A 49,748-nucleotide genomic window follows, 5' to 3' on the forward strand; every position below is an offset into this window, starting at 1 on the left:
TGTGGAATCGTTCTGGCGGGGACTTGAAGTTATCTGAGTTCAAGTCTAGTCAAGAGGTTGAGAAGCAGGAAATCCTTGGTGTGAACCAAGGAATCTCCCAGCATACCCATTAGGGTTGCTGGGAGAGGATGTCAAAGCCGCCAAGGAAGCTAAAATATCCCAAGTGCGAGCGCTGGATTCGGTCTTATTGCTGCAAGAGACCTTGCGAGCGATGAGGGCGGGACGTAACTGTCGTTCGGCGGGATTATTGGTGGCCTCGACTTGAGGTAAATCCAGAACATTTTGCCTTCAGGCAAGGGGCTGTGGATGGATAAGCGGCGCGGGGCAGGAATACCCAATCGCGAGGCTTCGCCGTGAGCGTCAGCCGAACGGTTGGGAAGCCCGCACTGTACCTGTAGGGTCAGCGTCGGGAGGATGTCAATATCCGAAGCTAATGTCGTCTACAGCTAGTTCTCCATCGAACGCGTAAAACGTGACGCGATGAATGTTGGGGGCTTTAACGATGAGTTGATAGTTAGGGGGGGTCGTCTTTTTGCTGTCGGCGAGGTTCGACGAGGGGAGTTCGGCGCGGGCGATCGTTTCTCCAAGATGGTTGTACGCCGACATCGCGGTAATTCTGGAACTGGTGATGAATCCCGATACGAACTGAACGGGATGGCTGAATTTCAACTCGAGAAATCCATTTTGAGGCGCACCCATCAGTAGGATTTCGCCTGAGTGGGTGGGATAGGCGGGATTCGACGGACAAACGGCGATCGCGTTGTCGAATTGGACGCCCCACCGTGCGAATTGATCTCGCACGACTTCAAAACGTTCTAAGCCTTCAAAGTCTAGGCGTACGCAGGCTGGAAGCTGGGAGCTGTAAGTTCGGTCTGTAGAACCTTGTCGTTCGACTCGAGCGATCGTGCTGTTCGTGGCAGCAGTGCGATCGCCCTCTAGCCATCTCGACGCGGTGTCGAAACTATCCCAGGGATAAATGATTGACTCTAGCATAGTCTTGTCCGATGCTGTAAACCCACGCAAATGCTGGCGCGAGACCCGTGACGATCTTTGGCGATCGAAGTTTTCTTTAGGCTTCGATCGTTTGTTTGGTGAGGGGTAAAACCCCTCATTCAGATTTTATCAGACTGTCAAGGACGAGGTTATGTACAATCGATACCGTTACGTTCGTTTTTAAGCCTTATTTATTTATTGTATGCCTCCCAAATGGCCTGAAAAACCCGACCCGAAAGACCCGGCGTACCGACGCTTGGGCGATCGCATCAATTTCGCCTTGCACGTAGCAATTTTCGCCGCTTGTAATTCCGGCGCTTGGTTTTTCTACACCCTTTATCGTATCGACGAACCTTGGACGCTTTGGGCGAGTGCGATTTGGGGTGCAGTCTTGTTCGCTCACGGCGTTTACATCTTTGGACTGGCAAACTACTCCCAATCTTAAGTCGGTCGGGGAAGAAACCCTGATACACTATGGGGTGGTTTTATCGAAAACACAGGTTAATCGAGCTGTGATGGAAGTAGGTCAAAAGGTTAAAGTGCGTCGGATTCGCGATCGCGTCCCGAGCGACATCGTTAGTCAAATCAAACAAAATCCCGTCGGAACGGTTTCTGAGTACAAAATGGTCGATGGCAGTGGTATCGGCGTCGTCGTGACGTTCGATCGCGGCTTTTCGACCTGGTTCTTTGAAGACGAACTCGAACCCGCGTAAACGATTGCAACGATCGATATAGGGGGGGGACGGTAACATCAATTCCGAGCCCCCCTTTTTCAGTCAGCAGTCAGCAGTCAGCAGTCAGCAGTGGAGACAGTTTTCAGTTTTCAGTAGGTGCGTGACGATCGATCGTGAGATCGATCTCCACGTACCGCCAACTGCCTTCGGGCGAGGGGGGGAGAGTTCGCCCGATCGCTTTTATTTAAAATTAGCTCTAAGGCTTGCTGAATGAGGAATTTGGGGAATTTGGGGAGGGAGAGGCGATCGCGCTGAAGGGGGGCGATCGCGCTATCTTCAGAAATTGTAACGATATGTATTTCTTTTTATGGCACAGATTCTGACATTTCTAGGAAAAGGCGGTACCGGACGCACCACCATGGCCATCGCCACGGCGAAATACCACGCCAGCTTCGGACGGCGCGTGTTACTCGCCAGTCAAGGATCGGGTCCGGAATTTAGCTTGCTGCTGGGGGCGTCGGTGGCCTCGGAACCGACAGAAATCGAGCCGAACTTGCAGGCGATTCAGTTTTATACGCCCTATATGCTCGAGCAAGGGTGGGAACAGGTGAAGAGTTTAGAGGCGAAATATCTGCGAACGCCGTTTTTTAAGGAAGTCTACGGGCAAGAACTGGCGGTTTTACCGGGAATGGATAGCGCCTTCGCCATCAACGCCGTGCGAGAGTACGATGCGAGCGGGAAATACGATGTCATCGTCTACGATGGAACCGGCGATCGCGATACGCTGCGAATGTTGGGAATCGCAGAAATTGCAGGCTGGTATCTGCGCCGTTTTCGCCAGGTTCTCGAGGGTTCGGATATCGTGCGGGCTTTGTCGCCGTTCGTGCAACCGGTGAGCAGTGCCGTGTTAAACGTCGATTGGTCACAAACGGAGTTTACCCCCGATCAGCTCGACGATTTACTCGGTGAGGGCAAACAGACGCTCTCCAATGCCAAACGGATCGCAGCCTATTTGGTAACGACGGAGGATCCGGCGGCGATCGCCGTGGCAAAATACCGTTGGGGGGAAGCCCAACAAATCGGCTTGACGGTCGGGGGCATCGTTCTCAATCGCAGGAGCTTCAGCGAGACGATCGCGGCGGAATTCGCCCCGCTGACGCTGAGTGCAGTTCCCACCAAAGTCGGCGACGACTGGCAGCCGATTATTGAAAATTTACCGGATTTCGAGAGTGTCGCCAACGCCCCGAAACCGATGGAAATCGACCTCGCCGCGCAAACGGTACGGTTGTTCTTGCCGGGATTCGATAAAAAACAAGTCAAACTGATTCAGTCGGGGCCCGAGGTGACCGTCGAAGCTGGGGAACAACGGCACAATATCTTTTTACCCCCGGCGTTGCAGGGTAAGTCCGTGAAAGGGGCGAAGTTTCAGAATCAGTATCTGACGATTTCGTTCTAGTCGGTGCGTGACGCGGAAAGGCGATTTTAAGGTCTACATCCCCAGCATTTGCAGCCGCGTCACACACCCTACCACGAGGTTTCGAGGCGTCGCTGGTGATTGTGGCGGGTTCGTTCATCAAGCACAAGCCGAAATTGAACGCGGCTAAGCTTCCGGTACCGATGGCGAACCAGCGATCGCAGGCACGATTTGCGAATCACCGCTTCGCCGAACAAACTTAACCCAAAGCCGACAAACAGCAATCCGGCGATACCTTTTACAAGCCACAGTTGGCGTTCTCGTTTCATGGGGCGCGATCGCAGAATAGACAACCAGAGCGATCGTACGGCCAGTTTGAGGGACGGCGCGATCTCGAACTGGGGAAACTCCCGCGATCGCAGTAGTTGTTTCGGGCAAAAACTCTCTATCAAGATCCGTCGCAGTACTCCGCCTATACCGCGAAGCGGTTAGGGGGTGGTGAAGCGGCGGTGAGTTGAGGTGCGTCCCCTGAACAATGCGATAGCGAGAGAAGGGGATAGCGCCGAAACGAGCCATCAAATATAATTGATAAGGTGGTAACACGCTGAAAACATACGGATAGCTCATCCAGTAGGCAGCCCAGAAGTAACGGTTAAGACACTGGCAACCTGTATAGAGCATAAAGCCCAAAACCAAAAATCAGATCCGTCCGGCTTGGGGGCACCAAGTGGACGTAAAACAAAAAGCCTGTGGAATCGTTCTGGCGGGGACTTGAAGTTATTTGAGTTCAAGTCTAGTCAAGAGGTTGAGAAGCAGGAAATTCTTGGTGTGAACCAGGGAATCTCCCTGCATACCCGATAGGGTTGCTGGGAGAGGATGTCAAGCTGGGAATATCGCGGATCGTCTTGCCCGAACCGACACCGGGCCCCCAACGATCCGTCACCGATGCCGCGATCGCCTTCGCATTATGGCCTTTTCTCCGCCTTCTCCAAACCCGACGGGCTACGACCCCTCGCGAGCGTGGCACGCCCTCAGCCCCCACGACGCCCTCACTTTCCTCGACAGCGACGCCGAACGAGGATTGACGGACGCGCAAGTCCGCCAACGCCTGCAAGTTTTCGGTTGGAACGAAATCCGAGAAACAGCCGGTCGCAGCAACCTCGTCATTTTGTGGGAACAGTTTACCAACGTCATGTTGCTGATGCTGACGGGCGTCGCCATCGTCTCAGCACTGTTAGATTTGCGTCAGGGAATTTTTCCCCGAGATGCCGTCGCAATTTTCACCATCGTCATTCTCAACGCAATTTTAGGCTTTTTCCAAGAAAGTCGAGCTGAAAAAGCCCTAGCCGCCCTCAAACGGCTGTCTGCGCCCCAAGTGCGCGTCGTCCGCAGCGGCATTCCCAGCGAAATTGCGGCCAAAGAACTGGTTCCCGGCGATATCGTTCTCCTCGAAACAGGGGGGTCTGTGGCGGCGGACGCGCGCTTGCTGGAAGCTCGAAATTTATCCATCCGAGAAGCTGCCCTAACCGGGGAATCGGAAGCCGTCAGCAAACAGGCCGATCTCCGCTGTCACGAAGAGGCGGCGTTGGGCGAGCGATCGAACTTGGTGTTTCAAGGGACTGAAATCGCCAGCGGCCGCGGCCGGGCTGTGGTGACGAAAACCGGCATGAATACTGAAATCGGACAGATTGCGACGCTATTGCAATCTGTCGAAAGCGAAGCGACTCCCCTGCAACAGCGCATGGCGGAACTGGCCAACGTTCTGGTTCTCGGTTCCCTGCTGTTGGTGGCGTTCGTCGTCAGCGTCGGCGTGTTGCAAACTGGATGGAGTCAGTTTCGGGCGTTGTTGGAAGTGTCGCTGAGTATGGCGGTGGCGGTGGTTCCCGAAGGACTTCCCGCCGTGGTCACGGTGACGTTAGCCATCGGAACCCAGCGCATGGTGCGTCACAACGCTCTGATTCGCAAACTGGCGGCGGTGGAAACCTTGGGATCGGTGACGACGATTTGCTCGGATAAAACCGGAACGCTGACCCAAAATAAAATGGTGGTGCAGTGGGTGCAGACGGGGACGCAGAACCTGAGCGTGACGGGAGAGGGCTACCAGCCCAGCGGTCAGTGGCGCGAACGAACGCCGTTACACGATCGCGATCGCCCTTCGGACCCGATCGTCGATCGCACTCACCCCGACCTACAACGGTTGTTGTACGCCTGCATTCTCTGTAACGACGCACTGTTGAAACAAAGCGGCAATACTTGGGACGTTATTGGAGATGCCACCGAAGGCGCGTTGCTGTCTCTGGCGGGAAAGGCCGGGTTGTTCCGCGAAGCGATCGCCCCGAAAATGCCTCGCATTGCCGAAATTCCCTTTTCCTCCGAACGCAAGCGGATGTCCGTGACGGTCAAACGACCGGATATCGAATCGAACGAAGACGCCCCCTATCTCCTCATGATGAAAGGCTCTCCCGAGGTGGTGTTAGAGCGGTGTACTCAGGTGCGACGGGGCGATCGCACCCATCCCCTCAGCAAGCGCGGCCGCCAAATTTTGCTCGATCGCAGCAATCGCATGGCGGCCCGAGGGTTTCGCGTTTTGGGCTTGGCCGAACGCCCCCTCGACACCCTCCCTGACAGCGACGCTGACGCCCTCGAACAACAGCTCGTTTGGCTGGGTTGGGTGGGAATGCTCGACGCCCCGCGCCCGGAAGCCCAAGACGCCGTAGCACGCTGTCGAGAAGCGGGAATTCGTCCGGTGATGATTACCGGCGACCACCGCCTCACCGCCCAAGCGATCGCCTACGATTTGGGCATCGCGCGACCGGGCGATCGCGTCCTCACCGGGCAAGAGTTAGATCGCTTGTCTCCAGACGCCCTCGAGGAACAGGTCGATCTCGTCAGCGTGTACGCCCGAGTTTCCCCCAAACACAAACTCGACATCGTCCGCGCCCTGCAAAAGCGGGGTCGGATCGTCGCCATGACGGGAGACGGCGTGAACGATGCCCCCGCCCTCAAACAAGCCGACATCGGCATTGCTATGGGGTTAACCGGAACTGACGTGAGTAAGGAAGCTAGCAATACCATCTTGCTCGACGACAACTTCGCCACCATCGTCAGAGCCACCGAAGAAGGGCGCGTCGTCTACGACAACATTCGCCGTTTCATCCGCTACGTTTTAGGTAGCAACGTCGGGGAAGTGTTAACCATCGGTTCGGCGCCTCTCCTCGGCTTGGGGGGCGCTCCCCTCTCGCCGCTACAGATTCTCTGGATGAACCTCGTCACCGACGGACTTCCTGCCTTAGCCTTAGCCATGGAACCGGCCGAACCCAAGGTGATGCAGCGTCCCCCGTACAGTCCCCACGAAAGTATTTTTGCTCGGGGGCTGGGGGTGTATATTCTCCGCATCGGCGTTGTGTTTTCGGTATTGACGATCGCCTTGATGACTTGGGGATACCGCTACGCTCACAGTTTCGGCGACCCCGATCGCTGGAAAACTATGGTGTTTACGACGTTGTGTTTGGCGCAAATGGGTCACGCGTTAGCGGCGCGATCGACGACGCAACTGACGGTCGAACTGAACCCGCGATCGAATCTCTACGTTTGGGGCGCGGTTATCCTGACGACAGTGTTACAACTGATGTTGATTTACGTGACGCCGTTGCGGAACTTTTTCGGAACCTATCTGTTAAGTCCACTGGAACTTGCGGTATGTTTCGGATTTAGTCTGTTGGTGTTCGTGTGGCTCGAGGGAGAAAAACTCCTTTATCGGTGGCTTTCTCGGCGTAAAAAAACACGAGCGTTATAACTCGACTTCAACAGTGTATTGTCGGATCTCGTCTGGTTGTCAAATTTGTTAGAACAGCTATCTCTGACGGTTTCAAGAGTGTCGCGACCTCTGACACTTTCCTCACTTTACTCTCTTTTTAGTTCGTCTGTATGAAAATTATCTTGATGCTTGCCATTTTGGGACTGGCGTTAATTTCGTTTGCAGCGGAATGGTTGCCCGTCGATATCACTGCGCTCGTCGTGGCGATCGTGTTGATGTTATGTGGTTTGGTGTCGCCAGAAGAAGGGATTTCGGGGTTTGGTAACTCCGCGACGATTACTGTCATGGCCATGTTCGTTCTCAGTGCGGGCGTGACGCGCACGGGAGTCGTTCAGATCGTGCGAGACGGACTGTTGAAGTGGGGCGGAAAACAGATTTCTCGACAAATCTTAGTAATGGGAGGAATTGTCGGCCCCATCACTGCGTTTATCAACAATACGGCGGTGGTCGCGATTTTTCTTCCTATTGTTGAAAGTTGGTGTAAGCAGCGTCAAATTTCCGTGTCGAAGCTGTTAATTCCCCTATCTTACAGTACGGTACTCGGAGGAATGTTAACGCTGATCGGTACTTCGACGAATATTTTGGCGAGTGGGTTGTCGAAGCAATTGGGATATGGGGAATTCAGCTTGTTTGAATTTACGCCCGTCGGGATCGCAACGTTCGCGATCGGGTTGATGTATTTATCTTTCGTCGCGCCTTACCTACTTCCCGATCGCAAACCCCTCGATGGCGATTCGATCGAAGACGATTACGGCTTAGAAGATTACATCAGTGAAATGGTCATTCCACCGGGGTCGATCGCCATTGGAAAAACATTAAGAGAAAGTGAAATTCAACGAAAATTCGACTTGTCTGTCCTCGAAATTATTCACGATGGCATTCATTTTTCGCAACCCCTCGCTGACAAAACTTTATCTGCTGGGGATGTGTTAATCGTTCGCGGTAGCCGAGATAATTTGTTAAACGTTCGCGACGAACGAGGGATTGAAATTTTAGCAGATATGAAATTCAACAAGAAAACTGTTGAAGATGAAATTAGTTCTGGAGAAGAGAAAGTCGCTGAAGTCTTGATTTTGTCGAACTCGCGGTTAATCGGAACGACACTGAAAGATTTACGTTTTCGACAACGTTATAACGCTACCGTTCTCGCCATTCGTCGCGGACAGGAACTCATTCGCGATCGCCTGGGGAAAATTCCTCTTCGTTTTGGAGATTTGCTGTTAGTTCAAGGCCCAAAAGATAGCTTTATTGGCTTGCAAACAACGCGAGAACTGCTGGTATTAGAAGAGCGAGAAGTTGAAACCCTGCGACAAGATAAAGCCAAAATTGCGCTCGCGATCGTATTGGGAGTCGTGGTTCTGGCTGCGTTTAACATTCAACCCATTCTAGTCAGCAGTTTATTAGGGGTTGTTTTGATGGTAATTACCGGTTGTCTCAAGCCGGGAGAAATTTACGGTGCAGTGCGTTGGGATATTATTTTTCTGTTAGCGGGTTTGATTCCCCTCGGCATTGCGATGGACAATTCTGGGGCAACCGAATGGCTGGCAGAGAAGTTAGTGTCTGTTGGCGGTCATCTGTCGGGATATTGGATTTTAACGTTTTTCTATTTGGCGACGAACTTACTGACGGAGGTGTTATCGAACAACGCTTCAGTGGTGTTGATGATTCCGGTGGCAGTAGAAGTTGCAGAATCTTTAGGTCTCAATCCTCTGGCGTTTATGTTCGCCGTGACGTTTGCCGCCTCCAACAGTTATTTAACGCCCATTGGCTATCAAACGAACACGATGGTTTACGGACCGGGGGGATATAAGTTTTTGGATTTTACCCGAGTTGGTGCGATTTTAAACTTAGTTTTAACCTTCTTTACGCCTTGGGTTATCGTGCAACTTTACGGGTTATAAGATGCCAAGTTACCGGTTTACAGCATCTACTAGATCGAGTATGGCTCTGTAAAATTCCTCGCGATCGAAGCGATCGCCATTGTTGTGACCTGCATCGGGAACTAGCAACAGTTGTTTGGGTTCGGAGGCGGCGGCGTACAGTTTTTCGCTCATGGACGCCGGAATCAGGGGATCGTCGAGTCCGTGAACGAACAAGACGGGAATTTCGATCGCTTTTACCTTGTCGATGGAGTTAAACTTCTCCGTTAGCAACACTCCCACGGGAACGAAACGCGATCGAGGATGTAACCGAACGATATCCGTCATGGAGGTAAAGGAGCCTTGAACGATCGCACCGCCTGCGTTGGGGTGGCGAACCGCTAAATCGACGGCGACAGCGCCGCCGAGAGAATGGCCGTAGATGATAATATCGCGAGGGGCGATCGCCCGCTCTGCAATCAAATAATTCCAAGCTGCCTCAGCATCCCGATACACCGACGACTCGCTGGGATAGCCACCTTCACTTCGACCGTAGCCACGATAGTCCACCAACAACACGGAAAATCCAATCTGGTTCAACCGATAGGATTGAGTCACGTTTGTACTGACGTTGAAGCCGTTTCCATGGAAGTATACTAGCGTTCCCAAAGTGGCGTCGGGGTTGGGCATCCACCAACCGTGTAGACGTTCGGGTTCTCGAAACGGTCGTTTGATGGGAATCCAAACATCCTCGTAATAAAGTCCGTGGACGGCGGGGGTTCGAACTAGGTCGGGAGTGGGTCGAAAAATGAGATAGCGTTGTCCGAGGAGCAGAACCAGACACAGTAGAAGGTAAAGACTCAGGATAACTTTGAATAGAGTCTGAAACAGGAATTTCAAACGGGGAAGCGATCGCCAGCGGCGAACCACTAAGAGCAAGACCCCGAGAACAACGAGAGAAATTAGGATTTTGCCGATTATTATCCAGAGTCCGAGATTCATAAAATTCGATGTCAAACGCTTCGTTTTATACGGCTTCACCAGGACAGTTCGGAACTCCAGATTGACGATTTCATCAAAAAACCCCGGTTTGAATGACAAGCCGGGGTTTTGAACTGATTCGACGAAAAGGCGATCGCCCGTTTTTAAGAAGTCGCCGAAAGCGTCAGTAAAAACGACAAATTCGACGAGGCTTGCAAAGCGTGGGGGGCGTTGGCTGCCATGAAGACGAACGTTCCAGGGTCGAGAGAAATCACGTCGCCGTTGAGGATAAGCGTTCCCGTTCCCTCCAAAACGTGAACCGTGGCGTTCCGGGTGGCCGTATGTTCGCTAATTTCAGTGCCTTCCGCCAAACAAAACAGGGTGTACTGACAAGCCGAATCTTGAAACACGACTTTACTCAACACCCCTGCTTCGGGATATTCGAGGCGATCGCGTAAATTCAGGACGGGACTGTGAGCTGAAACTAAATGGGTTGTCATAGGGTTCTCTTACGATCGTCTGAGCAGCGAGACGCAATCTATACGTCCTCTTCGTCTTCGACTCCTTCAGCCGCCGGAGGCACCAACGCCACCGCAGCGATCGCGCGCCCCTCACCTCCTCGTGAAACTCAACCCTCACAAGAGATCGTAGAGGAGTCGTGTAGTACGTGATGTTATTGGCTGGGTTGAAAAAACTCGAATATCGCGGTTCCGACTCTGCACTACTAGACTGAACGTCAGTCCGGATCTATAAGAACGTTGCAGCATAAAGTTTTTTGACTGAGTTGTGGCTTCATCCACGATAGGATTCAAGTTTAAACTTATATCAAACGGCTTTCCTAAACTTAGATTTCTTAGTTCCAGCAAACCTCGCGTCGCTCGATAGGGCAATCGGAATCGTCCAGAAAATTTCCTCAATAATTTAATATTCTGAGTCGATTCAAATTAGATAGAGTACTAATATCCTCGATCTGATTGTCGAACAACGATAGCTCGGTCAACCCAACCAAGTTAGACAGTGGAGTGACATCTTGAATCTGGTTGTTGTTGAGATATAACTTATACAGATTCATCAAATTCGCCAAAGGGGACAGATCTCTGATACGATTTTCCCCTAAATCCAGTTCGGTTAAATTGATTAAATTGGTTAAGGGAGATATATCTTCAATCCGGTTATTAGATGCATAGAGTTTTTCTAAAGTTATTCGTCCTTCTAAAGCTGATAAGTCGTAGATTCGATTTTTGGAAATAGTCAAACTTCGCAAGCGAGGTAACTTGGGTAGAGAATTCAAGTTTTGAAGTTGATTGTATTCAATACTCAATTTTTGCAAATTGGTCAAGTTTGGGAATCCATTCAAATTCTGAATAGAATTACCATTGAGAAAAAGACGCTCTAGATTGGGAAGTTCGGGAAGAGTTAGTAGACTACGAGTGTCTATAGGATTTTCACTGAGAGTTAAAGAAGTTAAAGAAGTAAGAGTCACGAGTGGGCTCAAGTCTTCTATTTGATTACTTTCCAAGCTTAACCTTTTTAAAGTAGTCAAGCGACTGAGAGGACGAATGTCTTCAATCTGATTTTCAAATAAGATTAAGCCTTCAATTCCAAGCAAACTTCCAATCGGTCGCAAATCTTTAATGTTTTTATCGATTAAAGTTAACGACTTTTCGTCGAGAATCTCCGCCTCGATTAAATGACATTCTACATTCCCGTACCGATCGCGGATTGTTTCCACGGTATGACGAGCTTCTTCATCGAGTCGTTGGCGATTCTCACACCAGTCTGTAAAGGTTTCGTATTCGGGTTCTTCCGCTTCACGAGTAAGGAGGGGGTGGCTAAGATTTGAAGGGATGAAAGATTCCGAAACGGCGATCGCTTGACTTAAAGCACTTGGGGAAGATAAGGCGAGATAGGATACGCTTGGGTTGTAACCGATGCAGAGAACCGCTAAGACTTGTCTGAAAAGCTTGAAGGGAATCATTTTCTAGGTTGAGGACAAAGTTTATTGGAATCTTAGCATGGGGGCGATCGCGCGACTCTCACCTCCTCGTGAAACTCAACCCCCACAAGAGATCGTAGAGGAGTCGTGTAGTACGTGATGTTATTGGCTGGGTTGGAAAAACTCGAATATCGCGGTTCCGGCTCTGCACTACTAGACTGAACGTCAGTCCGGATTCAGAAGAGCTTTGTAGCATAAAGTTTTTTGACTGAGCTGTGGCCTCATCCACGATAGGATTCAAGTTTCAACTTATATCAAACGGCTTTCCTAAACTCAGGTTTCTTAGTTCCAGCAAGCCTCGCGTCGCTCGATAGGGCAATCGGAATCGTCTAGGAAATTTCCTCCGTAACTTAACATTCTGAGTCGATTCAAATTAGATAGGGAACTAATATCCTCGATCTGGTTGTCGAACAACCATAGCTCACCCAACCCAACTAAGTTAGACAGTGGAGTCACATCTTGAATCTGATTGTTGTTGAGATATAACCAAGACAGATTTATCAAATTAGCTAACGGGGATAGATCTCTGATGCGATTTTCTCCTAAATCCAGTTCGGTTAAATTGATTAAATTGGTTAAGGGAGATATATCTTCAATCCGGTTATTAGATGCATAGAGTTTTTCTAAAGTTGTTCGTTCCCCTAAAGCGGATAAGTCATCAATTTGATTGTCACGAATGATTAAAGCTCTCAATAGAGGTAACTCAGGCAGGAAATTCAAATTTTTAAATTGGTTGTTGTAGAGATACAGAGCTTCCAAGCTAGGCAAGTTTGGAAAAGATTCTAAGTCTTGTAGTTGAGATTCTCCGAGACTCAACGATCGCAATTGGGTTAGCCTTGATAATCCATCCAAGCTCTGAATAGAATTGCCAGAGAGAATAAGTCGCTCCAGATTAGGTAAGCCAGGAAGAGTTAGTAAAATGAGTGCATCAATATTGTTTTCTCTTAAATTTAAATAAGTTAAAGAATTGAGAGCGGCGAGCGAAGCTAAATCTTCAACTTGATTCTTTCCTAGATCTAGTGAGTTTAAAGTAGTCAAGCGACTGAGAGGACGAATATCTTCAATTTTATTGTCTAATAAGGTTAATTCTTCAAGTCCGAACAAACTTCCAATCGGACGCAAGTCTTTGAGGTTTCTGTTTATCAAAGTCAACGACTTCTCTTCGAGAATCTCCGCCTCGATTAAATGACATTCTACATTCCCGTACCGATCGCGGATTGTTTCCACGGTATGACGAGCCTCTTCATCGAGTCGCTGGCGATTCTCACACCAGTCTGTAAAGGTTTCGTATTCGGGTTCTTCCGCTTCGCGAGTGAGGAGGGGGTGGGTCAGACTTGAAGGGATGAAAGATTCCGAAACGGCGATCGCTTGACTTAAAGCACTTGGGGAAGATAAGGCGAGATAGGATACGCTTGGGTTGTAACCGATGAAGAGAACCGCTAAAACTTGTCTGAAAAGCTTGAAGGGAATCATTTTCTAGGTTGAGGACAAGGTTTATTGGAATCTTAGCATGGGGGCGATCGCGCGACCCTCACCTCCTCGTGAAACTCAACCCCCACAAGAGATCGTAGAGGAGTCGTGTAGTACGTGATGTTATTGGCTGGGTTGGAAAAACTCGAATATCGCGGTTCCGGCTCTGCACTACTAGACTGAACGTCAGTCCGGATTCAGAAGAGCTTTGTAGCATAAAGTTTTTTGACTGAGCTGTGGCCTCATCCACGATAGGATTCAAGTTTCAACTTATATCAAACGGCTTTCCTAAACTCAGGTTTCTTAGTTCCAGCAAGCCTCGCGTCGCTCGATAGGGCAATCGGAATCGTCCAGGAAATTTCCTCCGTAACTTAACATTCTGAGTCGAGTCAAATTAGATAGGGAACTAATATCCTCGATCTGATTGTCGAACAACCATAGCTCGATCAACCCAACCAAGTTAGACAGTGGAGTCACATCTTGAATCTGGTTGTTGTTGATATATAACTTATACAGATTTATCAAATTAGCCAACGGGGACAAATCTCTGATGCGATTTTCCCCTAAGTCCAGCTCGGTTAAATTGATTAAATTGGCTAAGGGAGATATATCTTCGATCTGGTTATTAGATGCATAGACTAATTCTAAAGTTGTGAGTTCCTTTAAAGCGGATAAGTCATTAATTTGATTGTTGGCAATACGCAAAATTCGCAAGCGAGGTAACTCAGATAGGAAATCCAAGTTTTGAAATCGATTGTTATTCAGCCACAAAGCCTCTAAGCTAGGCAAATCGGGAAAAGAATCTAAGTTCTGAAGTTGAGAATCTTCAAGACCCAACCATCGCAATTGAGTTTGACCGGACAAGCCTTCTAAGTCATGAATAGGATTACCATTGAGAAACAGAATCTCTAGATTGGGCAGTTCGGGAAGAGTTAGTAGATTGAGAGCATCTATAGGATTTTCAATTAAACTTAAAGAAGTTAAAGAAGTGAGAGTCGCGAGTGGAGTCAAATCTTCGATCTGATTGCTTGATAAATCCAATCTTTCAAGTCCGAGTAAACTTCCAATCGGACGCAAGTCTTTGAGGTTTCTGTTTATCAAAGTCAACGACTTCTCTTCGAGGATTTCCGCCTCGATTAAATGGCATTCAGCATCCTCGTACCAATCGCGGATTGTCTCCACAGTATGGCGAGCCTCTTCATCGAGTCGTTGGCGATTCTCACACCAGTCTGTAAAGGTTTCGTATTCGGGTTCTTCCGCTTCGCGAGTGAGGAGGGGGTGGGTCAGACTTGAAGGGATGAAAGATTCCGAAACGGCGATCGCTTGACTTAAAGCACTTGGGGAAGATAAGGCGAGATAGGATACGCTTGGGTTGTAACCGATGAAGAGAACCGCTAAAACTTGTCTGAAAAGCTTGAAGGGAATCATTTTCTAGGTTGAGGACAAGGTTTATTGGAATCTTAGCATGGGGGCGATCGCGCGGGTGCATTTCACTTTTGCAAAAACATCAGTTTTGGGTGGAAAAATTCCCGATTAGCACTTCCGGTATAAGATCCCCGACATCTTGGAGATGCCGGGGATCTGGAAATTGAGTGCACCCAATTCGATAAATTTACATTTTATGAGATGTACCCTAAGTTGGTAAGGATATCGCCACAGCATTCCCAATATTTAACCAAAAAACCCCAGTTTTTTCTTGAAACTGGGGTCGCACATCGATCGAGCCAGAAATCGCCCGTTTTTAAAAAGTCGCCGAAAGCGTCAGTAAAAACGACAAATTCGACGAGGCTTGCAAAGCGTGGGGAGCGTTGGCTGCCATGAAGACGAACGTTCCAGGGTCGAGAGAAATCACGTCGCCGTTGAGGATAAGCGTTCCCGTTCCCTCCAAAACGTGAACCGTTGCGTTCCGGGTGGCCGTATGTTCGCTAATTTCGGTTCCCTCGGCCAAACAAAACAGGGTGTACTGACAAGCCGAATCTTGAAACACGATTTTACTCAACACCCCTGCTTCGGGATATTCGAGGCGATCGCGTAAATTCAGGACGGGACTGTGAGCTGAAACTAAATGGGTTGTCATAGGGTTCTCTTACGATCGTCTGAGCAGCGAGACGCAATCTATACGTCCTCTTCGTCTTCGACTCCTTCAGCCGCCGGAGGCACCAACGCCACCGCAGCGATCGCGTCTTCTTTATCGAGACGCTGCACCCGAATCCCCGTCGCCGTACGGGATTGCGGCGTAATCGCACTGGCAGCCTGACGGATGATAATACCCCGCGTTGTCACCATCATCAACTCGTCTTCCTCGGTCACCACCAGTAACGCCGCCACGGTATCGCTGTCTAAATGAGACTTGAACTTCGTGGCGATCGTGCCTTTTCCGGCGCGATTTTGCAAGCGGAACTGCGACACGGGAACCCGCTTTCCGTAACCCCCCGTCGTGACGACGAGCATCCAAGGTCCTTCGCTGGTGGTGGTTTCCTCGTTTTCTTCTCCCTCGATCGCCTCTTCGTCGAGATCGCTGTCGTCAGGTAAATTGTCCAGTTGAGAAATCACGCTACTGGGCAATATATCCATACCGATGAGTTCGTCGCCCTTACGTAAATTCATGGACTTGACGCCTCGCGTCGCCCGACCGAGGGGGCGCAGTTGGTCGCGATCGGTTTTAAAATGAATCGCCATCCCCATACGGGAGCCGATAATAATACTGTCGTCTTCTCGGGCCCGACGCACCCAACGCAGTTGGTCGCCTTCGCTGAGAGAAATCGCGATCAAGCCGTTGGCGCGAATGTTGCTAAACGCCGAAAGAGAGGTTTTCTTGATGTTGCCGCCTTTGGTCAGCATGATCAAGTATTCGTCGTCGGTAAACTCCGTGACCGGAACGATCGAGGTGATCTTCTCGTCGCGGGGAATCGGCAACAGTTGCACGATGGGAACCCCTCGCGAGGTGCGCGATCCGGTGGGAATTTGATAGGCTTTGAGACTGTAAACCACGCCGCGATCGCTGAAAAACAGGACGTTATCGTGATCGCAACAGGTCAGGAAATGTTCGATACCGTCGTCTTCCTTCATCTTCGTACCAGACTTGCCTCGCGTCGCCCGGTTTTGCGCCTCGAAGGTATTCACGGGCATCCGTTTGACGTAACCCTGTTCGGTCAACAAGATTAACGCCTGTTCGTTGGCGATGAGGTCGGTATCGTCGAGGTCGCCTTCGTCCCGCAGAATTTCCGTCCGTCGGGGGGTGGCGTAGCGTTCTTGGAGTTCGCCGAGTTCGGCTTCGATAATCTGTAAAATCCGCTCTCTTCGCGCCAAAATATCGTTGAGATCGGCTATTTTTTCTTGTAAGGCTTGGTGTTCCTGCTCGATTTTTTCGGCTTCTAAGGCAGTCAGACGCCGCAATTGCATTTGTAAGATGGCGTCGGCTTGTGGTTCGGAAAGGTTGTAACCCTCGATCAGTTCGGTTTTGGCCGTGGCACTATCGGGAGAATGACGAATCAGACGGATGATGGCGTCGAGGTTGGCCAGAGCAATGAGTAACCCTTGCAACAAGTGGTCTCGTTCTTCAGCTTTCCGCAGTTCGTACTGGGTTCGTCGGGTGATGGTTTCGATGCGGAAGTCGAGGAAGACTTGCAGGGAGTTCTTCAGAGACAGCAGTTGCGGTTCGCCATCCACCAACGCCAACATATTCGCCCCGAAGTTGTTTTGGATGGGGGTTTGTTTGTAGAGGTTGTTGAGAACGACGCGGGGGTAAGCATCGCGTTTGAGTTCGATGACGATTCGCATTCCGTCGCGATCGCTTTCGTCGCGGATGTCGGAGATTCCGTCGATTTTTTTATCGTTGACGAGATCGGCGATTTTTTCGATGAGAGCGGCTTTGTTGGTTTGGTACGGCAGTTCGGTGACGATAATGGCTTCGCGATCGGGGGCGCCCTGCCGTTCGAGGGTTTCGATATTGGCCACGCCGCGCATGGTAATCGACCCCCGGCCGCCGGTGTAGGCGTCGCGAATGCCGCTGCTACCGAGGATTTGCGCTCCGGTGGGGAAGTCCGGCCCGGGGATGTATTCCATCAGTTGGGTGTCGGTCAGTTCCGGGTTGTGGATGAGGGCAACTAAGCCGTCCACCAATTCGCCGAGGTTGTGGGGGGGAATGTTCGTCGCCATCCCCACGGCAATTCCCGAGGAACCGTTGAGGAGCAGTTGGGGAATTCGTGCCGGAAGAACGACGGGTTCTTGTTGGGAGCCGTCGAAGTTATCGGCGAAATCGACGGTTTCCGAGTCGATATCTTGAAGGAGGGCGGTGGTGCTGAGCGATTGCAACCGACATTCGGTGTACCGCATGGCGGCGGGGGGATCGTTATCGACAGAGCCGAAGTTTCCGTGACCTTCGATCAGCGGCGATCGCATGGAAAACCCTTGCGCCATCCGTACCAGTGCGTCGTACACTGCCGTATCGCCGTGGGGGTGATATTTACCGAGGACTTCCCCGACGACCCGAGCGCATTTACGGAACGGTCGATCGTGGGTTAAGCCCAATTCGTGCATGGCGTACAGAATTCGCCGATGGACGGGCTTGAGACCGTCGCGGGCATCGGGTAACGCTCGACCGACGATGACGCTCATAGCGTATTCGAGGTACGATCGAGACATTTCATTGCGAAGATCTGTCGGAACGATCCGCTCTTCGGCAGTGGTCATACGGTAAAAATCTCCCTTAAAACCGCGATTTGCATCTGTTGCGTTCGCACGACGCAAGTTTCGTATTCTCGTTTGACGACAGCTATTGAAGCGTCGATTATAATAATCATTTTAACATATTTTCGATCGCGTCTCGCTCGAGGAGCGCAGGTGTTGAGACGGGTTAAAATTGCACCTCGAATTAATGGAATTTCTCTTAGCTCGAACGGAATTAAAACGATGTTTCCAATCTTTTACTCGGATGCGTTTCTCGAACATAAAACTGGGGTGTTTCATCCCGAACGTCCCGAACGTTTGAAGGTCGTTGTGGAGCGCTTGAAATCGCAGCGATGGGCGCATCTATTACAGTGGGAAACACCGACACCGTTCGATCGCCCAGCAGTTTTCGACAGTCTCAGTCAGGTTCATCCTCTCTCCTACGTCGATCGCGTTCGTCGCATCGCCGAACGGGGGGGCGGCCACCTCGACCCCGATACGCCCGTTTCGCCCCGGACTTACGAGGTGGCGTTGTTAGCCGTCAGTGCCTGGATCGACGGGGTCGATCGCGTCGTGGAAACGGGAAAACCGGCCTTCGTTCTCGCCCGTCCTCCCGGCCATCACGCCACCCGCGATCGCGGTATGGGATTTTGTATTTTTGCCAACGAAGCGATCGCCGCCCTCTACGGTTTAAAACATTTCGGGATCGATCGCGTTGCCATTCTCGACTGGGACGTTCACCACGGAAACGGCACGCAATCGATTATCCAAACCCATCCTCAACTGGCCTATTGCTCGCTCCATCAATCTCATTGCTATCCCGGTACGGGATTTGAAGACGAACGCGGCTGTTACAATAACGTTTTAAATATTCCTATATCTGTTGGAACCGTTAGTTCGGTTTATCAAGAGCTTTTTCGAGAAAAAGCCCTGCCGTTTCTCCGCGACTTTCGACCGGATTTATTAATTATCAGCGCCGGATACGATGCCCTGAAAGACGACCCGCTAGCGGGGTTGTATTTAAACCCTGAAGACTACACCGAACTGACCGAGCAATGTTTGCAAATTACCGAACATATTCTCTTCGGTTTAGAAGGAGGCTACGACCTCGATGCTCTCGCCGAAGCTGTCGTGCGAACCATCGAACCCTGTTTGATAGTCGAGCGTTGATAATTAGGTAGGGTGGGCATCGCCCACCGCACTCAAATCTAAGCTTTTCCTACTTTTTCGCGAGAAGCGGCGGTCTAATTGGAATTGTTCGAGTGCTTGTAGGGTGGGCATCGCCCACCGCACTCAAGTCCAAACTTTTCCTACTTTTTCGCGAGAAGCGGCGGTCTAATTGGAATTGTTCGAGCGATCGCGATCGAGTCCCCTTATCGGTGGGTAATGCCCACCGCTTTTTATTACTGTTTTTACCTATGCCTAAACGTCCCCTAAATTTAGATAGCGAGCGACCGTTTGCACGTCCTTATCACCGCGCCCCGAGCAGTTAATCACCACCGTCGTACCGTCGTCTAATTGAGGACAAAGGGTTTCTAGATAGGCGATCGCATGGGAGGTTTCCAAAGCCGGAATAATGCCTTCCAACGCCGAAAGTCGCTGGAACGCTTCCACGGCTTCGGCATCCGTGACGCTGTAATATTCCGCCCGTTGCGTTTCCTTCAAATAACTGTGTTCGGGCCCCACACCGGGATAGTCTAACCCCGCACTAATCGAGTGGGCTTCAATAATCTGGCCGTCGTCGTCTTGCAACAAATAACTCATCGCCCCGTGCAACACGCCCACCTGACCCTTCGTCAGCGTAGCCGCGTGTTTCTTCGACGCAACGCCCTCTCCGGCAGCTTCGACGCCAATCAAGCGCACCGAAGACTCTTTCACGAACTCGTAAAACAGCCCCATCGCGTTCGATCCGCCGCCGACACAAGCCAGCAGAACATCCGGCAACCCGCCCCACATCTCCTGGCACTGCTGGCGTGTTTCCTGACCGATAATCGCGTGGAAGTCCCGCACCATCATCGGATAAGGATGAGGGCCGGCCACCGACCCGAGAATATAATGGGTTGTTTCCACGTTCGTTACCCAGTCGCGAATCGCCTCAGACGTGGCGTCCTTGAGAGTTCCCGTTCCGGCGGTGACGGGTTCGACTTTCGCCCCCAACAGGCGCATCCGCACCACGTTGAGCGCCTGACGTTCCATATCGCGAACGCCCATGTAGACAATGCACTGGAGTCCGAAGCGAGCGCAGGCCGTGGCGGTGGCCACCCCATGCTGTCCGGCACCCGTTTCGGCGATGACCCGCTGTTTGCCCATGCGTTTGGCCAGCAAAGCTTGAGCGATCGCGTTATTAATTTTGTGAGCGCCCGTGTGGTTGAGGTCTTCCCGTTTCAGGTAAATTTTCGGGCCGGTGCCGTCAGGACGGGTGTAGTGTTCCGTAAGGCGTTCGGCGAAATACAGCGGCGAGGGACGCCCCACGTAATCCCGTAACAAACCGTTTAGTTCTCGCTGAAACTCCGCATCATCTTTGTAGCGTTTGAAGGCGGCTTCGAGTTCGGTAAGGGCGGGCATGAGGGTCTCGGGGACGTATTTACCCCCAAACTGTCCGAAGCGCCCGAGTGTGTCGGGAACTGACGCAGCTTCGTTAGATTGAGAACCGGAAGGAGCGGGAGATACAGTCACGGTCGTGCGAGATAACTGAACAGACTCCCAATATTATAAGGGAACAGGGAATAGGGAACGGGGAACGGGGAAATAGAGATAAGGGAGTTTTGGGGGGGCGAAACGATAATAGGGAACGGGGAACGGGGAACGGGGAAATAGAGACAAGGGAGTTTTGGGGGAGCGATCGCACGGAAAAGACACTTTTGGAATCGAAACGATAATGGAGAGGAGTAAATTTGAGGAGATTGTGAAATGGGGAGGTTTGCAAGGTTCGAGGCTGGGGGGTGGCGTCGATCGCTCGGGTTGGCAACGATCGCCCTCGGGTTAGGCAGTGCGATCGCAACGCTGGCGGCGTCAACCTTCGGATTTGCAGGCAGCAACGGCTATAACGGTAGTAACGGACGCACTGGACGAACCGGCCCCTCAGAAACCCTCGTTTTCGGCGGTACAGCCACTTCGATTTCTCTGGTGGGAAGAGATGGCGCCAACGGAGGCGATGGGGGCGACGGTCGCGATGCAACGAGCTGCATTCAACCGCCAAACGTCCCTTACGATCTGCGGGGAGCGAAAGGCGGCGACGGGGGTGACGGGGGGAGCGGTGGAACGGGCGGACGCGGAGGATCGCTGACAGTTTACTACCGCGATCGTGCCGATTTACGACAGCTTGAAGTAGACGCTTCGGGCGGACGGGGCGGTTACGGCGGACGAGGCGGTTCTGGCGGACGGGGATGTCGCTGTCGCGATTGGAGTTGGGAAGTCAACGATCGCCGCTATTACTGCGACGATGGGAGACGGGGACAAAACGGCTACAGCGGACGAGATGGATTCGAGGGCGAACCCGGTCAGTTAAGCTTAGTCGAAGGTAGCGAACCGCTACCCCCCGAACAACCAGCGATCGAACTGAGTTTGTCGGAACTGGGAACTCGAACTGTTGAGTTAACGAAAGATGTTTGGGAAATCCGACGGGGTGCGAGAAGTCTCTTCGCCCCGAGTTCGGTAGTGGCTGACGAATATCGCGAATTTGTCGAACGCCTCGAGAAAGTTGTAGAAGTAGTTTGGAGTGCCGATCACCCCATTTCGGATTTCGATAACGTTCCCGTGACGCTCTCGCTAAACGAGGAAGGGTTCGTTAACGCCGACTTTTCTGAAGATCTCTGGATTGACGGAGACGCCACCCAAACGAGCGATCGCGTCACCTACACCGTCGATCGTGCCATTCTCGCCAGCGAAGCCACACAGTTAAACGTTGCCAACGTCGTCACGAACGCCAATAACCTAGAGTTAGCGTTGGTGGATGTGGCACAACAGTCCCATTTAATTACAACGCAATTTCAAATCCGGTATCGATCGACGCGATCGATCTCTCGATTTAACGATCGCCGTACCCGCACCCGCTACGAAGGCGAAGTTCCCCCGGAACTCGTCACCCAAAATTTCAACCGCTTCACCATTAATTTATCGGGTTTGCCCATCGAAGAACGTTACCTGCGATCGGGCGTCGGCGTCGAACTCAAAATCACCGCCATTCGCCAATTTGCCGGACACCAAGCCGAACAAACCATTCGCTGGAACGGACAGATTCAGTAACTCGTAGGGTGCTGTGACGCGGGCAGAAAACGATCGATGCGTAGGGTGCCGTGACGCGGGCAGAAAAAAGAAGCCGAAGTCAGAACAAGTGACCTTACCGCGTCACGCACCGCCCCCAACCGATCGATTCTTGACATCCTCTCCCAGCAACCCTATCGGGTATGCAGGGAGATTCCCGGGTTCACACCAAGGATTTCCTGCTTCTCAACCTCTTGACTAGACTTGAACTCAGATAACTTCAAGTCCCCGCCAGAACGATTCCACAGGCTTTTTGTTTTACGTCCACTTGGTGCCCCCAAGCCGGACGGATCTGATTTTTGGTTTTGGGCTTTATGCTCTATACAGGAGGACACGGGTGGCGAACCGAGTTCGCCACCGTGAGATGTCCGTGTTGCCAGTGTCTTAACCGTTACTTCTGGGCTGCCTACTGGATGAGCTATCCGTATGTTTTCAGCGTGTTACCACCTTATCAATTATATTTGATGGCTCGTTTCGGCGCTATCCCCTTCTCTCGCTATCGCATTGTTCAGGGGACGCACCTCAACTCACCGCCGCTTCACCACCAACCAAGCCTATTGGCTATGGTTGGAGCGCTGCGACGAATCTTGGTAGGGGGTTGCATCATCTCCTCATCCCCTCATCCCCTCGATCGCTCGTTCTCAACTACTCTAGATAGAGGACGTTTGAGAGACTGAATTTAATAAAATGACTGCGGTTAACCCCACCCAACATCGCAAAGCCAAGGCACTCAAACCGGGAAGCCGTCGCCCCGCCAAAGAACTCTGTAGCGAGTGCGGCCTCTGCGATACCTATTACATCCACTACGTTAAAGAAGCCTGCGCCTTTATCAACCAACAGTTCGACAACCTCGAAGTCCAAAGCCACGGACGAGTTCGCAATCTCGAGAACGAACTCGAACTGTATTTCGGCGTTCACCAGGATATGATGGCCGCCCGCAAAAAAGAACCCATCGAAGGAGCGCAGTGGACGGGGATCGTCAGTACCATCGCCTGTGAAATGCTGAATTCGGGGAAAGTCGAGGGTGTCGTCTGCGTGCAGAACTCACCGAGCGATCGCTTTCAACCGATGCCCGTCATCGCCCGGACGCCGGAAGAGGTGTTAGCCGCACGCGTCAACAAACCGACGCTCTCTCCCAATTTATCGATTTTGGAGCAAATCGAACAGTCGGGAATGAAGCGGTTGTTGGCGATTGGCGTCGGCTGTCAGATTCAGGCGTTGCGGGCAGTTGAAGACAAGCTGGGGTTGGAAAAACTCTACATTCTCGGAACCCCTTGCGTCGATAACGTGACCCGTGAAGGCTTGCAGAAGTTCCTCGAAACCACCAGTAAATCGCCGGATACGGTGGTGCATTACGAGTTCATGCAGGATTTCCGCATTCATTTCAAACACGAAGACGGCTCGATCGAAATGGTTCCCTTCTTCGGGTTGAACACGAAGGAACTCAAAGACGTATTCGCCCCTTCTTGCATGAGTTGTTTCGATTACGTCAACGGTTTAGCCGATCTCGTCGTGGGCTATATGGGTGCGCCATTCCGCTGGCAGTGGGTGGTAGTTCGCAACGACACGGGGCAAGAAATGCTCGATTTGGTGAAACCGCAACTGGACACGCAATCAGTGTCTTCAAGTGGCGATCGCCGTCAAGCAGTACAACAGAGCATCCCGGCTTACGATAAAGGCGTTACGCTTCCCATGTGGGCGGCCAAACTGATGGGCGTTGTCATCGAACGAGTCGGACCCAAAGGACTCGAATACGCCCGATTTTCCATCGACTCCCACTTTACCCGCAATTATCTATACGTCAAACGCAACCACCCCGAAAAACTCGACGCCCACGTTCCGACGTTTGCCAAACGCATCGTGAGTCAGTATCAACTGCCGAAGGAGTGACGAGCAGTGTTTCAGTTACCAGTCACCAGTCGCCAGTCGCCAGTGAGGTAATGAGATGATGAGGCTTAGTGGAGCAGAAAAGTCCTGAAACCCTTGTTAGAAAAGATATCGCCGTATTAAAGGATTGCCCGCAAAATCCCAGATCGGTAAATGGTTGCCGGAGATCCCCGTCATCTTGGAGATGCCGGGGATCTGGCTCAAATCCCACCAATACATATTTTATGTATTTTGTCAATTCCCGATCTCGAAAAGTTTTCTGCACCACTGAGGGTGATGAGGGGATGAGAATTTCCCCTTGTCCCCTTGTCTCCAAAAGCTTGTCATTCCAAGCTGGCTCTCCACCTTTCCAACCCATGTAAATCCTCTTGGTTCAACGGCGGATCGGGGGGGACGGAATCGTCGATCGCCAGATGATACCGTCCCCGACAGATTAACCCTTCAAGCACCTCCTGTAAGTCGAGTTCGACTTCTGCCTCACCGGGTTTCAAGGGAATTTTCACCACTGGCAACCGCTGACGTACGGTGAATCCGTATAACTGCGCCGTCGGACGCGCCCAACTGCGACTGACTAACACGCGATAATCGGAACGTGCTGCCCCGATCGCCGGTAACGGTTCTCCTCGCCTCAATAGATCGATTTCGACTAAATGGGTTTGGCTGGCTAATACCTGCAAACGCTTGCGCTCGTAGGCTTGACGGCCGACTCCCGGCTTTTTGTTCGTCGGCGACAAGACTTCGATCGAGGTGATGACGGCGCCCGTACTCACCTCGCGAATCTCCAAATACCGTTCCTGCACGGTTTCGGGCATCGGGATCGTCACCGTCACAGGTTCGGCTGTCGCCACAGCATCGGTTGGCTCTGTGGGTGCAGAGGGTTGGGACAACACTGAAACGTCTGGTATCCCGATGGCGACGCTTTCTTCCCCTTCACTGAGGTACACCCGTTTTTCGATCGCCACTCGATAGGCTTGACTCAAACACTCGGATAAAGCATCTGCGATCGCCACGATAAGGCGACTGTGAACCTCCGACCACAAATCGGGCGCTTCGAGATAGGGATTCATCCCTGGAAAGGGTTTCATCGTTAAGCCTCCAGAAACTCCTGCCACCCCGAGTCTGAAGACTGGAGCGAACGATCGCGTTTTAACGTTTCTCGCCCTTCAACCAGCCAAACATTTCCGCCGCCGTCAAGGTCAAATCGACACCTGCTAACATCGGCAAATTCGTTTCACCGACAAACTCTTCGGGCAAGCCGTCTGGCTGAAACACCAATACGACCTGTTCTCCTGGGTCGATTAACCAGCCTAACTGGGTTCCACAGCGTAACAAAAACAAAATTTTGCGCGTAACCTGAATCGAACTCTGTTCGGGTGAGAGAATTTCCACCACCCACGGCGGTACAAACTCGATCCCTTTGGCACTGACTCTTCCCGACTCGTCTACAGGGATGTCTGTATCTGGCAAAATCACCAAATCGGGGACGAGCGATCGCCCTCGTACCGTACATCGCAGCTCCGGCAACGCCTCAAATCCCTGACAGTGCAGGTTAATCCGTCCCGCCAAGCGTCCTTGAAGGCGACTGTGTTGAAGTCCCGGCATCGGCTTTTGACTGGCGTTGCCATTTTGAAATTCCCAAGCGGGGGATTCCTCAATATCGGTTCGCCTTGAAAATTCTGCCAACCCCGATACGTTTTGGGTCGAAATCGTCATGGCAGTTCGCGCCTCTCTGACGATATCAGTATATCTCTTCTGGGCTGAGAGAGAAGAGCGTTCAGCCTTCTCGTTGAGGCTTTGGCAACGGTTCGACGAGGATGTGGCACGCTTCTCCCCGAACTCCGCACGGCTGCAACTGGCACGCGATCGCGATCGCACGAATAATGGAAACAGGAAAGTTCAGTCCCCGAGGCAGGAACCTCCCGTCTCAATTCGGCAGTATTGCAAGCAAGGAGAGAAGAACAGATGAATACCACCTTCCATATTTTAGTTGAAGGCAACCCCGCTATCCTGTATGCCAGTCGCAACGGTAGCCCGGAAAAGGTTCTGCCAAAGCTCGATCGCTTTTTAGAAAAGTTTTGGGACGAACGAGAAACGGCTGGGGAACACCGACACACTCCCGAATGTCTCTTAGCGCAAATCGTGGTACGGTTCGGGTTTGAGATTTGCGAAGACGACTTTTCTAATCTCCGCGTCGGACTGAACTACGATCGCGATGTCGATTACCTCTATTGGGTTTCGACGAAAAGCGACGGCGACACGGAGTCGTTCGAGGTGAGCGTGTGGGTTCCCACAGAGGAATACCGCGAAAATCCCAATTTGGGCTTGAAAGAATGCCGCAAATTGGAAGGTTCGCCGTATCAAGCTGTGTAATCCGCCACTAACCCGAGTGTACGGAATTTAACGTTTGTAGCGGCGGGGGCGAGCACTGCGAGAATTGTATCGGCGTTTGCCTCCGCTGCTTTTGCGCCGTTTGGAACGGTGCATCATCCGTTCGACTTCCTTGGAACTAAATCCAATGCGACTCGGACCGCCGACGGGTTGGCGATCGAGCAACATCGACAGTGCTTTACAGGCGATTTGAGATAAATCGACTTCTTCCTCGAGGCGTTGCAACAACTCGACCGCTTCTTCATCGATATGCTGGTGTTGCAACTTGCCCAACAGTTCGTTTTGATACTGTTTTTTGGCCTCGTTGATGGTAGGAACCTCTTCGTATACCAAAGGCGCTCCCGAAGTGTGCATGATGCGGGTGAGTTTTTTAAACTCCAACGGCGTGACGAGAGTAATCGCCGTTCCCTTGCGTCCGGCGCGTCCCGTGCGTCCGACGCGGTGGACGTAACTTTCCGGGTCGAAGGGAATGTGATAGTTGAAAACGTGCGTGACGTCGTTGATGTCGAGACCCCGCGCCGCCACGTCAGTCGCGATGAGCAAATCGATCCGGCCTTTTTTAAAGCTTTCGATCGCCTCGTTGCGCTGTCGCTGCTGCATATCGCCGTGGAGGGAACTGGCGGCGTACCCGCGCGACACCAGCGTCGTGCAGAGCATATCCGTTTCCTTCTTCGTCCGACAGAAGATCAACGCCTTGTTGGGCGACTCGGTATCGATCAATCGGACTAACGCTTCTTCCCGTTCCCGTTCTTCAAGAACGTAGTAGCGTTGGGTAATATCAACGTTCGTCGTTGCGCCGCCTTTCGGCGTCACGTCGAGGGAAACGGGATCTTTGAGAATTTTTTTGGCCAACTGACGGATGGCCGGAGGAACCGTTGCCGAAAACAGTAATGTTTGACGTTCTTCGGGCAAATACTTAAAAATCTGATCGATATCGTCGAGAAAGCCCATATCGAGCATTTCATCGGCTTCGTCGAGAATGACGATCGAGGGGTTAAACGACTCCAAACGCTTAGATTTGAGATGATCGAGCAAGCGTCCGGGGGTCGCCGTGACCACCTGCGCCCCGCGTCGGATCAAACTCACTTGGCGATCGATCGACTGACCGCCATACACGGCCACGGTGCGAATCCCGTCGTAGCGACCGAGGCGATAAAGTTCGTCGCTGACTTGAGAGGCTAACTCGCGGGTAGGGACGATAACGAGAACTTCGACAGAGTTCGAGTGTTTCACCGCGTTCATCGCAGGGAGTCCGAACGCGGCAGTTTTTCCCGTTCCCGTCTGCGCTCGTGCCACGACGTCGCGCCCTTCTAAAATAATGGGGATCGCTTCTTGCTGGATCGGACTCGGCGCTCGAAATCCGGCTTCGCGAATTCCGTTTAAGATTTCCGGACGGAGTCCGAAATCGTCAAACGTCTGATGTTGCATCTGGTCGGCTGTGGTCTCTGGTGTCATGCAAACGCTAAAGTTGTGACAAAGGTGTAGAAAACGCTTTCGAGCATTACGCTCCCAAGCATGCGAACGAAAAGCTGAGGTCAACGGACGACCGGCGGGAAGTGTGAACAGTCGCTCTTGCGATGCGATCGCCTTCGATCGCTCTCTCGAGGTCGCTGCTATCTCGCTATCCGTTGGTTTCCGCTCAGCCCCCGGTGTTCGCGTTCCGTTGGGGGGTTACGCACGCGGCGCGCGTCTGTTCGGTCTGACCATGCTATAGCGTTTCACCTCACACCGTCCCCAGCGACTGAGTTAGAAATCGCGATCGCCAGGGTGTATTTCACCAATGCGGACGGGTCGTCCAGTCCGTAGCGACGGTGCGTCCTGCCGCCTTCAAAGGTTTTGGGGCGAGTGACCGACCCAGTGGTGGATCGATACACTACCCCTTCCATGATAGTGGGAATTCCCATTTTTCTGTAAAGGTTTTTGCAGCAGAGCGTTGCAAATGCCGTGATACGCTAAGGGGGAGTCTCGCACCGTCGCACTCGTCACAACTGCGGCGATCTCGTCAGAGACAGCGCGGGAGACGGGAACGGTCGCACCGAGAACGAAATCGATAGAGGTCAAACGACTTTATGGATGCCGCTACGCTCTGGGAACGTTATCGAAACTGGCTTTACTATCACGAAGCATTAGGACTTTACGTCGATGTCAGCCGCGTAGACTTCGACGATGCGTTTGTCGCTGGCTTGAAACCGAAGTTCGACAAGGCGTTTCGCGACATGGCAGCTCTCGAAAGCGGCGCGATCGCCAACCCGGACGAAAACCGCATGGTCGGTCATTATTGGTTGCGCGATCCCGATTTAGCCCCGACTCCAGAAATCGAAGCGGAAATTACCGACACCCTCGAACAAATCGAAACCTTCGTCGCCAAGGTTCGTGCGGGCAAAGTCCACCCCCCCAACGGCGATCGCTTTACGGATATTCTCTCGATCGGGATCGGCGGTTCGGCATTGGGTCCCGAGTTTGTCGCCGACGCCCTCGCTCCGAAAGACGCTCCCCTCGACGTTCGCTTTATCGATAATACCGATCCGGCGGGGATCGATCGCACCCTGTACGAGTTACGCGATCGACTCGATCGCACGCTGGTTATCGTCATTTCCAAATCCGGCGGCACCCCCGAAACCCGCAACGGAATGCTAGAAGTACAACACGCCTTCGCCCAACGGGGTCTCGACTTTGCCAAACAAGCGATCGCCATTACCGGCGTCGATAGCAAACTCGATCGCACCGCCGAAGCCGAAGGCTGGCTCGCTCGCTTTCCCATGGCCGACTGGGTAGGTGGCCGCACCTCCGAACTCTCCTCCGTGGGACTTCCCGCCGCCGCCTTACAAGGCATCGATATTCGCGCCCTGCTCGCGGGGGCCAGAGAAATGGACGCCGCCACCCGCATCCCCGACATTAAAACTAATCCGGCAGCACTGCTCGCTCTCGCTTGGTATCGTGCGGGTAACGGTAAAGGGGAAAAAGACATGGTCGTTCTGCCCTATAAAGATTCCCTATTGCTGTTCAGTCGCTACCTCCAGCAACTGGTCATGGAATCGTTAGGAAAAGAAAAAGATCTCGATGGAAACGTCGTCCGTCAAGGGATCGCCGTTTACGGAAACAAAGGTTCCACCGACCAACACGCCTACGTCCAGCAGTTACGGGAAGGAATTCCCAACTTTTTCGTCACCTTTATCGAAGTTCTCGAAGATCGCGAGGGAGATTCCCCGGAACTCGAACCCGGTATCACCTCGGGAGATTACCTTTCGGGATTCTTGCAAGGCACTCGCAAAGCCCTCTTCGAGAACGGTCGGGGTTCGATTACTGTGACCGTTCCCCGAGTCAGTCCTCGCTCTGTTGGGGCGTTAATCGCCCTGTACGAACGGGCTGTGGGGCTGTACGCATCGTTGATTAACGTCAACGCGTACCACCAACCGGGGGTCGAGGCCGGAAAGAAAGCGGCTGCGGTGGTGTTGGACTTACAGAAGCAGGTGGTCGAACTCCTTCAGTCTTCGGGCAAACCAATGACCCTCGAGGAAATTGCCGAACAGGTCGGCTGTCCTCAAGAGATCGAGACGATTTATAAAATCCTGCGTCACTTGCACGCTAACCAACGCGGCATTACCTTAGTGGGAAATCTCGGTCGGCCGTCGAGCTGGCAAGTCTCGGCAGTTTAAAGGGATTCTGACGAACCTAGAGACGGTTTTCAGCAGCCTCGAATCTCGATGCGTCCTCTCTGAACGGGATCGTTTAAAGCCGTTTTACACACTCTAAGTTCTGTCTTTTCTGGCGTTGTTGTTGTCCGCCGGACGTTGTTTCATATTGGGTCGAACCCGACTTTTCACTCATGCCGCTTACCATTTTGGTCGTAGATGACGATCCGGGAACGCGTCTTTCGATCGCCGATTATTTAGAAATGTCGGGTTATTCGGCCGTTCCGGCAGCCAACGGCCGCGAAGCCTTGGAACTCGTCGAACGATACCAGCCCCATTTGATCGTGACCGATGCGATTATGCCGAAAATGGACGGGTTCGAACTCGTCCGTCAGGTTCGCCAACAACCGGCGTTTCGGCTGCTTCCGGTGATTTTTCTTACCGCTCGCAACGAAATCGAAGATCGCATTCGCGGTTATCAGTTGGGAATCGATTTGTATATGCCCAAACCGTTCGAGTTGGAGGAACTCAGTGCCGTCGTGCGGAATTTTTTAGATCGCTATACGATGATGGGTCATGCTTCGCAAGCGCAGCGATCGCCGGTGTCTTTGGAGGGAGAAGAACGTCGAAACGAATCAGTCGCGTTAGAGCCACAAATTGATTTAACTTCCCGAGAACAGGAAGTTCTCGAATTGTTAGCTCAGGGCTTGTCGAACGCACAAATTGGCGATCGCATTTTTTTGAGTCCTCGAACGATCGAGAAATATGTCAGTAATTTGCTAAGAAAAACAGATACGGCTAATCGATCTGAATTAGTCCGTTTTGCGATCGAACATCATTTATTAAAATGAAATATTTATTAAAAAATTGGCTCTTCGGAATTTAGGGTGACAGAAAAACTAACTTCACGAGATTTCAAGGGTTTTGGCTCTCGAATTTTCGATTTTTTGTATCATTTTATACGTTTTTAACCACAAACTCCGAAGACCCAAAAAATTTCATTTTAAACTCCAATGTTTGAGTGCATTTTAACAATGTAAATTCATCAAAAAATCGAGCTGTTGTTGGGTTTCGCGATCGCTCCACCCATAGGCTGAGCGAAGCCGAAGTCCAACCTCCCCCAGACTCATATTTTTACAACAGTGAGATGCACCCAAATAAAATAAATTCAGACGTTACCCAATTTTCTGAGTTCTCTCATGACAAGCTCCGATCCAAAACTCGAACGAGAAACCCAACGCGATCGCATTTTAGCCGTAGACGATTCCCCCGATAACCTATTTCTCATCCAAGCAATTCTCGAAGACGAAGGTTATGAAATTGACGTTGCTGAAAATGGATTCGTGGCGTTAGAGAAAATCGAAAAACAGCCGCCTGACTTGATTTTACTCGATGTCATGATGCCCAAACTCGACGGTTACGATGTGACTCGTCGCGTGCGAGCCAACGACAATTTAGCCTATATTCCAATTTTATTGATCACCGCTCACGAAGGATCGAGCGTCGTTCGCGGGTTGGATGTCGGTGCAGACGATTTCATTCGCAAACCCGTCGAAATGGACGAGTTACAAGCGCGAGTTCGATCGCTGCTTCGCCTCAAACACAGCCTCGACGAACGCGATCGCATGGCACGAGAACGAGAAGATTTCGTCTCCCGTCTAACGCACGATCTCCGCACTCCCCTCGTCGCCGCCGATCGAATGTTTTCCCTAATGCAATCGGGCGCGTTTGGGGAACTCTCAGACACCATGCAAGAGGCGTTGGCCACGATGGTTCGCAGCAACCAAAACTTACTCGATATGGTCAACCTTCTCTTAGAAGTGTATCGCTACGAAGCCGGACGAAAAGAACTGACGTTTTCGAGATTCGACTTCTACGAAACGATTCAAGAAATCGCCAACGAACTGACACCTCTCGCCAAAGAAAAGCAACTGACGCTCAAGTGCAACTGTTCCGAAGCATTCGATCGCACTCTCGTCGGCGATCGCCTCGAATTGCGCCGCGTTTTCGCCAACATTATCGGTAACGCAATTAAATTTACCGACGCCGGAACCGTATCTCTCTACCTCGATCGCCAAGGGGACAAAAGCATTCTCGAAATCAAAGATACGGGAATCGGAATTTCGCTTCAAGACCAGAAAAACCTGTTCGAGCGATTTCGCCAAGGTCGCCACAAGCGATCGGGTAGCGGGTTGGGATTGCACCTGTCTCACCGTATCGTCGCCGCCCACGGCGGGCGCATCGAAGTCTGTTCGGAAATCGGACAGGGGAGCGTCTTTCGCATTTACCTACCGACGAACCGCTAAATCGGGTGACGGAGAGCCTTCGACGAGGCGATCGCGGACAAACTCTTGCATTTGCCGTGCGTTCGCCGAACGTTGCAACCGTTCCCGTCGGGTGTAGAGTTGCGCGGCGGTCTCTAAATCGGCGATCGCGCTTCGGGGTTCGCCGTGGAGGTAGTGCGCCCACCCCCGTTGTTCGTACAACTGCGGCTGACGTCGCCTCGAGAGATCGATCGCTTTGTCGAAGGCGACGATGGCGTTGTGGTAATCTCCCGTCGCAGCGGCGTTTCGCCCCACAATTTCCCAAGCCCTAGCGGTGTCGAGTTCTCTCGGTAACGCTTCTTGTCGGTAGTTGGGCGGGTTGAAATCGTTGTCGGGAACGGCGATCGCGTTGGGGGCGACGGCGAGTATTGCAACTAAACTCAATGTCGGGAACCAATTGAAGGGTCGAGTCAAAAAATCGATCGAACGCATACCAAAAATCTCCTCGGTTGGTGGTCGTCATCTTCAACCTTACCGAGAGTCTCAAGCGATTTCGTCTATCGCAAAGCAGTCTTTTCGCTCTACCCAACGATAGAAATTTGGCAGTTGCTCGAGACCGATCGAGGCAAAAAGATCGATCTCGAAAATTCAATCGACACCCCAAACGTTTCCCGACTCGCCGACCTTCGGTCGAGGGAGCAGGGAACCGACAACGGGCAACAGTAAGGGGTTTGGGTTAGAGACTCTCGAAGGATTACGAGCGATCGCTCGGTGTTTGAAGGGACTCGCAAATCCAACTCCTCGCCTCCTCTTGGCGATCGAACGGGAAGCACTTCACCTCGATGTGACGGAACAGTCGGTTCGAGATAGACGCTGCCGGTTCGACCCATTTCGCATCGCAAACGACTGCTTTGCGATCGAAATCCTTAAAATGTTTGAAGGCGAACTTGAGGTCTTCAAACAACGCCTCGAGAGAAATTCCACCGAGCCGTTTCATTTCCACGTAAACCCGGAGTTGCTCGTGAGTTTGCAACCGTTTTTCGACTTCCTCAGAAATGCGATCGATATCGCTGGCTTCGATCTTGCCATCGATGCTCAACCCGATCGCCGCGTCGTTTTTCAGAGGAATCAGTGCAATCGACATAACAGAACTCCTTCCCCAATTTCGGGGACGATCGCACTTTAATTCTAGCGTTTTGCCCTGGGGGACTGGCCGTCGTGTGAGACAATACCGGCAACGGTTAACATCAGTACAATATCAGCACGAGATCGGCGCGATCCCTGTAGAGAAATTCGAGCGAGACCTCAGTGGGTGTGAGGGTTTAGCGTCCAATACGTTCGCCAGAGCAGAGCGTCACCGTTTTGCAATCGCGCTCGATCGCGTGGATTTTCTCTTAACCCGACCTTTACGCCAGCGATCGCCCTCTCTCGGTATGGTGAAAGCGGGTTTCTCGCCGAGAACTGCCGATCGTATCGGAAAACGCCTTCGAGCGATCGCCCTGACGTGCAGCCTCAAAACCCACGACGGGCGATCGCCCACATCGCACCCTTAACACTGTTGTTTAGAAAATCGTTCAGTAGGAAAACCACACATGACTGCCACTCAAACCAAATTTCCCATCGACCTCAACGCATACACACCCCTCAAACTCGACCCGAACGTTTCCCAACTGACCGACGACCAACGGGAAACCCTCAAAGCCAACATCCAACTGATCCGGGATGCGATCGTCTTCTTCACCGCCACGGGTGCCGCCCGAGGCGTCGGCGGACACACCGGCGGCCCCTACGATACCGCCCCCGAAGTCGCCATTCTCGACGCCTTCTTCCGAGGCAACCCCGACCAGTTCGTCCCCGTCTTCTTCGACGAAGCCGGACACCGCGTCGCGACCCAATATCTCATGGCGGCCATTTACGGCGAACTCCCGGCCGAACAACTCCTGCGCTACCGCGAAGCCCACTCCAAACTACCGGGACACCCCGAACTCGGACTGACCGACGGCATTAAATTCAGTTCCGGTCGCTTGGGACACCTCTGGCCTTACGTCAACGGCATCGCGATGGGCAACCCCGATCGCGTCGTGTGCTGCCTCGGTTCCGACGGATCGCAGCAAGAAGGCAACGACGCCGAAGCCGCCCGCATGGCCGTTTCCCAAAACCTCAACGTCAAACTCTTCATCGACGACAACGACGTCACCATCGCCGGCCATCCTTCCGACTACCTCAAAGGATTCAGCGTCGCCAAAACCCTGGCCGGTCACGGACTCACCATCCTCGAAGGAGACGGCGAAGACCTAGACGACCTCTATCGTCGGATGTGCCAAGCCGTCACCACCTCTGGCCCGGTGGCAGTGGTCAACCAACGCAAAATGGCTACGGGAATCGACGGCATCGAAGGATCGCCCCACGGTCACGATGTCATTCCCGTCGATGCGGCAATTAAATATTTAGACGCCAAAGGACGCAGCGACGCCGCCAACTTCCTCAAACAAATCGAGAAGCCCAAAAACCCCTATACCTACATGGGGTCGGGAGATAAAGTCGGTTCGAAGCGCAACGTCTTCGGCGAAACTGTAGCCTCGATTCTGTTGGAAAAAGACGCCGAAGAACGCAAACGCAACTTCCTCTGCATCGACAGCGACTTAGAAGGCTCTTGCGGGTTAAAACAAATTCGCCAAGCTGCCCCAGACATCTTCGTCAGCGGTGGCGTCATGGAACGGGGGAACTTCTCCGCTGCTGCCGGATTCGGTATGGAAGACGGCAAACAGGGAATTTTCGCCACCTTCAGCGCCTTCTTGGAAATGTGTATTTCCGAAATCACGATGGCGCGGTTGAACTATTCCAACGTCCTCTGTCACTTCTCCCACTCGGGAATCGACGACATGGCGGACAATACCTGTCACTTCGGCTTGAACAATATGTTTGCCGATAATGGGTTAGACGACGGCTACGATACGAAGTTGTACTTCCCCGCCGACGCCGGACAGATGGCCGCTTGCGTCAAAGCGATATTCCACGATCGGGGAATGCGCTTTATCTTCTCGACGCGATCGAAAGTTCCCAATATTCTGGATGCGGACGGAAACGACTTTTTCGGCGAGGGTTACACCTTCACCCCCGGAAAAGATGAAGTGATTCGCGAAGGAACCGCCGGGTACGTCGTCAGCTTCGGCGATGCGCTCTATCGCGCCCTCGACGCCGTGGAACGACTCAAGCAAGAGGGAATTGATGTCGGGTTGATTAACAAACCGACGTTGAACGTCGTGGACGAAGACGCGATCGCCAAAATCGGCGCGTCGCCGTTCGTGTTGGTCGTCGAAGCCTTCAACCGTCGTACCGGACTCGGAAGCCGTTTCGGAAGCTGGTTACTCGAACGGGGCTTGACGCCGAAGTTCGCCCATCTCGGCACTCATAAAGAAGGTTGTGGCGGCTTGTGGGAACAGTATCCCCACCAAGGCATCGATCCCGATGGCATTATCGCCAAGGTGAAAGAACTCGTCGGCTAGTCACCCGTCGCCAGTCGTAGGGTGCGTGACTTGAAAAATCGGGTGTCGATCGGTCTTCACGATCGATCTGTCACGCACCACCAATGTACACCGCCAACAGACAAGGGTGCGTGACTTGAAAAATTGGGTGTCCACTGTGAGAACCTATCATCGTCACGCACCTTTTACAGTGAGCCGCGAAGCAGTGAGCCGCGAAACAGTGAAGACAGTTGACAGTTGCTCCCCTTCTCCCCCTCTCCCCTTCTCCCCCTCTCCCCTTCCCGAACGCGATCGCGCTAAACTGGACTCTTGCTTACGGTTTAGATCGATACGATGACCTCGAAGGAAAACGACACCGCCAAAACCTCAAAATGGGGGCAGTTTTGGCGAGACCATGGCGAAAATATTCGGATTTTGGGAATCGCGTTAGTGTTGGCGTTGCTGCTACGCACGTTTGTCGCCGAACCTCGCTATATTCCCTCAGATTCGATGTTACCGACCTTAGAACAGGGCGATCGCTTGATCGTGGAAAAGATTTCCTACTATTTCAATCCCCCGCAACCGGGCGATATTCTGGTGTTCAGTCCGCCGCCCCAACTACAGCGTCAGGGGTTTCGTCCCGACCAAGCGTTTATTAAGCGAGTCATCGCGCGATCGGGGGCGACGGTTCGAGTCTCTCAGGGAACGGTGTATATCGATGGACTCCCCTTACAGGAAGACTACATCGCTGAAGTCCCGAAATACGATTGGGGACCGGCGACAGTTCCTCCAGACAGTTTGTTCGTGATGGGGGACAATCGCAACAACAGTAACGATTCCCACGTTTGGGGCTTTTTACCGCAGGAAAACGCGATCGGTCGCGCCTGGTTCCGGTTTTGGCCGGTCTCTCGTTTGGGAAGTGTCGTGGAGAGCGATCGCCCCCTCGAGAATGCGATCGCTCTTGACAAATCCACCGAACGGTAGACGCTGACAGCCCTCTCGCCGCGTTAGTCTTTCAGTAAGCCGTAAGCCGGAGGACTGTCTATGAACGCCCCCAATACTCCCCAAACCCCCGATGCAACGACGCCTCCCGTACGAAAAGTCGAAGACGCCGTGAGCGATACGAAGCCGATGGTCGATCGCCGAGGGGTCGATAATATGGCCGCAGAAGTGGGTGCGGAACTCGAACCAGAAGAACCGCTACACCTCAAGGACAAACTCGAAAAACGCGACGAGGAACGCTGGCAACTCGATGCAGATTCGGCGCAACTCGGCGGGAGCGACCCCCATGCAGACACCGAACCTGTTTATCGACGAGATGACCTCGACGAACTCCCCGAGTCCGCCTCCCCCGAGAATGCCAACCCCAAACGATAAGTCGAAAAGGTTAGATTTATTAGATTTTCGAGTTGGACTGTAACCGTTTGCGAACTTGACCGACGACCCCTGTTAGGATTGCACCCCCCATTAACAAACCGATAGCGGGGGTAAACAGGGGTTCCCAAAGTCCGTACCACAAATCTAACCCGAGGTCGATTCCCGAGGCGCGACCGGCGACCGCAACGGCCAGCCACGCCAAGCTAAACAACACGAAAAAGAAATCGACCACTAATATCCAATTAAGCCACTGAATCACTTTATCCATGCGATCGCTCCGTAAATTTCAGATGAGGAGACGAGAGAACAGTCACCAGCCTTTTACAGCGAGCAGTGAACAGTCAACCGTCAACAGTGGTAGGGTGCGTGACTTGAAAAATCGGGTGTGAATCGTTAGACCGATCGATCGTCACGCACCGACTCAGAATTTCTCCCCATCCCATCATCCCATCATCCCATCATCTCCCCGGCTCAATACCGAACCCGAGGGTCGATCCAAGCATTGAGAATATCAATACAAATACTAACGCCAACGACGATCGCCGCAAAAAAGACGACAATTCCTTGAACGGTAGGATAGTCTCGTGCCGAAATCGCTTCGTACAGGCGACTGGCTAACCCCGGCCAAGAAAACGTCACTTCCGTTAAAATCGCGCCCCCCAACAGCGCAGCGAAGGTCAACCCGAACACCGAAATCGTCGGAATGAGAGCGTTTTTCAAAGCGTGAGCCACTAAAACGCGCCCTTCTGGAATTCCCCGCGCCCTCGCCGCTTCGACGTAATCGCTTTTGAGGGTTTGCTTGAGATTGACCCGCACGACTCGCTCGAAAATACCGCTGAGTAAAATGCCCAACGTCAAGCAAGGAAGCGCCAAATAATGCAAAGCGGCGAAAAGCTGTTGCGGAGAACCCGCCAAGAGGCTATCGACTAAATACAATCCCGTTACCCCTGCGGGAGCGGGAACGCCCAAGGGAAATCGGGTGCCGAGGGGAAACCAACCCAACTGTACGGCGAAAATCAGTTGCAACAACATCCCCATCCAAAACATGGGAACTGAGTACGTGAGAATTCCGAACAGTCGTCCGCCAACGTCCCAAGGCGTATTGGGGCGCGACGCCGACAGCATCCCCACGCCTACCCCCACCACCGCAGCCACGAGCATGCTCCCCACAGCCAGTTCGATGGTGGCGGGGAAGAAATTTCCGATAATTTCCCAGACCGTTTGACCGCGACTCGTGGCCGATTCGCCGAGGTCGAATTGCAACAGTTGGAGGAGATAGCGACCGTACTGTTGGGGAAGAGACCCCGCTAAGCCCAATTGTTCGCGTAATTCGTCTTTAAACGCTTCTGGGGCGCGAGGTCCGAGAATGGCATCGACGGGATCGCCGGGAGTCGCACGTAAGAGCAGGAAGACCACTGTGGCGATCGTCCACAACATTAATGGGGCTAAGAGTAACCGAACGAGAACGTAACTTTGTAGGGCGCGGGAACGAGACATAGGAATCGTGAAGGTTCGAACGCGGGAGATTTTTAACGGGAAAGATTCGTCCGTATTTTCGCGGAAGCTGGTAAATTTTACTAGACCCCTCCAGCGATCGCAGGTATCGAAAGTGTTTGTTATCCTACAATAGAACGTTACAAAAAATAGTAAGAAACACTTAGCGAAACTAACAGTTTTTTGAAGGTAAAAGCGGGAGATCGGCAAACGGGGTCTGTTAAAGTCTCAGGTCAATGATAGGGCGAATGCGCGTCAAACGATCGAGCGGTGCGGTCGGTGTCATATGTTCTAGGACGAGCGATGTTTCGTGCCTTCCTCGCTATCCATTTTTCCTAACTGTTCGATAGCCTCCACAGTTCCTATGACTGATAGTTCCCTCGAATCTCAACATCCGAATATCGGAGCGATGGCTAGTCCGATCGAACCCGATCGCCTGCTCGAACGTATGACAGAAGCCGTCTGGTCGATGGACGTTACCAGTCAAACGGTATTAAGCCTCAATCGAGCGGGCGAGCGGCTTTATGGACGATCGCTCGAGCAGTTCCAACAGGATCCGACTCTTTGGTTCGACGCCGTCCATCCCGACGATCGCGATCGCGTCGTGGAACGGTGGCTCGATCGCCGAGAATCCGAAGCCGTTGTCGAATACCGCCTCGTCCGTCCCGACGGTGAAGAACGGCGCGTTCGCAGTCAACTGTGGAAGGTCAGCGATCGCAACGGCTTGCGCCTCGAGAGTCTGACTACAGACCTCACGGAATATCGCCAAACGCAACAACAAAAACTGCAATTCGAGAAACTGGCAGCCAACCTTCCCGGTATTATCTATCAATACGTTCTCCACTCCGACGGCTCTCACGAATTTTCCTACATCAGTCCCGGCGCACGACACCTCTACGAAGTCGAACCCCTCGAGATCCGAGAGGACGCCGATGCCATTTGGCGTCTGATTTACACCGAAGATGTCTCGGAATTTCAAGCCTCGATCGCGCGATCGGCACAAACCCTGACCATCTGGACGCACGAATGGCGTAACTATACCGCCTCGGGACAACTCAAATGGATTTCGGGCATCGCCCAACCCGAACGCCAAGAGAATGGCGATATCGTCTGGGACGGCATTTTACTCGACGTGACCGAACGCAAGCAGGCCGAAGCCGAACGCGATCGCTTCTTTACCTCCACCCTCGATCTCATCTGTATCATCAGCTTCGACGGCTACTTCAAACGCCTCAATCCCACTTGGGAAAAAACCCTGGGCTATTCTCTGAGCGAATTACAGTCGATTCCGTACATTCACTTCGTCCATCCCGACGATCGCGATCGCACCCGCATCGAAGCCGAACGCGTCGCGCAAGGTCGCGATGTCGTCTGGTTTGAAAACCGCTGTCTGACTAAAGACGGCGACTGTCGTTGGCTGGCGTGGACGACGACCTCCTTTCCCGACGACAAAACCTTTTACGCGATCGCCCGCGACATTACCGAACGCAAACTCGAAGAACTCGAACGGGAACGCCTCGCCGTCATCGTCGATACCACCACCGATTACATCGGAACCGCCGACCTCAATGGCAATGTTTTGTATTTAAACCGAGGCGGACGCCAACTGATGGGGTTGACTGCCGAAGAAGAAATCGAACGATATCACGTTCGTCAGTTCCACCCCCCCGAAGCCGCCGAACGGCTGATGTCCGAAGCGATTCCCACCGCCCTGGAACGGGGAATTTGGCGAGGCGAAACGACAGTTCTCGGCAGCGACGGGACAGAAATTCCTGTCTCCCAAGTCGTTATCGCTCACGGCGTCGCAGACAGCTCGCAATGCTATCTTTCCTCGATTATGCGGGATATGTCCGCCGAAAAAGCCTCCGAGAAACGCCTGCGCCAGCAAGAACAGTTTTTACGCACGATTTACGATAACGTCGGCAGTCTCGTGTTCGTCCTCGATCTCGGTGAGGACGGACAGTTTCGCTATGTCGGATGGAACGCTATGACCGAGAGGAATTCGGGGATCGAGTCTGCCGAGGCCAGTGGAAAAACTCCCCTCGAAGTGTTCGGCGAAGACGTCGGCAGCCAAATGAACCAGCATTATCTCGATTGTGTCGTGCGCGGCGCTCCCGTGACCTATGAAGAATGTATCCCGCTCGATGGGGGCGAGGTCTGGTTTCAAACGACGCTGACTCCCTTGTTCGACGGACGGGGAACCATCGAACGCATCATCGGAACGGCCAGCGACATCACCGATCGCAAAAACGCCGAACTCGCACTGCAAGCCTCAGAAACAAAATACAAAATACTAGCACAGCAAGAGCAAATTGTCAACCAACTCGCCCGCCAAATTCGTCTATCGCTCGATTTGGACGCGATTTTAGAGACGACGGTGCGGGAGGTGCGATCGCTGTTGGGGGTCGATCGCTGTTATTTCTTGTGGTATCACGAAGACGTTGAAAATGCGTTTGGCGAGCCGTTTTTCGAGCTAGTCGCCGAGGATAAAAACGTCTTGCTCCCCAGTCGCATCGCCTGCTATCCGCGCCACGTGGTCGAACCTCTAGCGGCGATCGTCACGCAACGCCAACCGTTTCGGATCGACGACGTCGCTCGCTTGGACGACGGCGAGATTAAAACGCTTTTGGAGGAGTTCGATTATCGATCGCTCTTGTTGTTGCCCGTACAAACCGAACGGGGCGATTTGGGCGTGTTAGCCTGCTCCTACGAAACCGACAGTCAACCCTGGGACGAAGTCGCGATCGAACTGCTCGAAGCTGTCTGCGATCGCCTGGCGATCGCCATTCAACAAGGATGTTTGTACCAACAGTCTCGGGAAGCCGAACGTCAGGCGACGGCAAAAAGTCGGGAACTCGAGCAAACGTTGCGACAACTGCAAACCGCCCAGGCGCAACTGGTACAAGCTGAAAAAATGTCCTCGCTGGGTCAGTTGGTGGCCGGAGTCGCTCACGAAATCAACAATCCGATCTCGTTCGTGTTCGGCAATTTAGTCCACGCTCGCGAGTACCTCAACGATTTGCTCGCCCTCATCGAGCTGTTTCGCCAAACCTACGACTCCACGCCAGCGATCGAAGCCGAACTCGAGGCGATCGAGTTCGATTATCTCGTCGACGATCTCCCGAAACTTTTCGAGTCCATGCAAGCGGGAGCGGTGCGAATTCGAGAAATCGTGCGATCGCTGCGAACGTTCGCACGTCTCGACGAATCTGAAGAAAAAGACATCGACGTCCGCGAAAGCTTCGACAGTACCCTCACGATTCTCGCGAGTCGCCTGCGCGAAACCCCCACGCACTCCGCCATCGAGGTGGTCAAACGTTACGGCGACTTACCCCGCGTTTACTGTTTCGCCGGACAACTCAACCAGGTGTTAATGAATCTCCTCATCAACGCGATCGACGCGTTAGAGAGCCGCCGCACTACCGAAGGAGGAGCGACGATTACGATCGCCACAGAAGTCGTCGAGGGCGATCGCGTGCGCTTGAGCGTCTCTGACAACGGTGTCGGTATGACTCCTGAGATTTGCGATCGCATTTTCGATCCGTTTTTTACCACCAAACCCGTGGGGAAAGGAACCGGGCTGGGACTCTCGATTAGCTATCAAATCGTCGTCGATCGCCACGGGGGGGCGTTAACCTGTCAGTCACGTCGGGGCGAGGGAACCACGTTTGTTGTGGAAATTCCGGTCTCGAAAAGCAAAAACTCCTCCCTGTGAGTTCGTCAGGGAGGAGATCTTGACGCTCTCCCCCCAACCCTAGCGGGTATGGTCGGAGATTCCTGTTTCACTGGCTCATGCCTAGATAAACGAGCAAGCCCGAATACCCCCGGTCAGAACGCCTTCACAGGCTGTTTGTTTAACGTCCACGATGCGCCCCACCGCAGACATAAGCGAGAATCAAATTCTCTTGACAACACCAACTGGCGATTTTGTGGTTTACCTCCACCACGGGTTTTTCGGGTGTTGCGAACCATACCCTTAGGATCTTAAAGACCGTTTCCGGTAAGGCAATTTTACCAGTTTGTTCGTTTCGGCGCTATCCCCTTCTCTCGCTATCGCATTGTTCAGGGGATGCACCGAAACTCACCGCCGCTTCACCACCAACCAAGCCTATTGGCTATGGTTGGAGCGCTGCGACGAATCTTGGTAGCTTCTCAGTCCTTCTACCAGAGAGGGAGGCGGCACTCTCGCCTACTGCCAGGAACTTCTGCCTTGGCAGCACCCCAGGTCATTTCTGCTTGTGGGCTTGGGTTGAAATTTCTGATGCCAACTTTTTGCCCGTTCCCTACATTTATGAATCGGGTGATGCCGGGACTGACCGGTTCAGTTGTACCTTGCCAAGCGGGTCTTGTATCTACCCAGGACTCCAGAGTTCTTGTCGGGTGGGCAATAGTGCCGTACTTGGCTAACTTTGATTATAGTACATTGTTGTCCGCCGCTAATTATCGATTCACCTTACGGTCGAATCGTAGGATGCGCGGCGGTTCTGCTCAAACTCACCTACACCTCGAGGACTTCCTCGAGCATTAATTTCGAGTGTTTGAGTTGTTCGGGAATTTGAATCGGGTAATCTCCCGTGAAACAGGCCGAACAGAAGCGATCGCGTCCCTGTCCCGTAGCATCGAGCATCCCTTCCCAACTCAAATACGCCAGAGAATCCACGCCGATTTGCTCGCGAATTTCTGCGACGGATTTCGTTGCCGCAATCAGTTGTTTCTGATCGTCCGTGTCGATGCCGTAGAAACAGGGATGCGTCACCGGCGGCGACGACACGCGCATATGAACCTCCGTCGCACCGGCTTCGCGCAACGCCTTGACTAGCTTACGGCTCGTAGTACCCCGCACGATCGAATCGTCCACGATCGCAATCCGTCGACCCTCCAATACATCCTTGAGCGGATTCAACTTCATACGAATTCCCGACTCCCGCATATGCTGCGTCGGCTGAATGAACGTGCGTCCCACGTAGCGGTTCTTGATCAACCCTTCAGCATAAGGAATACCCGAAACCCGCGAAAAACCGATCGCCGCTGGAATTCCCGAATCGGGAACGCCGATGACCATATCCACGTCTGCCGGAGACTCTTTCGCCAAAATCTCACCGATGCGAATCCGATAGCTGTAGAGACTTTCGCCGTTCGTCATACTGTCGGGACGGGCGAAGTAAATATTCTCGAACACGCATAGCTTCGGCGTGGACTCGTCGGCCCACATCCGCGAGGAAATGCCGTTTTGGTTGGCGAACACCATCTCGCCCGGTTGCACCTCTCGCACGTAACGCGCACCGATGATGTCTAACCCGCAGGTTTCCGAGGCAAAGACGTAATCGTTGAGTTCGGTGTCCAGTTTGCCAATGACGAGAGGACGTACGCCGTGGGGATCGCGGGCGGCGAAAATGCCGATCGGCGTGCCGAGGGTCAAGCTAAACGCTCCACGACAGAGTTTTAACGCGCTGGCAATGGCATCGTGCCAGTCTTTCCCGCGATCGACCTCCGTGGCAACGGCCAAGGCGATCGCTTCTGAGTCGCTGCTCGTCTCGAAGTCGCAGTTGCGGCGATCGAGTTCTTCTCGCAACTCTCGGATGTTGACAAGGTTGCCGTTATGTGCTAAGGCGAGCGTTCCTAGCCGAGTTTCCACTAACGCCGGTTGAGCGTTTCTCACGTGGCTCGATCCGGTGGTTGAATAACGGTTGTGGCCGATAGCCATTTGTCCGGGCAGTCGGCTGAGAATTTCCTCGTTGAAGACGCGAGAAACCAGTCCCATGTCTTTATAACAATGCACCCGATCTCCCTGAAACGTCGCAATTCCAGCAGATTCTTGACCCCGATGTTGCAAAGCGTACAAGCCAAAATACGTCAGTTTGGCTACGTCTTCGTTCGGAGCGTAGACGCCGAAAACGCCACAGGCTTCTTCGGGTTTGTCCGGTCGGGTTTCGTCGCGGGAGAGGGAAGGGGTGGGAATCATTTTGATGAGAGCCGTTCCTAATGAGGGAGCGTATGGTGGAAAAACTGAGAGCGATCCACTTACACTGTATCGTTTTGTTACGTAAGATGCCAAAGTTACCGCTTACGCAAGCTTAATATTTCCTTAATTGAATCGCAATCTCGCGATAAAAGATCGGAAATCCACATTTCTACAAATTCGCAGCACGCTCGATCGCATCAACGATTGTTGCAAAGTGGCATTATCGGCCGGGGGCAATGCCAAAATGAAGCTACGCGATCGAAACACTCGACGGTTTCTTCCGGCAAAGTTTTCTAAAACAGAGTTCATGACGGAGTTGCGACAGAATCTCATTACCCGCGATTGGGTTGTCATCGCCACCGAGCGATCGAAACGGCCGAACCAATTCAGTAAAGACCGAACCGACACTGCTCCTCTTCCAAGCTACCAAGCCGACTGTCCGTTTTGTGAGGGTAACGAACACCTCACAGGCGTCGAACGGGCTAGACTCTGTGACGATCGCGGTTGGCGAGTGCGATCGGTTGTTAACAAATATCCCGCCTTTACTCCCGAAGGCGAACTTCCCGAACGTCGAGAACACAGTATGTTTCGATCGATGTCCGGCGTTGGCTTCCACGAAGTCATTATCGAACACCCCCGCCACGACGTTACCCTCGCCAAACTTCCCATTCACGACGTTGCCAACGTCTTACAAATGTATCGCCAGCGATACGCGGACATGAGACACGATCCTCGCATCTCCGCCATCATTATCTTCAAAAACCACGGTAAAACCGCCGGAACGTCCCTCGAACATCCCCACTCCCAAATCGCCGCTACCCCCGTCGTTCCCTATCAACTGCGGTTGCGAACCCAAGAAGCCATCCGCCATTTCGACGATCGCGGCGAATGTCTGTTTTGTCGCACGCTTTACGAAGAACTCGAAAGCCAAGAGCGGATTGTTTGGGAAAGTCAGCATTTCGTCGCCTTCGTTCCCTATGCTGCCTTATCACCGTTTCACCTATGGATTTTTCCCCGGCGTCACACCTCCTCCTTTGAAAACATCACCGACGAAGAAATCGTCGATCTCGCGGGAACGCTGAAAACGGTACTCTCCAAGCTCTATCTCGGCTTGAACGATCCCGATTACAACTACACGATTCGATCGATTCCTACAGACGAACACAAAACGGGATATTTCCACTGGTATCTGGCGATCGTGCCTCGCGTTTCCCTCACGGCTGGCTTTGAAATGGGTAGTGGAATGTTTATCAATACTGCCTTACCCGAAGAAAGTGCGGCGTTTCTGCGAGCGATCGAGGTCGCTTCGTCAGAGGGATGAGGTGAAGACAGTCACCAGTGATGAGATGAGGTGAGGTGAGGAGATGACGAGGTGAACGAACTGTTCGCGGCTTCGCGGCTCACTGAAGAAGCTCCCCATCTCTACCTCTCCTCTGATAGGCTTTAAGTTGTGTAAATTGTGTAACTCGATGCTATTTAGAGGAGGTTTCCTTGGAACGGACATTTGTGATGATTAAGCCGGACGGCGTCCAACGCGGACTCGTCGGCGAAGTGATTCGTCGCTTTGAAGCCAAGGGCTTTACGCTAACGGGTTTGAAGCTGATGTCGGTTAGCCAAGAACTCGCCGAACAGCATTACGACGTACATAAAGAAAAGCCGTTCTTCAAGGGACTGGTGGACTTCATCACTTCGTCTCCTGTCGTAGCGATGGTTTGGGAAGGGGATGGCGTCGTGGCCGGGGCCCGTAAGGTTATTGGTGCGACCAACCCTTTGACAGCCGAACCCGGTACGATTCGCGGCGACTTCGGACTTAATATCGGTCGCAATCTGATTCACGGTTCTGATGCAGTGGAAACAGCAAGCCGCGAAATTTCTCTGTGGTTCTCGGAAAAGGAACTCGTAACTTGGAAGCCGACGATGATGCCCTGGCTTCACGAGTAACGGGTAGTTCCAAGTTCAGTTGAGTTGAGGAGATGACCGGACGAGCGGACGATGCAACATCTCCTCATCTCCCCATCTCCTCATCTTCGAGAGAAATGTCGGGATTTCGTTTTGAAAATCCCCAGACGAAAATTATAGCGATCGTCGAAACGAGCATCCATTGAGGGGGAACGATATCGGTATCGATCGCCCTGACGAGGAGTCGCAAGCCGACTAGACCGACCGTGAGATAACCGGCATCTTCGAGGTGGGTGTATTCTTTGAGCCAGCGAATAAACAACCCTGCCATAAATCGTAAGGTAATCACGCCGATCGTTCCCCCCATGATGACGAGCCACAGGCGATCGGAAACGGCGATCGCGGTCGTGACGCTATCGAGAGAAAATGCTAGATCGGTCAGAGCGATGAGGGGAATGGCTTGCCAGAGCGAAGAGAATTGCGGTCCTTGGTGTCCGTCGTCTTCAGCTTCGCTGGACGAAAAATAGCTGAAAACGAGCCAGAGCAGGTAAAGGGCCCCGGCCACTTCAAACTGCCAAAACTGAATCACCCACGTGGCCGCGAAGATCAGAGAAATTCTCAGGATATACGCCACGAGCAAGCCGACGTTGAGAGCTTGACGTTGAAGTTTTAAATCCTCGAGTCCGCTGGCGATCGAGGCTAAGGCAATGGCATTATCAGCCGATAAAACTGCTTCGAGCGCGATTAAAACGACTAAAATTAAAATCGCCTCGATTTCAAGATTGGGGGAAATGTCGATAAGTCGATCTAGCATTAACAGTTAGGACCAGAACACCGCAAACAAACGACTGTAGGCTCGCGTTCGGACGACCGAACCTCGGAACAGACTTCTTCAAATAACCATAGCGTTTTACTGGTCATCTTGGGAGGAGGCGGTACGGTGAGGAGGGTAGAGTGAAGCCTCAAGCGTGAAGGTACTCCCGCAATACTCGAATCTCCGTCGAGTGACTCGGGGATCGCTCTCGAGACTCAACAAGGCTTCGGTCTTCCTGCGGCTCGAAACGTTGCGCCCTCAGTTGTTGGAGTCACTCTCACGCTATGTTGAGTTTTTTCGCTTTTTTGTGAAATATTATTACATTTAGCGTCAAAATGGGGAACTTTGACCGAGAGTAGTGAACGACTGACTCGATCGCAAAGGAGTTTAAGATTATGCCTTTATCTGACGCTCAAGTGTTAACGGCACTGGTTATCGCCCTTATTCCGGGAATTCTGGCGTTCCGTCTCTCTACGGAGCTGTATAAGTAAGTCTGCCAGTCGTCTGTTAAGGTGGGGGCATCGGGATCGTCCGTTTCCCCCCCTTTGCTTTGCGAAAACGAAGGCTAACCTCCAAGCGTCCATCAAAATTGTCCGGAGCGGGTTGCCAAAACGACGCAGTTTTGGTTCGATCTCGAATAAACCTCGAATAAGTTTTATCGCTGTTTCGTCTCACTTGCGCCGATCGCCGTATGAACGCTTTTCGTCCCGCTCCCGTCCGCTCGGTCGAATCTCCACGCCCTCGCCGTCCCCGCCGCCGCTCTTCATCAAAAGTCCGGGGCGATCGCGTGGCGCTTTGGGAAACGAGCTTAAAACTCGCCGCTGACGTGACGGTGAGCTTCGTTGCTGTCGCTGCATTGGTTCGTCTCGTTCCCAGCCACCTGACCAGTCGCGTCGAACTACAAAAGCTCGAAGCTGAAGTCGAAACGACCGAGCAGCGGGTCGAGGTTTTACAAGCTGAGTTCGGGCGCTACTTCGACCCGCAGCAGACGAAGGTGTTAATGCAAGAGGAAAGCCAACTTGTCGATCCCCATCAGCGACGGGTCGTGTGGACTGAGCCGAGAACTGAGCCGCCTAACCTGTAAAGCCGACGAACAAGACGGCGATCGCACCGAGTCCGGCTAAAATCGTGAGGACGATTCCGGCGTTGGGGCTTCCTTTCCAAGAGTAATTCTTCTCAGGCATGGTGCCTCCTTCAAATATTTAGCTTCAGCAAAAATGAGAGATTGCTGCTTTCTATTTTAAGAAATTTTACCAAAAATTTGGGTCTAAAGCCTCGCCCCCTTCGACTTGGCTCAGGGCAAGCCTTCGACTTAGCTCACTTCGACAAGCTCACTTCGACAAGCTCACTTCGACAAGCTCACTTCGACAAGCTCAGTGCAAGCAGTGCAAGCAGTGCAAGCAGTGCGAGCAGGGCAAGCCTTGCAGGGCGACTTTGCTATGATGTCAGAGAACTGGAACGGTATTTAACCAGTCTAAAAACCGAGCCTCTAATCGAGGCATCCGAACCTTGAAAACTAGAGTTAGCGGGTTCTGTTCGGGAAAGCTCCAACAGGTAAAAGCTCTAAGCAACACGGACATCTCACGGTGGCGAACTCGGTTCGCCACCCGTGTTCTCAAGTACAGAAAGTCAATTTTTCAGTAGATTATCAGGTACGGTAGGGCATACCGAAACCTCCTCTGTAATGGGGAAAACGTCTGGGGAGATAAACCCCTCTGGTACTTATTGGCAACAATGGGTAGTAAGGGTTGTCGCCGAACCAGAAATCTAGAACCATGAGGTCTGGAGAATCCCCACGCCTTCAGGCTGGGGAGTATGTCAAAGAAAGCGCTAATGTGGCGATAAACATCTGCCCGTTTCCCCAACCGCCTAAACTGGGTTGGTGCATCGATCGCACCTCCTACCGGGACTTAAACAAATTTCGATCGTGTTGCACTCTAATGATGCTGGTCAGTCACAATCCTGTCGTGGCAAGGATTCAAAAACCGAAGCAGCATTACTCCTCATTACCACCCAGATAATCTTTTACCTTCATTCCGTCTAAATTAAGGAGTTTTGTCATTAGTTTGAGTTCGGGGTTAGAAGGCATCTGAGTTCTTCAATTATAAATCGAGTCTAAATAATTGAATTTATTCAACATTAATCGATCGCTCTATGTCAATTTCTGCAAGTTTTACAGAATTTCGAGTTTGAATTTCAAATATCGAAACTGGGATTAAATTTATATTTTTTTGCATAATAAAATCGAAAGAGCCTGCAATTTTAAACCCACATTCCGCACTTCAACTTGTAGTACGCCAAGTAGCACGAGAAGGGGATGAAATTAGTCGGGAGTTGGTTAGGGATTAAGACCGAGAAAAAGAAAAATTCGGGTAAAAATGACATCTTAGAGAAAAATCGGTTGAGGAATGGGCAAGTTAAACTGTTCGGCT

General features: G+C 52.3%; 43 protein-coding genes. 21 read left to right on the forward strand and 22 right to left on the reverse strand.

Annotation, left to right across the window (positions count from 1 at the left end; translation table 11 throughout):
• Positions 1–45 precede the first annotated feature (45 nt).
• Positions 46–276, reverse strand: coding sequence for a transposase (locus GEI7105_RS41050; RefSeq protein ID WP_144053928.1), 231 nt, complete (start codon positions 274–276; stop codon positions 46–48).
• Positions 277–417: 141 nt separating this feature from the next.
• Complete coding sequence (locus GEI7105_RS30685) at positions 418–993, reverse strand: hypothetical protein (RefSeq protein WP_017661207.1); 576 nt, start codon at positions 991–993, stop codon at positions 418–420.
• A 202-nt stretch (positions 994–1,195) separates the two neighbouring features.
• Here GEI7105_RS30685 and GEI7105_RS0114740 point away from each other — a divergent pair, with 202 nt between their 5' ends.
• The 3 genes from GEI7105_RS0114740 to GEI7105_RS0114755 all read left to right on the forward strand — a co-directional run bounded on the left by GEI7105_RS0114740 (position 1,196) and on the right by GEI7105_RS0114755 (position 3,123).
• Positions 1,196–1,438: a 2TM domain-containing protein gene (locus tag GEI7105_RS0114740; RefSeq protein WP_017661208.1), complete on the forward strand. Its 243-nt coding sequence runs from the start codon at positions 1,196–1,198 to the stop codon at positions 1,436–1,438.
• Between the two features lie 70 nt (positions 1,439–1,508).
• Positions 1,509–1,706 carry a cytochrome b6f subunit PetP gene (petP, locus tag GEI7105_RS0114745; RefSeq protein ID WP_026097671.1) on the forward strand — a complete coding sequence of 66 codons (198 nt, stop codon included), beginning with the start codon at positions 1,509–1,511 and terminating at the stop codon, positions 1,704–1,706.
• 328 nt (positions 1,707–2,034) lie between these two features.
• Positions 2,035–3,123, forward strand: a complete 1,089-nt coding sequence (locus GEI7105_RS0114755; RefSeq protein ID WP_017661211.1) for a Get3/ArsA fold putative tail anchor-mediating ATPase NosAFP — start codon at positions 2,035–2,037, stop codon at positions 3,121–3,123.
• A 68-nt stretch (positions 3,124–3,191) separates the two neighbouring features.
• Here the strand turns inward: GEI7105_RS0114755 and GEI7105_RS39055 are convergent, their stop codons facing one another.
• Positions 3,192–3,533 carry a hypothetical protein gene (locus tag GEI7105_RS39055; RefSeq protein ID WP_192816690.1) on the reverse strand — a complete coding sequence of 114 codons (342 nt, stop codon included), beginning with the start codon at positions 3,531–3,533 and terminating at the stop codon, positions 3,192–3,194.
• 515 nt (positions 3,534–4,048) lie between these two features.
• Here GEI7105_RS39055 and GEI7105_RS0114765 point away from each other — a divergent pair.
• Positions 4,049–6,877, forward strand: coding sequence for a cation-translocating P-type ATPase (locus tag GEI7105_RS0114765; RefSeq protein WP_017661213.1), 2,829 nt, complete (start codon positions 4,049–4,051; stop codon positions 6,875–6,877).
• A 131-nt stretch (positions 6,878–7,008) separates the two neighbouring features.
• Positions 7,009–8,799, forward strand: a complete 1,791-nt coding sequence (locus GEI7105_RS0114770) for an SLC13 family permease (protein WP_017661214.1) — start codon at positions 7,009–7,011, stop codon at positions 8,797–8,799.
• A 9-nt stretch (positions 8,800–8,808) separates the two neighbouring features.
• Here the strand turns inward: GEI7105_RS0114770 and GEI7105_RS30690 are convergent, their stop codons facing one another.
• The 7 genes from GEI7105_RS30690 to gyrA form a co-directional block, all read right to left on the reverse strand.
• Positions 8,809–9,759: an alpha/beta hydrolase gene (locus tag GEI7105_RS30690; RefSeq protein WP_245555417.1), complete on the reverse strand. Its 951-nt coding sequence runs from the start codon at positions 9,757–9,759 to the stop codon at positions 8,809–8,811.
• A 143-nt stretch (positions 9,760–9,902) separates the two neighbouring features.
• Complete coding sequence (locus GEI7105_RS0114780) at positions 9,903–10,238, reverse strand: cupin domain-containing protein (protein ID WP_017661216.1); 336 nt, start codon at positions 10,236–10,238, stop codon at positions 9,903–9,905.
• Between the two features lie 413 nt (positions 10,239–10,651).
• Positions 10,652–11,716, reverse strand: coding sequence for a leucine-rich repeat domain-containing protein (locus tag GEI7105_RS30695; RefSeq protein WP_017661217.1), 1,065 nt, complete (start codon positions 11,714–11,716; stop codon positions 10,652–10,654).
• Positions 11,717–12,016: 300 nt separating this feature from the next.
• Positions 12,017–13,207: a leucine-rich repeat domain-containing protein gene (locus GEI7105_RS30700; protein WP_017661218.1), complete on the reverse strand. Its 1,191-nt coding sequence runs from the start codon at positions 13,205–13,207 to the stop codon at positions 12,017–12,019.
• Positions 13,208–13,507: 300 nt separating this feature from the next.
• Entirely contained in the window at positions 13,508–14,632 is a 1,125-nt protein-coding gene (locus GEI7105_RS30705; protein ID WP_017661219.1) for a leucine-rich repeat domain-containing protein, read from the reverse strand.
• Between the two features lie 313 nt (positions 14,633–14,945).
• Positions 14,946–15,281 (reverse strand): cupin domain-containing protein, encoded by a 336-nt coding sequence (locus tag GEI7105_RS0114800; RefSeq protein WP_017661220.1) that lies wholly within the window; start codon positions 15,279–15,281, stop codon positions 14,946–14,948.
• 38 nt (positions 15,282–15,319) lie between these two features.
• Positions 15,320–17,896 carry a DNA topoisomerase (ATP-hydrolyzing) subunit A gene (gyrA, locus tag GEI7105_RS30710; RefSeq protein WP_017661221.1) on the reverse strand — a complete coding sequence of 859 codons (2,577 nt, stop codon included), beginning with the start codon at positions 17,894–17,896 and terminating at the stop codon, positions 15,320–15,322.
• A gap of 219 nt (positions 17,897–18,115) precedes the next feature.
• Between gyrA and GEI7105_RS0114815 the strand changes: the two genes are divergently transcribed.
• Entirely contained in the window at positions 18,116–19,042 is a 927-nt protein-coding gene (locus GEI7105_RS0114815) for a histone deacetylase family protein (RefSeq protein WP_026097672.1), read from the forward strand.
• A gap of 252 nt (positions 19,043–19,294) precedes the next feature.
• On the opposite strand, the gene trpB is transcribed toward GEI7105_RS0114815, so the two are convergent.
• Positions 19,295–20,548 (reverse strand): tryptophan synthase subunit beta, encoded by a 1,254-nt coding sequence (gene trpB / locus GEI7105_RS0114820; protein WP_017661224.1) that lies wholly within the window; start codon positions 20,546–20,548, stop codon positions 19,295–19,297.
• A 234-nt stretch (positions 20,549–20,782) separates the two neighbouring features.
• Between trpB and GEI7105_RS39950 the strand changes: the two genes are divergently transcribed.
• A complete protein-coding gene (locus tag GEI7105_RS39950) occupies positions 20,783–22,117 on the forward strand; it encodes a collagen-like protein (RefSeq protein WP_158413213.1) in 1,335 nt (444 codons plus the stop codon).
• Between the two features lie 705 nt (positions 22,118–22,822).
• Complete coding sequence (locus GEI7105_RS0114830) at positions 22,823–24,025, forward strand: Coenzyme F420 hydrogenase/dehydrogenase, beta subunit C-terminal domain (RefSeq protein WP_017661226.1); 1,203 nt, start codon at positions 22,823–22,825, stop codon at positions 24,023–24,025.
• Positions 24,026–24,345: 320 nt separating this feature from the next.
• Here GEI7105_RS0114830 and GEI7105_RS0114835 read toward each other — a convergent pair whose 3' ends face one another.
• Both GEI7105_RS0114835 and GEI7105_RS0114840 read right to left on the reverse strand, forming a co-directional pair.
• The gene (locus GEI7105_RS0114835) at positions 24,346–25,107 is read right to left on the reverse strand and encodes a DUF4058 family protein (RefSeq protein WP_035493141.1); all 762 of its coding nucleotides are present in this window, start codon (positions 25,105–25,107) and stop codon (positions 24,346–24,348) included.
• A gap of 61 nt (positions 25,108–25,168) precedes the next feature.
• Entirely contained in the window at positions 25,169–25,735 is a 567-nt protein-coding gene (locus GEI7105_RS0114840) for a Uma2 family endonuclease (RefSeq protein WP_017661228.1), read from the reverse strand.
• Between the two features lie 249 nt (positions 25,736–25,984).
• Between GEI7105_RS0114840 and GEI7105_RS0114850 the strand changes: the two genes are divergently transcribed.
• A complete protein-coding gene (locus GEI7105_RS0114850) occupies positions 25,985–26,392 on the forward strand; it encodes a hypothetical protein (protein ID WP_017661230.1) in 408 nt (135 codons plus the stop codon).
• A gap of 27 nt (positions 26,393–26,419) precedes the next feature.
• Here the strand turns inward: GEI7105_RS0114850 and GEI7105_RS0114855 are convergent, their stop codons facing one another.
• Positions 26,420–27,865: a DEAD/DEAH box helicase gene (locus tag GEI7105_RS0114855; protein WP_144053818.1), complete on the reverse strand. Its 1,446-nt coding sequence runs from the start codon at positions 27,863–27,865 to the stop codon at positions 26,420–26,422.
• Between the two features lie 103 nt (positions 27,866–27,968).
• Between GEI7105_RS0114855 and GEI7105_RS38510 the strand changes: the two genes are divergently transcribed.
• Positions 27,969–28,124 carry a hypothetical protein gene (locus GEI7105_RS38510; protein ID WP_017661232.1) on the forward strand — a complete coding sequence of 52 codons (156 nt, stop codon included), beginning with the start codon at positions 27,969–27,971 and terminating at the stop codon, positions 28,122–28,124.
• A 4-nt stretch (positions 28,125–28,128) separates the two neighbouring features.
• On the opposite strand, the gene GEI7105_RS37390 is transcribed toward GEI7105_RS38510, so the two are convergent.
• A complete protein-coding gene (locus GEI7105_RS37390) occupies positions 28,129–28,314 on the reverse strand; it encodes a hypothetical protein (protein WP_144053819.1) in 186 nt (61 codons plus the stop codon).
• Positions 28,315–28,479: 165 nt separating this feature from the next.
• Here GEI7105_RS37390 and GEI7105_RS0114865 point away from each other — a divergent pair, with 165 nt between their 5' ends.
• The 3 genes from GEI7105_RS0114865 to GEI7105_RS0114875 all read left to right on the forward strand — a co-directional run bounded on the left by GEI7105_RS0114865 (position 28,480) and on the right by GEI7105_RS0114875 (position 32,348).
• Positions 28,480–30,066: a glucose-6-phosphate isomerase gene (locus tag GEI7105_RS0114865; RefSeq protein WP_017661233.1), complete on the forward strand. Its 1,587-nt coding sequence runs from the start codon at positions 28,480–28,482 to the stop codon at positions 30,064–30,066.
• Positions 30,067–30,236: 170 nt separating this feature from the next.
• The gene (locus GEI7105_RS0114870) at positions 30,237–30,893 is read left to right on the forward strand and encodes a response regulator transcription factor (RefSeq protein WP_017661234.1); all 657 of its coding nucleotides are present in this window, start codon (positions 30,237–30,239) and stop codon (positions 30,891–30,893) included.
• Positions 30,894–31,241: 348 nt separating this feature from the next.
• Positions 31,242–32,348, forward strand: a complete 1,107-nt coding sequence (locus GEI7105_RS0114875; protein ID WP_017661235.1) for a sensor histidine kinase — start codon at positions 31,242–31,244, stop codon at positions 32,346–32,348.
• Here GEI7105_RS0114875 and GEI7105_RS0114880 read toward each other — a convergent pair.
• The 3 genes from GEI7105_RS0114880 to GEI7105_RS38515 form a co-directional block, all read right to left on the reverse strand.
• Entirely contained in the window at positions 32,331–32,798 is a 468-nt protein-coding gene (locus GEI7105_RS0114880) for a tetratricopeptide repeat protein (RefSeq protein WP_017661236.1), read from the reverse strand. The genes GEI7105_RS0114875 and GEI7105_RS0114880 overlap by 18 nt on opposite strands.
• 262 nt (positions 32,799–33,060) lie before the next feature.
• Entirely contained in the window at positions 33,061–33,450 is a 390-nt protein-coding gene (locus GEI7105_RS0114890) for a SpoIIAA family protein (protein ID WP_017661238.1), read from the reverse strand.
• Between the two features lie 262 nt (positions 33,451–33,712).
• Complete coding sequence (locus tag GEI7105_RS38515; protein WP_158413214.1) at positions 33,713–33,862, reverse strand: hypothetical protein; 150 nt, start codon at positions 33,860–33,862, stop codon at positions 33,713–33,715.
• A 36-nt stretch (positions 33,863–33,898) separates the two neighbouring features.
• On the opposite strand from GEI7105_RS38515, the gene GEI7105_RS0114900 reads away from it, so the two are divergent.
• From GEI7105_RS0114900 to GEI7105_RS30720, 3 genes are all read left to right on the forward strand, one after another.
• Positions 33,899–35,812, forward strand: coding sequence for a thiamine pyrophosphate-binding protein (locus GEI7105_RS0114900; protein ID WP_017661240.1), 1,914 nt, complete (start codon positions 33,899–33,901; stop codon positions 35,810–35,812).
• Positions 35,813–36,124: 312 nt separating this feature from the next.
• A complete protein-coding gene (gene lepB / locus GEI7105_RS0114905) occupies positions 36,125–36,754 on the forward strand; it encodes a signal peptidase I (RefSeq protein ID WP_017661241.1) in 630 nt (209 codons plus the stop codon).
• A 60-nt stretch (positions 36,755–36,814) separates the two neighbouring features.
• Positions 36,815–37,147: a DUF6335 family protein gene (locus GEI7105_RS30720; RefSeq protein WP_017661242.1), complete on the forward strand. Its 333-nt coding sequence runs from the start codon at positions 36,815–36,817 to the stop codon at positions 37,145–37,147.
• Between the two features lie 19 nt (positions 37,148–37,166).
• On the opposite strand, the gene GEI7105_RS0114915 is transcribed toward GEI7105_RS30720, so the two are convergent.
• Both GEI7105_RS0114915 and GEI7105_RS0114920 read right to left on the reverse strand, forming a co-directional pair.
• Positions 37,167–37,415 carry a DUF8620 family protein gene (locus tag GEI7105_RS0114915; RefSeq protein ID WP_017661243.1) on the reverse strand — a complete coding sequence of 83 codons (249 nt, stop codon included), beginning with the start codon at positions 37,413–37,415 and terminating at the stop codon, positions 37,167–37,169.
• Positions 37,416–37,618: 203 nt separating this feature from the next.
• Complete coding sequence (locus GEI7105_RS0114920; protein WP_017661244.1) at positions 37,619–38,644, reverse strand: ABC transporter permease; 1,026 nt, start codon at positions 38,642–38,644, stop codon at positions 37,619–37,621.
• A 361-nt stretch (positions 38,645–39,005) separates the two neighbouring features.
• Here GEI7105_RS0114920 and GEI7105_RS0114925 point away from each other — a divergent pair, with 361 nt between their 5' ends.
• Positions 39,006–42,356 (forward strand): PAS domain-containing sensor histidine kinase, encoded by a 3,351-nt coding sequence (locus tag GEI7105_RS0114925; RefSeq protein ID WP_017661245.1) that lies wholly within the window; start codon positions 39,006–39,008, stop codon positions 42,354–42,356.
• Between the two features lie 783 nt (positions 42,357–43,139).
• Here GEI7105_RS0114925 and purF read toward each other — a convergent pair.
• Positions 43,140–44,603: an amidophosphoribosyltransferase gene (gene purF / locus GEI7105_RS0114930; protein ID WP_017661246.1), complete on the reverse strand. Its 1,464-nt coding sequence runs from the start codon at positions 44,601–44,603 to the stop codon at positions 43,140–43,142.
• 307 nt (positions 44,604–44,910) lie between these two features.
• Here purF and galT point away from each other — a divergent pair, with 307 nt between their 5' ends.
• Positions 44,911–45,924, forward strand: coding sequence for a galactose-1-phosphate uridylyltransferase (gene galT, locus GEI7105_RS0114935; protein ID WP_026097674.1), 1,014 nt, complete (start codon positions 44,911–44,913; stop codon positions 45,922–45,924).
• A gap of 170 nt (positions 45,925–46,094) precedes the next feature.
• Complete coding sequence (gene ndk / locus GEI7105_RS0114940; RefSeq protein ID WP_026097675.1) at positions 46,095–46,544, forward strand: nucleoside-diphosphate kinase; 450 nt, start codon at positions 46,095–46,097, stop codon at positions 46,542–46,544.
• A 64-nt stretch (positions 46,545–46,608) separates the two neighbouring features.
• Here ndk and GEI7105_RS0114945 read toward each other — a convergent pair whose 3' ends face one another.
• Positions 46,609–47,316, reverse strand: coding sequence for a MeeY/MeeF family manganese export membrane protein (locus GEI7105_RS0114945; RefSeq protein ID WP_017661249.1), 708 nt, complete (start codon positions 47,314–47,316; stop codon positions 46,609–46,611).
• Positions 47,317–47,711: 395 nt separating this feature from the next.
• On the opposite strand from GEI7105_RS0114945, the gene psaM reads away from it, so the two are divergent.
• Together psaM and GEI7105_RS0114960 are read left to right on the forward strand one after the other, a co-directional pair.
• A complete protein-coding gene (gene psaM, locus GEI7105_RS0114950) occupies positions 47,712–47,807 on the forward strand; it encodes a photosystem I reaction center subunit XII (RefSeq protein WP_017661250.1) in 96 nt (31 codons plus the stop codon).
• A 200-nt stretch (positions 47,808–48,007) separates the two neighbouring features.
• Positions 48,008–48,400 carry a slr1601 family putative cell division protein gene (locus GEI7105_RS0114960; protein WP_017661251.1) on the forward strand — a complete coding sequence of 131 codons (393 nt, stop codon included), beginning with the start codon at positions 48,008–48,010 and terminating at the stop codon, positions 48,398–48,400.
• Positions 48,401–49,748 lie beyond the last annotated feature (1,348 nt).

The organism is Baaleninema simplex PCC 7105 (assembly GCF_000332355.1).
In the GTDB taxonomy this organism is placed as follows: domain Bacteria; phylum Cyanobacteriota; class Cyanobacteriia; order Cyanobacteriales; family Geitlerinemataceae; genus Baaleninema; species Baaleninema simplex.

Bases quoted from the DNA above. Each gene is read 5' to 3' on its own strand.
- GEI7105_RS39950 (WP_158413213.1), top strand. From the start codon at position 20,783: ATGGGGAGGTTTGCAAGGTTCGAGGCTGGGGGGTGGCGTCGATCGCTC.
- GEI7105_RS0114920 (WP_017661244.1), bottom strand. From the start codon at position 38,644: ATGTCTCGTTCCCGCGCCCTACAAAGTTACGTTCTCGTTCGGTTACTC.
- GEI7105_RS0114875 (WP_017661235.1), top strand. From the start codon at position 31,242: ATGACAAGCTCCGATCCAAAACTCGAACGAGAAACCCAACGCGATCGC.
- psaM (WP_017661250.1), top strand. From the start codon at position 47,712: ATGCCTTTATCTGACGCTCAAGTGTTAACGGCACTGGTTATCGCCCTT.
- lepB (WP_017661241.1), top strand. From the start codon at position 36,125: ATGACCTCGAAGGAAAACGACACCGCCAAAACCTCAAAATGGGGGCAG.
- GEI7105_RS0114740 (WP_017661208.1), top strand. From the start codon at position 1,196: ATGCCTCCCAAATGGCCTGAAAAACCCGACCCGAAAGACCCGGCGTAC.
- GEI7105_RS30700 (WP_017661218.1), bottom strand. From the start codon at position 13,207: ATGATTCCCTTCAAGCTTTTCAGACAAGTTTTAGCGGTTCTCTTCATC.
- GEI7105_RS0114800 (WP_017661220.1), bottom strand. From the start codon at position 15,281: ATGACAACCCATTTAGTTTCAGCTCACAGTCCCGTCCTGAATTTACGC.
- GEI7105_RS0114945 (WP_017661249.1), bottom strand. From the start codon at position 47,316: ATGCTAGATCGACTTATCGACATTTCCCCCAATCTTGAAATCGAGGCG.
- gyrA (WP_017661221.1), bottom strand. From the start codon at position 17,896: ATGACCACTGCCGAAGAGCGGATCGTTCCGACAGATCTTCGCAATGAA.
- GEI7105_RS0114870 (WP_017661234.1), top strand. From the start codon at position 30,237: ATGCCGCTTACCATTTTGGTCGTAGATGACGATCCGGGAACGCGTCTT.
- GEI7105_RS0114830 (WP_017661226.1), top strand. From the start codon at position 22,823: ATGACTGCGGTTAACCCCACCCAACATCGCAAAGCCAAGGCACTCAAA.
- GEI7105_RS0114960 (WP_017661251.1), top strand. From the start codon at position 48,008: ATGAACGCTTTTCGTCCCGCTCCCGTCCGCTCGGTCGAATCTCCACGC.
- GEI7105_RS0114850 (WP_017661230.1), top strand. From the start codon at position 25,985: ATGAATACCACCTTCCATATTTTAGTTGAAGGCAACCCCGCTATCCTG.
- GEI7105_RS0114815 (WP_026097672.1), top strand. From the start codon at position 18,116: ATGTTTCCAATCTTTTACTCGGATGCGTTTCTCGAACATAAAACTGGG.
- GEI7105_RS0114835 (WP_035493141.1), bottom strand. From the start codon at position 25,107: ATGAAACCCTTTCCAGGGATGAATCCCTATCTCGAAGCGCCCGATTTG.
- GEI7105_RS0114770 (WP_017661214.1), top strand. From the start codon at position 7,009: ATGAAAATTATCTTGATGCTTGCCATTTTGGGACTGGCGTTAATTTCG.
- GEI7105_RS0114890 (WP_017661238.1), bottom strand. From the start codon at position 33,450: ATGTCGATTGCACTGATTCCTCTGAAAAACGACGCGGCGATCGGGTTG.
- GEI7105_RS30705 (WP_017661219.1), bottom strand. From the start codon at position 14,632: ATGATTCCCTTCAAGCTTTTCAGACAAGTTTTAGCGGTTCTCTTCATC.
- galT (WP_026097674.1), top strand. From the start codon at position 44,911: ATGACGGAGTTGCGACAGAATCTCATTACCCGCGATTGGGTTGTCATC.
- GEI7105_RS30695 (WP_017661217.1), bottom strand. From the start codon at position 11,716: ATGATTCCCTTCAAGCTTTTCAGACAAGTCTTAGCGGTTCTCTGCATC.
- GEI7105_RS30720 (WP_017661242.1), top strand. From the start codon at position 36,815: ATGAACGCCCCCAATACTCCCCAAACCCCCGATGCAACGACGCCTCCC.
- GEI7105_RS0114840 (WP_017661228.1), bottom strand. From the start codon at position 25,735: ATGACGATTTCGACCCAAAACGTATCGGGGTTGGCAGAATTTTCAAGG.
- purF (WP_017661246.1), bottom strand. From the start codon at position 44,603: ATGATTCCCACCCCTTCCCTCTCCCGCGACGAAACCCGACCGGACAAA.
- GEI7105_RS30690 (WP_245555417.1), bottom strand. From the start codon at position 9,759: ATGAATCTCGGACTCTGGATAATAATCGGCAAAATCCTAATTTCTCTC.
- GEI7105_RS0114915 (WP_017661243.1), bottom strand. From the start codon at position 37,415: ATGGATAAAGTGATTCAGTGGCTTAATTGGATATTAGTGGTCGATTTC.
- GEI7105_RS0114780 (WP_017661216.1), bottom strand. From the start codon at position 10,238: ATGACAACCCATTTAGTTTCAGCTCACAGTCCCGTCCTGAATTTACGC.
- GEI7105_RS0114925 (WP_017661245.1), top strand. From the start codon at position 39,006: ATGACTGATAGTTCCCTCGAATCTCAACATCCGAATATCGGAGCGATG.
- GEI7105_RS0114880 (WP_017661236.1), bottom strand. From the start codon at position 32,798: ATGCGTTCGATCGATTTTTTGACTCGACCCTTCAATTGGTTCCCGACA.
- GEI7105_RS0114855 (WP_144053818.1), bottom strand. From the start codon at position 27,865: ATGACACCAGAGACCACAGCCGACCAGATGCAACATCAGACGTTTGAC.
- GEI7105_RS0114865 (WP_017661233.1), top strand. From the start codon at position 28,480: ATGGATGCCGCTACGCTCTGGGAACGTTATCGAAACTGGCTTTACTAT.
- GEI7105_RS0114755 (WP_017661211.1), top strand. From the start codon at position 2,035: ATGGCACAGATTCTGACATTTCTAGGAAAAGGCGGTACCGGACGCACC.
- petP (WP_026097671.1), top strand. From the start codon at position 1,509: ATGGAAGTAGGTCAAAAGGTTAAAGTGCGTCGGATTCGCGATCGCGTC.
- GEI7105_RS0114765 (WP_017661213.1), top strand. From the start codon at position 4,049: ATGGCCTTTTCTCCGCCTTCTCCAAACCCGACGGGCTACGACCCCTCG.
- GEI7105_RS30685 (WP_017661207.1), bottom strand. From the start codon at position 993: ATGCTAGAGTCAATCATTTATCCCTGGGATAGTTTCGACACCGCGTCG.
- GEI7105_RS37390 (WP_144053819.1), bottom strand. From the start codon at position 28,314: ATGGGAATTCCCACTATCATGGAAGGGGTAGTGTATCGATCCACCACT.
- GEI7105_RS0114900 (WP_017661240.1), top strand. From the start codon at position 33,899: ATGACTGCCACTCAAACCAAATTTCCCATCGACCTCAACGCATACACA.